The following is a 57,671-nucleotide window of genomic DNA, read 5'->3' as shown; positions in this document are numbered from 1 at the left end:
GCCGTTCCTCGGCCAGGCTGGGCGCGACCCGGATGTCGAGCGCCTGCTGGAAGGTTTCGCCTTTCTCACCGGGCGCCTGCGGCAGAAGCTCGACGACGAGCTGCCGGAGCTGACCCATTCGCTGATGCACCTGCTGTGGCCGAACTACATGCGCCCGCTGCCGGCATTCAGCATGTTGCAGTTCGATCCGCTCAAGCGCCCCGGCCCGGCCCTGGCGGTACCGCGGCATACGCCGGTGGAAGCCAAGGCCATCGAAGGCGTGACCTGCCGCTTCCGCACCGCCTTCGCCTGCGAAGTGCTGCCGCTGGCGCTGAACGGCCTGGACTACTCGGTGAAGGGCGACGGCGCGCTGCTCAGCCTGCGCCTGGGCATGAGCGCCGATGGCCACCTCGGTGAAGTCGAGCTGAGCAAACTGCGCCTGCACCTGGCTGGCGAGCGCTATATCAGCCAGCTGCTCTACCTCGGCCTGCTGCGCCACCTCGGCGGCATCCAGCTGGTGTTGCTGGATGGCGAGGGCAAGCCGCTCAAGGATGCCTACGACCAGCCACTGCCAGGCTTCGCCCTGGCTGCCGACAAGGTCGAGGCGGTGGGCTTCGCCGAAGACGAGGCGCTGGTGCCCTACCCGCTGAACACCTTCCGCGGCTACCGCCACCTGCAGGAATACTTCGCCTTCCAGGACAAGTTTCTGTTCGTCGAGCTCAAGGGCCTCGAGCTGCTCAAGCGCCAGCCGGCCGAGGTGCTGGAGCGCGCTCGCGGCCTGGAGCTGCGCTTCGATATCCAGAAGACCGGCCTGCAGCGCATCCGCCCGACCCTGGACAACGTGCGCCTGTACTGCACACCGGTGGTCAACCTGTTCGCCCACGACGCCATCCCGATCCGCCTGGACGGCAAGCAGGACCAGTACCTGCTGCTGCCGGCCGAATTCGAGACGCGCCACTGCGCGGTGTTCTCGGTGGACCGGGTGACCGGCTGGAAGCCCGGCGGCATGGGCTACGAGGAATACGTGCCGTTCGAATCCTTCGAACACGACGCCAGCTTCGATGTGCCCAAGGCCCGTCCGCACTACAGCGTGCGCCAGCAGCCCTCCATGCTCGGCGACGGCCTGGAGACCTGGCTCAGCTTCGGCATGCGCCAGCAGGATCAGCAGGAAACCCTGTCCATCGAGCTGACTTGCACCAACCAGAACCTGCCACGCCAGCTGGGCCTGGGCGCTATCTGCCTGCCCAGCGAGGACACCCCGGAGTTCCTCACCTTCCGCAATATCAGCGCGGTGACGCCCAGCTACGCGCCGCCGCTGCACCGCGACTACCTGTGGAAGCTGATCAGCAACATGTCGCTGAACTACCTGTCGCTGGCCAACGTCGAGGCGCTCAAGGTGATCCTCGAGACCTACGACCTGCCGCGCTACTACGACCAGCACGCGGAAAAGGTCAGCAAGCGCCTGCTCGGCGGCCTGCAGTCGATCCGCCACCAGCACGTCGACCGCCTGCACCGCGGCCTGCCGGTACGCGGTGTGCGTACCGAACTGAACATGAACCCGGACGGTTACCTGGGCGAAGGGGACCTGTTCCTGTTCGCCTCGGTGCTCAATGAATTCTTCGCCCTCTACGCCAGCCTCAACTCGTACCACGAGCTGCGCGTACACAGCACACAAGGAGAGGTGTACCGATGGACGCCGCGCATGGGGCAGCAGCCCCTGCTCTAAGAGCCGCTGCAAAGGCTAGCGAGCTAGAGCCAGGTAAGGCGAACTCGGGCGAAGAAGCGCAGTTTACGAGGTGTAAATGAGCATTCTGAGCCCGAGTTCAACGCCGCCTGGCCGCAGCGCAGCAGACTTTGCAGTGGGTCTTAACCGCCTCAGCCGGGGCATCCGCGAATACAGCCTGTTCCAGGGCGTGCTGCTGGTGCTGGACCGCTTGCGCACTGCCCATCCCGAACTGGATGAGGAGCAGCTGTACGAGCGCCTGGAGTACCAGGCCAACCCCAGCCTGGGCTTCCCCGGCAGCGATATCGATCGCGTGCAGTTCTTCGAGGAACAGGGCGAGCTGCGCGCGCAGCTGCGCATCAACCTGGTCAGCCTGTTCGGCGCCGGTTCGCCGCTGCCGGCCTTCTATGGCGAACAGGCGCTGGGCGACAACCCGGACGGCAACCCGACCCGCGAATTCCTCGACCTGTTCAACAACCGCCTGCAGCGCCTGCTCCTGCCGATCTGGCAGAAGTACCGCTACTACGCGCGCTTCCAGCGCGGCGCCAGCGATGTGTTCTCCAACCAGCTGTTCGCCCTGATCGGCCTCGGCGGCGAGCAGATCCGCGCCGCCGAGGAACTCAACTGGAAACGCCTGCTGCCCTACCTCGGCCTGCTCAGCCTGCGCGCCCATTCGGCGGCACTGGTCGAGTCGGTGCTGCGTTACTACTTCAAACACACCGACCTGCGCATCGAGCAGTGCGTCGAGCGCCAGGTGCAGATCATCGGCGAGCAGCGCAACCGCCTCGGCCTGGCCAACAGCCAGCTGGGCGAAAGCCTGGTGCTCGGCGAGCGGGTGCGCGACCGCGGCGGCAAGTTCCGCATCCATATCCGCCAGCTCAGCTGGGCACGTTTCCACGAATTCCTGCCGATCGGCACGGGCTACCAGCCGCTCTGCGCGCTGGTGCGCTTCACCCTGCGCGACCCGCTCGACTACGACATCCGCCTGGCCCTGCGCCACGAGGAAATCCGCGAGCTGCGCATCGGCGCCGGCAACCCCTGCCACCTCGGCTGGACCAGCTGGCTGGGCCACGAACAGGCCGATGGTGTGGTCACCATCGGCAGCATGACTCACTAAGGACAGAGAGAATGATCAACGTCGACCTACAACAGTTGGTCCAGGCACTGGACGCCGACACCCGCCGCGACCTCGAAGGCGCCGCCGAGCGCTGCCTGCAGCGCGGTGGCAACAAGATCCTGGTGGAAGACCTGCTGCTCGGTCTGCTCGAACGCCCGCAAGGCCTGCTGGCCCGTGCCCTGCAGGATGCCGAAGTGGACGCCGGCGCCCTCGCCAGCGCCCTGCAACCGCGCGGCGAACACAGCGCCTCGCGCAACCCGGTGTTTTCCGCCGAGCTGGTGCAGTGGCTGCAGGACGCCCTGCTGGTGGCCAACCTGGAGCTGGGCCAGAGCCAGGTGCAGCAGGCCGCGCTGATCCTCGCCCTGCTGCGCAACCCGCTGCGCTATGCCGGCAGCCACTACCAGCCACTGCTGGCCAAGATCGACGCCGAGCGCCTGCGCGATTTCGCCCTCAGCCAGCAGCCGCAAACCGCCGCCGGCAAACCCGCCGCGCCGGGTGAATCCAACCTGCAACGCTTCACCCACAACTTCACCCAGCAGGCCCGCGACGGCAGGCTCGACCCGGTGCTGTGCCGCGACGGGGCGATCCGCCAGATGATCGATATCCTCGCCCGCCGCCGGAAGAACAACCCGATCGTGGTCGGCGAGGCCGGCGTCGGCAAGACCGCCATCGTCGAGGGCCTGGCCCTGCGCATCGCCAGCGGCGAAGTGCCGGAAGTGCTCAAGGGCGTCGAGCTGCTGTGCCTGGACATGGGCCTGCTGCAGGCCGGCGCCAGCGTCAAAGGCGAGTTCGAGCGGCGCCTGCAGGGGGTGATCGACGAAGTGAAGGGCGCGGCCAAGCCGATCATCCTGTTTATCGACGAGGCCCATACCCTGATCGGCGCCGGCGGCCAGGCCGGTGGCTCGGACGCCGCCAATCTGCTCAAGCCGGCCCTGGCCCGTGGCGAGCTGCGCACCATCGCCGCCACCACCTGGAGCGAATACAAGAAGTACTTCGAGAAGGACCCGGCACTGGCCCGGCGTTTCCAGCCGGTGCAGCTGCACGAGCCGACGGTCCAGGAAGCCGTGACCATCCTGCGTGGCCTGGCCCCGGTGTACGAGCAGAGCCACGGCATCTACCTGCGCGACGACGCAGTGGTCGCCGCCGCCGAGCTGTCGGCGCGCTACCTGGCCGGCCGCCAGCTGCCGGACAAGGCGGTCGACGTGCTCGACACCGCCTGCGCACGGGTACGCATCAGCCTGGCCGCCGCCCCGGAAGCGCTGGAGCGCCTGCGTGGCGAGATCGCCGAAGGCCAGCGCCAGCGCGAAGCCCTGCGCCGCGACCTGGACGCCGGCCTGCCGGTCGACGGCGAAGCCCTGGAGCAGCTGGAAAATCGTCTGCGCGAGGCCGCTGGCGAACTGCAGCAGATCGATGCGCGCTGGAGCGAGCAGCGCCAGCTGGCCGAACGTCTGCTGCAACTGCGCCAGCAGTGCGCCGCCGCCCGCCTAGATCAACCTGCCGAGGCAAGTGACGACAGCGGCGAACCCCTGCCGAATTTGGCCGAACTGGAAGCAGAGCTGCGCGCGATCCAGGCCGAGCTGGCTGCAGCACAAAGCGCCGAGCGCCTGGTCAGCCATGAAGTCTGCCCGCGCCTGGTGGCCGAGGTGATCAGCCACTGGACCGGCGTGCCGCTGAGCCAGCTGGCCCGCGAACACAACGCCAAGGTGGCCGGTTTCGCCAACGATCTGCGCGCCCGCGTGCGCGGCCAGGAGCAGGCGGTGGTGGCCCTCGACCGCGCCATGCGCGCCAGCGCCGCCGGCCTGAACCAGGACGATGCGCCGGTCGGCGTGTTCCTCCTGGTCGGCCCCAGCGGCGTCGGCAAGACCGAGACCGCCCTGGCCCTGGCCGACCTGTTGTACGGCGGCGAGCGCTTCCTCACCACCATCAACATGTCCGAGTTCCAGGAGAAGCACACGGTGTCGCGGCTGATCGGCGCGCCGCCCGGCTACGTCGGCTACGGCGAGGGCGGCATGCTCACCGAGGCGGTGCGGCAGAAGCCCTACTCGGTGATCCTCCTCGACGAGGTGGAGAAGGCCGACCCGGACGTGATGAACGTCTTCTACCAGATCTTCGACAAGGGCGTGGCCAACGACGGCGAAGGCCGCGAGATCAACTTCCGCAACTGCCTGATCCTGATGACCAGCAACCTGGCCAGCGAGCAGATCGCCCAGCTCTGCAGCGATGACCAGCGTCCGGCTGCCGAAGTACTGGAACAGGCCATCCGCCCGGCCCTGAGCCGCCACTTCAAGCCGGCACTGCTGGCGCGCATGCGTGTGGTGCCCTACTACCCGGTGGCCGGCAGCGTGCTCGAGGAACTGGTCGCACTCAAGCTGGCGCGCCTCGGCGAGCGCCTGGCCCGCCGCCAGCTCGGCTTCAGCCACAGCCCGGCGCTGCTTGGTCACCTGGCCCGCCGTTGCCAGCACAACGACAGCGGCGCACGGCTGATCGACCAGCTGCTGGAGCAACAGCTGTTGCCGCAGATCGCCGACCGCCTGCTGGCTGCCATGGCCGCCGGCGAAAGCCTGCAGCAGGTGCACGCCACCCTCGACGGTGAAGGAGCGCTGGTCTGTGAATTCGCCTGAACGCCTGCCGCCCCAGCTGCCTGAGCCACCCCAGCTGCTGCAGCGCATTGCCCAGCCGCTGCCCTATGCCGAAGCCCTGCTGGAGCAGTTCGGCCAGCTGTCGCGCCTGGCCAAGGCCGACGACCTGCCGGCCGGCCTGGTGCAGGCCGCCGCGCAGCTCGCGGGTTGCGAACTGAGCCAGCTGTACCTGCTCGACAGCACCCACACCCGCTTGACCCTGGCCGGCGAATGGCTGGATGGCCAGGCGCACCCCGAGCACAGCGCCAGCCTGCCCAGCGACTACGACGGCGAGCAGCTGCTGCAGTACTGCCTGTGCCAGAACCGTCACCTGAGCCTGGCCAACCTCGACCACAACCTGCACGAAACCAGCTTCCTGCCGACCCGCGAGCAAGCCTGGCGCAGCCTGTTGTGTCTGCCGCTGCAGGACGAGCAGGGCCGCGTCGGCGGCCTGTTGTTGCTGGCCAGCCACAGTGTCCGCGAGCTGGAAGGTTTCGCCGGCTCGCTGGCCAGCCTCGGCACCTTCGCCCTGACCCAGCACCAGCTGCTGCAACGCCTGCGTGCGTCGCAGGCCACGCCGCTCAGCACGGCACCGGCCAGCCTGCCGAGCAGCGGCTACGGCCTGATCGGCAGCAGCGCGCCGATGCGCGCGGTCTACCAGCTGGTCGGCAAGGTGCTGCACAACCCGGTCAGCGTGCTGCTCACCGGCGAGACCGGCACCGGCAAGGAAGTGGTCGCCCGCGCCATCCACGACTGCGGTTTCCGCCGCAGCCAGGCGTTCATCGTGCAGAACTGCGCCTCGCTGCCGGAAAACCTGCTGGAGAGCGAACTGTTCGGCTACCGCAAGGGCGCCTTCACCGGCGCCGAGCGCGACCGCAAGGGCCTGTTCGACGCGGCCGACGGCGGCACCCTGTTCCTCGACGAGATCGGCGACATGCCGCTGGCCCTGCAGGCCAAGCTGCTGCGCGTGCTGCAGGAAGGCGAGGTGCGCCCGCTGGGCAGTACCGCCACGCACAAGGTCGACGTGCGCATCATCGCCGCCACCCATCGCGACCTGCGCGCGCTGGTCGAGGAAGGCCGCTTTCGCGAAGACCTGTTCTACCGCCTGTCGCACTTCCCCATCGAGCTGCCGCCACTGCGCGCCCGCGCCGAGGACATCCTGCAGCTGGCCCGCCACTTCGCCACCGAGGCCGCCTGCTTCCTGCAGCGCGATGCCTATCGCTGGTCCGAGGCGGCGCTGGACCACCTGGCCGGCTACGCCTTCCCCGGCAACGTGCGCGAGCTCAAGGGCCTGATCGCGCGCGCCGTGCTGCTCTGCGAAGGCGACGAGCTGCTGCCCGAGCACTTCAACCTGCACCCGGCCGGCCAGGTCGAAGACAACTGCATGAACCTGCGCGAACGCCTGGAGCAGGTCGAACGCAACCTGCTGCTCGACTGCCTGCGCAAGAACCGCGGCAACCAGAGCCAGGCCGCCCGCGAACTGGGCCTGCCGCGACGCACCCTGCTGTACCGCATGGACCGGCTGAAGATCAGCCCGGCCGACGTTTAAGGAAGAACCCTGATGAGCAAAACCAAGGACATCCTGTTCCTGCTGACCCTGGAACCACTGGTTTCCAACGGGCGTATCGGCCGTCTCAAGTATCTGCTGCTCTCGCTGTGGAGCCAGTGTGCCCTGGCCATCTGTCTGTTGGGTCTGCTTTTTCCCGAGCCGCTGCAGGAGTACGTCATCAACACGCTGCTGCTGATCGGCTTGTTCTACACATTCGCCGCCACCCTCTGCCTGGGCATCCGCCGCCTGCACGATATGGGCTTTAGCGGCGTCCTGGTCCTGCTGGTCGCCATCATCTGGCCGCTGTTGCTGCTCTGGCCTGGCCAGTCGCAAGACAACCGCTATGGCCACCGACCGCAGCCTGCGTTCGCCTGAATCCAATCACCTCAATCACCGCCTGTGGAGAACCCGAGATGTCCCACCGCCTGCTGACCACCACCCTGCTCGCCGCCCTGCTCTGCCTGAGCGGCTGTGCCGGCAACTACAAATCCAGCGATGACGACTACCGCCCGCTGGGCGACCCGCACGCCGAGCAGCGCGACAACTGATAAGCCGAGGAGCACCGCACCATGGAACTGGTATTCGACGTCGTCAGTGCCCAGCAATTCGCGCCGGGCATGCTGACCAGCAAGAGCTTCAAGAAGGCCGGTGGGGTGATTGGCCGCAGCGAGGACTGCGACTGGTCGATCCCCGACAGCAAACGCATCATCTCCAGCCGGCATGCCCAGGTCAGCTACAGCGATGGTCACTTCTACCTGACCGACACCAGCAGCAACGGCATCCAGCTCAAGGACAGCGGCGCCAGCCTGCGCCGTGGCGAGCCGCTGCGCATCGGCCACGGTGACGTGTTCTGCCTGGGCGAGGTGGAAATCCGCGCCCGCGTGCTGCAGGACCCGGCGCAGTTCGAGGAGCAGATCGGCCAGCGCCAGGCCGCCGGCAGCATCATCCCGGACGACGCCTTCCTCGACCTCGACCCGATCGCCGCCCTCGAACAGCGTCCGCGCGGCTACAGCAGCCTGGACGAATTCGCTGGCCTGGTGCAGGAGCCGGAGGAACAGTTCGAGCGCAGCCAGTACGCGCGCATCGACATGGAAAGCCTGCTGCTGCCGGAGCTGGTGGAAGCGGCCGTCGAAGAGGCGGTCGAAGTGCCGGTTGCCGTGCGCGTCAGCGAGCCGACCGCGCAGCCGCGCCCGACCGTTGCCAGCGAGCCACAGAGCGCGGCGTTTTGGCAGCGTTTCGGCGAGGCCCTCGGCGTGCCGCTCGACGACCTCGACGCGGCCGGTCGCGAAGCCCTGGCGCTGAATGCCGCACGCCTGCTCAAGCAGAGCATTGGCGGTCTGCAGCAGAGCCTGCGCACCCGTGGCGAGCTGAAGAACGAACTGCGCCTGGCCCTGACCACCGTGCAGAGCGCCGGCAATAACCCGCTCAAGCACAGCGCCGATGCCGGCGAGGCATTGCAGGCCCTGTTGCGCAGCAACAAGCCCAGCCAGCTGGCCGCCGAGCAGGCCGTCGGCCGTGCCTTCCGCGATCTGCAGGCGCATCAGGTGGCGCTGTTCGCCGCCAGCCGCGCGGCGGTCAAGGGCCTGTTCGACCAGTTCGCCCCGGAGCAGCTCACCCTGCGCTTCGAGCAGGAGCGCAAGCCGCTGCTGGCCACCGCCGGCAGCCGCTGGCGCGCCTACCAGCGCCAGTACCGCCTGCTCGAGCAGGACGACGACTGGAGCCAGCGCCTGTTCGCCCGCGACTTCGCCAAGACCTACGAAGAGCAGGTGCGCCTGATCGCCACGCTCAACACCGACTTCCAAGAATGAAAGCAAGGATGAATGCCATGCGCCGTCTTATCAGCCTCAGCCTGTTGTCTCTGTTCGTCGCCCTAAGCGGCTGCGCCAGCCTGTCGCCCTTCTCGGACAAGACCAAGCTCGACCTGACCCTGGCCGCCAGCGACGACCTCAACCCGGACCTGCACGGCCGCCCCTCGCCGATCGTGGTGCGCCTGCTGGAGCTGAAGAATCCCTCATCGTTCAACAACGCCGACTTCTTCTCCCTCTACCAGCGGCCGAAGGAATCGCTGATGCCCGATCTGGTCAGCTTCGAGGAGCTGGAAGTGCGCCCCGGCGAAACCCGCGAACTGAAACTCGCGGTGCAGCCGGGCAGCCGCTACGTCGGCGTGGTGGCCGCCTACCGCGATCTGCCGGAAGCCAGCTGGCGCTTCGTCGTATCGCTGCAGGAAGGTGAGATCAACCAGGCCGGTGTGAGCCTGGACAAGCGCGGCCTGCAGGCGCTGAGCGACGCACAGGAAGAGGACTGAGCACATGGAAATGCTCAAGGTAGTCTGGCAAGAAGGGATGCTCCTGCGCCCGCAGCACTTCCAGCAAAGCGACCGTTACTACGAACACCAGCTCAAGGCCCGTACCCGCCTGCTGGAGGTCTATCCCTGGGGCTTCTTCAGCCTGGAGATCGATCGCCAGTTCCTCGGCATGGGCAAGCTGGTGCTGAGCCAGGCCGGCGGCGTGCTGCCGGATGGCAGCCTGTTTGAGATCGACGCCGCGCGCGAGCCGCTGGCCATCGACGTGCCGCCGAACACCTCGGCCACCCCGGTGTACCTGGCCCTGCCGCTGGTCACCGGCAACCACATCGAGAGCCGCCGCGCGGAGCAGCAGGACGTGCTCGCGCGCTACCGCGCCCAGGAGCTGGAAGTCACCGACTCGAATGCCGGCGACAGCGCCGCCAGCCAGGTCAGCTGTGGCCGTCCGGATTTTCGCCTGCTGCTCGGCGAGCAACAGACCGACCAGGCCTTCGTCAAACTCAAGGTCGCGGAGATCCTCGACACCAGCCCGGACGGGGTGGTCGTGCTCGACCCGGATTTCAGCCCGACCTTCCTCCATGTGCAGGCGTCGAACACATTGCTGGCCTACCTCAAGGAAGTGATCAGCATGCTCGGCCATCGCGGCGACATCCTCGCCGAGCGCGTGCGCGCAGCCGGCAAGCTGGGCAATACCGAGGTCGGTGACTTCCTTATGCTGCAGCTGGTCAACCGCTACGAGCCGCAGCTGCGCCACTACCTGTCGCTGGAGCAACTGCACCCGGAGCGCATCTACCGCGAACTGGTCGGCCTGCTCGGCGAGCTGGCCACCTTCGCCAGCGACCACAAGCGCCCACGCCTGGACAGCCGCTACCTGCACAACGACCAGGGCGGCAGCTTCCGCAAGCTGATGGACGCGCTGCGCCAGGTGCTGTCGATGGTGCTCGAACAGCACGCCATCGAGCTGCCGCTGCAGCAGCGCCAGTACGGCATCCAGGTCTCGCCGCTGCAGGACCACAAGCTGCTGACCAGCGCCGAGTTCATCCTCGCCGCCAGCGCCCAGTGCGACTCCGAGGAGCTGCGCAAGCGCCTGCCGGCGCACCTGAAGATCGGCGCGGTGGAGCGCATCCGCCAGCTGGTCAACCTGCACCTGCCGGGGATCAAGGTGAAGCCGCTGCCGGTGGCGCCGCGGCAGATCCCCTTCCACTCGGACAAGACCTACTTCGCCCTGGAGCTCGGCTCGGAAGAGCTGGCGCAGCTGGAAAGCTCGGGTGGGTTTGCCTTCCACGTGTCCGGGGACTTCTCCGGGCTTGAGCTGAAATTCTGGGCGATCAGGAGCTGAACATGATCAAGGAAGCACAGGACAAGACCGTCGTCCTCAACCGCCAGACTGCCGGCGCGGCGCGCAGCCCGCTGACCGACTTCGCCGCGCCGCCCATGGAGCAGCTCGAAGAACGCATGGTGTATGCCGCGCGCATGCGCCCGGCGGAAGTCTTCAACATCAGCTTCAACCCGCTGGTGGCTGCCAGCGCGCTGCTGCTCTCGGAAGTGGTGCGGCTGAAGAACAGCGCCAGCGCGGAAAACTTCCAGGCGCTCAACGAGCGCCTCAGCGTGGCGATCAAGCTGTTCGAGCACCGCGCCCTGCAGGAAGGCGCCGAGGGCGGCCAGGTGATGGCCGCGCGCTACGTGCTGTGTACGGTGGTCGACGAAGCGGTGGTGACCACGCCCTGGGGCAACGAAAGCGCCTGGTCGCAGATGAGCCTGCTGTCGAGCTTTCACAACGAGACCTTCGGCGGCGAGAAGTTCTTCCAGCTGCTCGAGCACCTGTCGCGCAACCCGGTCAAGCACCTGGCCATGCTCGAGCTGATGTACATCTGCCTGTCGCTCGGCTTCGAGGGCAAGTACCGCGTGCTGCCGCGCGGCATGCTCGAACTGGAGGCGATCCGCGACAGCCTGTACCGGCAGATCCGCCAGTTGCGCGGGGACATTCCGCGTGAGCTGTCGCCGCACTGGCAGGGCCTCAAGGACGGCCGCCGCCGCCTGGTGCGCATCGTTCCGGGCTGGCTGGTGGCGGTGGCCACGGTCGCCGGCCTGGCTCTGCTCTACGCCGCGTTCAGCTGGGTGCTGCACGAGCAGCGCAGCACGGTGCTGCAGCCCTACCAGGCGGTCGAGGTCGCTCCGGCGGCCGCCGCACAATCCACTCAGGGATAAGTTGAGATGAAGGATTTTCTCAAGAAAACCGCCACCTTCCTGCGCCAGACCTGGGTCTGGAGCCTGTGCCTGGTGCTGTTCCTGGCCCTGCTGGTGTGGTTCGTCGGGCCGCTGCTGGCGGTGGCCGACAGCAAGTTCTGGGAATCGGCGGCCAGCCGCCTGGTCAGCATCAGCCTGCTGTTCCTCGCCTGGGGCCTGTTCATCGTGTTCATCAGCTGGCGCGCCAATGTGCGCAAGAAGCAGGAAGCGGATGACGTTGATGCCCAGGAGCGCCTGCGCCGCGACGGCCTGATCAGCGAGGAACAGGTCGAACTGCGCGGCCGCTTCAAGCAGGCCCTGCGCACCCTGAAGAGCTCCAGCCTGTACCGCGGGCGCAGCGACAAATGGCGCAACGAACTGCCCTGGTACCTGCTGATCGGCCCGCAGGGCAGCGGCAAGACCAGCCTGCTGGACTTCTCCGGCCTGGACTTCCCGCTGAGCAAAGGCGATGCCCAGCGCCTGACCAAGGACGTCGGCGGCACCCGCTACTGCAACTGGCACTTCGCCGACCACGCCGTGCTGCTCGACACCGCCGGGCGCTACCTCAACCAGCCCGACGTGGCGGTCGACAGCCGCGCCTGGCACACCCTGCTCAACCTGCTGCGCAAGCGCCGCGCGCGCCCACTCAACGGCGTGCTGGTCAGCATCCCGGTGGACAGCCTGCTGTACCACAACGAACTGGAGCTGGAGAACCTGGCCCGCCAGGTGCGCCAGCGCCTGCACGAAATCCACGCCGAGCTGCGCGTGGAAGTGCCGGTGTACCTGGTGCTGAGCAAGGCCGACAAGATCCTCGGTTTCGACGAGTTCTTCGACCAGCTGAGCCGCGAGGAAAGCGACCAGGTACTCGGCGCCAGCCTGCGCAAGGAGCAGAACGCCACCGACGCCGGGGTGATCCGCCAGGAGTTCGAGGAACTGCTGCGCCGCCTCAACAGCCAGGTGATCCTGCGCATGCACCAGGAGCGCGACACCCAGCGCCGCGGCCGTATCCTCGACTTCCCGCACCAGCTCGGCCAGCTCGGCGAGCGCCTGTGCCTGTTCGTCGAACTAGCCTTCAGCGGCAACCGCTACCAGCGCTCCAGCCACCTGCGCGGCTTCTACCTGACCAGCGCGCCGCAGCTCAGTGATGCGCTCGACCCCAGTACCACCGGCATCGGCCGCAACCTCGGCCTGGCCGGCAGCACCTTGCCGACCTACCGCAGCGGCCGCGCGCGCTTTATCAACCAGCTTCTCAGCCGGGTGATCTTCCCCGAGGCCGATCTGGCCGGGCTGGACGACAAGGAAGTACGCCGCATCGACTGGCGCCAGCGCGCCCTCTACGCCGGTGCCGCCGCCTGCCTGGTGCTGTTCGGCCTGCTCTGGGGCAACAGCTATTCGGCCAACCACGGCCGCCTGGAACAGCTGCGCGAACTGGCCCAGCAACTGGGCCGCGAAGGCGAGAGCCTCAATCCCAAGGACGAGGCCGAGCAGGTGCTGCCGCTGCTCGACAGCAGCTACGCGGCGACCCAGGTATTCCCCGCGCCGAGTGACGCCGCCCTGCTCGAACGCGGTGGCCTGTACCAGGGTGAGAAGGTCGAGCCGAGCGTGCACCAGGCCTATCGCCGCCAGCTGGAAAGCGAGCTGCTGCCGCGCGTCGCCCGTCAGCTGGAAGGCCAGATCCGCGCCAACCGCGACGACCGCGAGCTGCTGCTCGGCAGCCTGCGCGCCTACCTGATGCTCAATCTGGAACAGCGCCGCGAAGCCGAGTACCTGCAGGACTGGCTGGCCGCCGACTGGTCGCTGCGCTACGCCGGCGCCGAGCCGACGCAGAAGGGCCTCAACGGCCACTTCCAGCGCCTGCTGGCCGAACCGTTCAGCGCCTACCCGCTGAACGACGCGCTGGTGGCCGAGGCGCGGCAGATCCTGCGCAACGAGTCACTGGCCAACGTGGTCTACCGCATGCTCCGCGACCAGGCCCGCAGCCTGCCGGAATACCGCCTGAGCCAGCAGCTGGGCAGCCAGGCCACGCTGTTCATCGGCAGCGACTACAGCATTCCCGGGCTGTACACGCAGAAGGGCTACCAGCAGTACTTCGTCGCCCAGGGCCTCGGCCTGGTGCGCGACATCCTGCGCGACAACTGGGTGCTCGGCGAAGGCAACCAGCTCAGCGACAACGACCTCAGCCGCCTGCTGGTGGAACTGGAGCAGCTGTACTTCCGCGACTACGCCAACTACTGGGGCGAGGCCATCGCCCAGCTCAGCCTGGAGCCGATCGGCAACACGGCCCAGGGCATCCTCCAGCTGAGCGCGCTGACCGCGGCCAACTCGCCGCTGCTGCAGGTTCTGGTGGAAGTGCGCGAGAACACCCGCTTCGATCTGCCAACCGCCGCCGACCAGGTCGACGAGCTGGCCGCCGCCGCGGCCGAACAGGGCATCGGCGCCATCGCCAAGAACCTGCCGGACACCGCGCGGCGCGCCCTGCAACGGCGCTTCGAACCGCTGCACCGGCTGCTCGATGACAACAGCGGCGCCGGCCCGGAACTGGCCGCCACCCTGCAGGCGCTGGATGCCCTGCAACTGCAGTTCAGCGGCCTGGCCCACGCCAGCGCCCCGGAACAGGCCGCTTTCGAGATGGCCAAGGCGCGCATGGCCGGCCGCCCGGATGCGATCAACCAGGTACGCAGCAGCGCCGCACGCCTGCCGCAGCCGGTGGGCAACTGGCTGAGCCTGATCGCCGACGACAGCTGGCAGCTGGTGCTCAACGACGCCTACGGCTACCTGAACAAGCGCTACCGCAGCGAGCTGTACTCCTTCTACAAGGAGTCGCTGTTCAAGCGTTATCCGTTCAGCGCCAAGAGCGACAGCGACGTGGCCATCGCCGACTTCCGCGAGTTCTTCAAGGCCGATGGCGTGGCCGACGGCTTCGTCGACCGCTACCTCAAGGCCTTCGTCAGCGACAGCGAGGGCAAGTACCAGCTGCGTCGCCTGGACGGCCAGGGCCTGCCGCTGTCGCCGGCATTCCTCAAGCAGATGAACCAGACCCAGGTGATCCGCCGCAGCTTCTTCGCCGAGAACCCCACCGAGCCGCTGGTGCTGTTCAAGCTGGAGCCGTTCACCCTCGACTACAGCCTCAACCGCGCCGACTTCCAGTACGGCGGCAAGCAGATGGAATACCGCCACGGGCCGATCGTCGCCACCGCGTTCCGCTGGCCGGCCGAAGGCGACAGCGAGCGCAGCAGCCTGGTGCTCGAAGAGCAGGGCGGGCGCCGCGTCGGCATCGAGAAGAGCAGTGGGCCCTGGGCGCTGTTCCGCCTGCTCGACCTGATGCAGGTCGAGCAGCACAGCGGCCGCGACGTGCTGATCCTCAAGGCCAACCTGCAGGGTCTGCAGGCCAAGTACCTGTTGCACAGCCAGCGCTCGCCGAACCCGTTCGACGCCAGCCTGCTGCGCGACTTCAAGCTGCCGGCGACGCTTTGATGGAAGTCGCCAACCTGCTCTGGCACAGCGCCGCGCGCACCGACACCGGCAAGGTGCGGGCGCGCAACGAGGATGCCTTTCTCGACCAGCCGCAGCGTGGCCTGTGGGTGGTCGCCGACGGCATGGGCGGCCACCAGAACGGCGACCTGGCCAGCCGCCTGATCGTCGAGAGCCTGGGCGAGCTGGACGCCGCCGGCAGCTTCGAGCAGCGCCTGGAACGCCTGCGCGACTGCTTACACCGGCTCAATCGGCACCTCAGCCTGGGCCTCACAGTCACCAGCGAGAACCCCGACATGCTGGTCGGCAGCACCGTGGTCGCCCTGCTCGCCGCCGGCAGCCGGATGGCCTGCGTGTGGGCCGGCGACAGCCGCTGCTACCTGCTGCGCGGGCGCCAGCTGTACCAGTTGAGCCGCGACCATTCGCTGCTCCAGCAACTGGTCGACGAACGCGGCATGAGCGTCGAGGAAGCCGCGCGCCAGCCGGCCGCCCATGCCCTGACCCGGGCCATCGGCGCGGCCGAGGAGCTGCAACTGGATATCCTTGAACTGGAGAGCCTGCCCGGCGACGTGTTCCTGCTGTGCAGCGACGGCCTGTATCAGGATCTCGACCACGACCAGCTCGGCGCCGCGCTGATCCGCCCCAGCGCCAGCCTGGCCCTGCAGCGCCTGTTCGAACTGGCGCTGGATGGCCCGGCCCGCGACAACCTCAGCGCCGTGGTGATCAACCGATGAGCAGCGCGATGAACCACCAGGCCGCGGCCACCGCCGCCAGCGCCGACCTGACCCTGATGGCCGGCAGCAGCGCCAAGGCGCCACGGCCCCTGCCCAAGGACCTGCCGCCGGTGCTCTGCGGGCGCTACCGCATCGAACGCCTGCTCGGCGTCGGCGGCATGGGCGCGGTGTACCGCGCCCGCGACCTGCTGCGCGAACAGTTCGGCGACCCGCAGCCCTATGTGGCGCTGAAGACCCTCAGCGAGGATTTCGCCGAGTACCCGGACGCCAGCGCCCTGCTCTACAGCGAGTTCGCCCTCAGCGCGCGCCTGAGCCAGCGCAACCTGGTGCGCCTGTACAGCTTCGAGATCGACCCGCCCAGCCAGCGCGCCTTCATCACCATGGAGCTGCTCAAGGGCTGCACCCTCGACAGCCTGCTGCAGCAATACCCCAGCGGCCTGCCCTGGGCCGAGGCCCGCACGATCAGCCTGAACCTGCTCGAAGCCCTGCATTACGCGCACGGCCAAGGCGTGCTGCACGGCGACCTGAAGCCGAGCAACCTGATGCTCGGCGACAGTGAACTGCGCCTGTTCGACTTCGGCCTCGGCCAGGCCATGGATGGCTTCCTCACCGGCCTGCCGCGCCTCTCGCGCAGCCGCTTCGCCGCCTGGACGCCGCGCTATGCCGCCCCGGAACTGCTCGACGGTGCCCCCCTGAGCGCCGCCGCCGATGTCTATGCGGTGGCCTGCGTGATCTACGAACTGTGCAGCGGCCAGCATCCTTTCCGCCGGCAAAGTGCTAAACAGGCCAAGGCAATGGAACTGCCGCTGCATGCCCCCGCCGATATGCCCCGCGCCCTGTGGCCGGCCCTGCGCGCCGCGCTGGAGTTCGACCCGGCCCAGCGCAGCAGTCTGCCCCGTTTGCTGCGCGCGTTCCGCGAACAGCAGCGCCCGGCTTCCCGGCTGCCGCGCTGGCTGCGCCGCCGGCCAGCCCTCTGACAAGGACGACAGAATGTTCAACCCCGCCAACCAGACCCACTTCAGCCTGACCCTCGACGGCCAGCGCCATGACCTGCAGGTGCTCGAATTCCACGGCCGCGAAGCGCTCAACCAGCCCTACCGCTTCGAGGTGGATCTGGTCAGCGAGCGCCCCGACCTCGACCTGCAGAGCCTGCTCGGCCAGCCCGCCTTCCTCGCCTTCAGCCCGGACGGCAACGGCATCCATGGCCTGGTGCACGACGCCGCCCAGGGCGAGTCCGGCAAGCGCCTGACCCGCTACCGCCTGGTGCTGCAGCCCAAGCTGGCCTGGCTGGCGCAACGCACTAACCAGCGCATCTACCAGCCGCTGACGGTGCCGCAGATCATCGCCCTGGTATTGGAGGAGCACGGTATCCTCGGCGGCGCCTACCGCTTTCAGCTCGGCCCGACGGTTTATCCCGAGCGCGACTACTGCGTGCAGTACGACGAGAGCGACCTGCACTTCATCCAGCGCCTGTGCGAGGAAGAAGGCCTGCATTACCACTTCGAGCACAGTGGCCAAGGCCATGTGCTGGTCTTCGGCGACGACCAGACCAGCTTCCCGCGCCTGGGCCAGCCCACCGCCTACGTGCAGGACAGCGGTATGGTCGCCGACGAACCGGTGATCAAGCGCTTCGCCCTGCGCCTGGCCACCCGCAGCAACCGCGTGAGCCGCCGCGACTACGACTTCGAACAACCGCGCCTGCTGCTGGAGGCCGCCGCCAAGAGCGAGTTCCAGCCCGACCTGGAAGACTACGACTACCCCGGCCGCTACACCGAGCGCACACGCGGCAAACACCTGGCCCAGCGCGCCCTGGAACGCCACCGCGCCGACTACCAACTGGCCGAAGGCCGCAGCGATCAGCCCAAGCTGCTCAGCGGCCACCTGCTGGAAATCTCCGACCACCCGCGCCGCGAATGGAACGATCTGTGGCTGCTGCACGAGGTGATCCACCAAGGCAAACAGCCGCAGGTGCTGGAAGAATCCATCAGCAACTTCGGCGCCGGCTTTCTCCCCTCTCCCAATGGACAAATCGGCAGGACAGCCGATTTGGGCAGCTTTAGCTGGCCGCAGGCCGAGCCACAGGGACGTGGCGAGTCCAGAGGAACCGGGGGAGAGGGTCTATCCGGCAACTCCGCCGACTTCCACCAAGGCTACCGCAACCACTTCAGCGCCAGCCCCTGGAACATCCTCTACCGCCCGCCCCTGCAACACCCGAAACCGCGCGTGCTGGGCAGCCAGACCGCCGTGGTCACCGGGCCCAAGGGCGAGGAGATCCACTGCGATCAATACGGCCGGATCAAGGTGCAGTTCCACTGGGACCGCGAAGGCCAGGGCGACGACAGCAGCAGCTGCTGGCTGCGCGTCTCCAGCAGCTGGGCCGGCGACCGCTACGGCGGCATCGCCATCCCACGGATCGGCATGGAAGTGCTGGTCACCTTCCTCGAGGGCGACCCCGACCAGCCACTGGTCACCGGCTGCCTGTACCACAAGGAACACGTCGTCCCCTACGACCTGCCGGCAAACAAGACCCGCAGCGTATTCAAGACCCTTAGCTCCCCCGGCGGTGGCGGCTACAACGAGCTGCGCATCGAGGACAGAAAAGGCGCCGAACAGATCTATATCCACGCCCAGAAAGACTGGGACGAAAACATCGAGCACGACCAGAAGATCCGCATCGGCCACGAACGCCACGACACGGTCGAAGCCAACAGCTACACCGAGCTGAAAGCCGAGGAACACCACACCACCCACCTGGATCGCAAGGTGGAAGTCCGCGCCGACGACCACCTGACCGTGGCGCAGAACCAGCACATCAAACTCGGCACCGCCCAACTGACCCAGGCCGGCCGCGAGATCCACCTCAAGGCCGGACAGAGAATGGTCATCGAAGCCGGCCTGGAAATCACCCTCAAAGCCGGCGGCAGCTTCATCAAACTCGACCCCAGCGGCATCACCCTGGTCGGGCCGATGGTCAAGATCAATGCCGGCGGCGCGCCGGGCAATGGCTCGGGCATCGCCGTCAAACCGCCGCGCCAGCCGGGGATGGCGGATGCGGACAAGGCGGGGAATCTGCTGGAGCAGGCCGGAAGTAATCCGCTGGCCATGCCGAACAAACCACCGGCCGTCTGCGAAGAATGTCTGCGCAGGGCACAGGCCAAAGCGCAGATTCTGGTCGCGCGTTGAAAGGAAATAAGCCGTGACGACTTCAACCGCCCTTTGGCTCACCAACCTCACCCGCAGCGCGGCACAGGCCAAGCTGCCTTACATCGACGTGCTGGTAGACGCCACCAACCTGGATTTCCCCCTGGCCGAACGCCTTGCCGGGCTGCACCCACCTGCCCAGCAGGATGCCATCCTGCGGCACACGCCAGAGCAGGAGGTCGCCCAGGTCGGCCCCTGGCTGCTGAGGCTCGACAATAGCAATGCCGAGCACCAGCAGTTGCTCACCGACCTGTCGAATTGCCCCCGCAGCCATCAGCATCTCCTGGCACTGACCAGCCCCTGGGATTTCCTGGAGCTCGCCACACACCTGGGACATTGCACCCAGGCCGAATGGAACGACGGTCAGAGCAGTGGCCTTTTGCGCTTCTTCGACCCCCGCCTGTTACTGGCGGTGAGCGAAGCGCTGAACCCTCAGCAATCCTGGTTTCACGCCGCGGTTGTCACCTGGCATTGGCGCAATCGCGACGGCGAAGCACAGCAACTTGCCGGGCATTGCCAACGTAGTTCGGAGCTGCAATCGCCCTTGCCGGTCTTGCGTCTCGAACGTGCGCAGGTCGTCCATCTCCAGGCCTGGAGCCTGGCCGAGCATTACTACCGCAGCAATGACATCGAACCTTGTGATTACGGCTTGAACAAACAGGAAACGCTGATGCGCTATCTGGTTCACGCACAACAGGCAGCCAGCCGCGAAGGCATTCTCGATCTCGATCAGCGCGAACAGTTCGTCGACGGCTGGTTGAAGCGGAACGCGATGGGGGCATTGGCATGAACATATGCGAGCGGGTGCTCTGCGCGCTGATCGTTGCGCTACTGGGCGCGGGCTGTACCCACCAGCCACCGAAATTCCTCAACCCCTCGGTCACCGGCTACAACTACACCCCCGCCGCTATCAACTCGTTCAAGGTCAATGGCGACGGCGGGCCCAATCTGGGGCCTCACCAAGGAGGCGGTAAATTCACTTGCTGCACCACCGTACCCCGCCAATGGCAACCGGGCATGACGGCCACTGTGGAGTGGGAAAAAGATCCCAATGTCGGAGCCTCTGTGAATTGGCCAAAGTTCGGCACCGATGGCTGGCGGGAGGAGTACAAGAAACACGCGGCCAAATACACCCACCATCGCGTCACCGTCGAAATTCCTCGCTATGAAGTCGTAGGCACCATGAAAGTCCACTTCCTGCCCTGCGATCAGGTTCTGGTAGCCGTGAATAATGTTCAACCGGGTTACCCAGGCTACCCCCACAACGACGTCATCAACGCGCTCAATTTGGAGGAGCCCGCAACATGTCCCAACACCTAAACCTCACGTTTTGCTGCCTGCTGGCGCTGCTTATAGGCGGCTGCCAGGCCCAACCGCCGAAATTCCTCAACCCCTCGGTCACCGGCTACAACTACACCTCGGCCGCTATCAACTCGTTCACGGTCAATGGCGACGGCGGGCCCAATCTCGGGCCTTATACAGGCGGAGGTGGCTTTGCCTGTTGCACCACCGTACCCCGCCAATGGCAACCGGGCATGACGGCCACTGTGGAGTGGGAGAAGGATCCAGAGCCTTTCGCATATGCCAACTGGCCACCTCTGGGTACAGATGGGTACGAGGCAGCCTATAAGCAGCACGCAGCCAAATACACCCGCCACCGCGTCACCGTCGAGATTCCTCGCTATGAAGTCGTCGGCAGCATGAAAGTCCACTTCCTGCCCTGCGATCAGGTGCTGGTCGCCGTCAATAATGTTCAACCGGGTTACCCAGGCTACCCCCACAACGACGTCATCAACGCGCTCAATTTGGAGGAGCCCGAAACATGTCCAAAACCTTGACCGTCGAATGTCCGCCTGCCGCAAGCCCGGTTCTTATCGCCCCACGCTTTGCCCGATCAGGCCTGCCACAAGATGCCCATGAGGTAAAAACCAACCTGGATAGGCAGCAGGTGGATGAGAAGCGATTCTGGAACCAGGCCATCCAGACTGCGGCCAGCTGCGGCCAGGAAGCCACCGAGCCCTGCACCAAGACCCTGCACATCAGCCTGTTCTTCGACGGCACCAATAACCACGAACCGAGCGACAAGGACGCCGATCCTCGCTGCACCAGTAATATCGCCCGCCTCTACCACGCCACCATCGACCACGGAATAAAGGAAGCCGCCAAGTCTGGCTATTACCGCTATTACATCCCCGGAGTCGGCACGGTTTTCAAGGAAATCCACGAGCATGTTCCCCTCGCCGACGGTCTCAAGGGCGCCGAAGGTGGGGAGAGCCGGATCAACTGGGGGCTGGTACGACTGATCGATGCCCTCAAGTTGACCCTGACTCCCGAAGAGCCTTTATCAGATGAGGATGCCTATAGGCTCGTCGATAAGATGAGCACCTGCTGGTACGGCCATGTGTTCAGCGGCACCTTGCTGGAAAGAGGTGATGCCAAACGCAGGGACACCCTGACCCCCGAGCTGGAACAACTGGCCCTGCTGCTGGAGCAACGCCGGCAAACGCAGCAGAAACCGGAAATACTTGCCCTGCGCCTGTATGTCTACGGTTTTTCTCGCGGCGCTGCCGAAGCGCGGACCTTTGCTAACTGGCTGGCCGACCTGACCCGCTGCTCCACAGAAGAAGGCGAGCAATACCGCTTGGCCAGCCTGCCCATCTCCATCGAGTTTCTCGGCCTGTTCGATACCGTGGCGGCGGTAGGCATCGCCGACAGCGCGCCCTTCGCCGCCGGCCATATGGATTGGGCTGACGGCACCATGCGCCTTCCGGACGAAAGCGCTACACAGAATTGCATGCCCACCACGCTGGTCGAAGACCGCCGCTTCCTCAAGCGCTGCGTTCATCTGGTTTCTGCCCATGAGCAGCGCGCCAGCTTTCCCCTGGACTCGATCCGCCGCCGCGCCCGCATGGCCGATGGCTCGCTGGAAGAAAAGTCCACCTACCGCGCCGGCACTGTCGAGTATGTCTACCCCGGCATGCACTCCGATGTAGGGGGCGGTTACCCACCCGGCGACCAGGGCAAGGCCATGGGAGGCCAGGGTGAACTGATGTCGCAATTGCCGTTGAATCATATGTATCGCGAGGCATTTGCTGCGGGGGCCCCGCTGCAAGTGCCGATAGAGATGGCAAAGGATCTGGCCGAATGGAGATCCATGCACACAGATACTCATGATGCCTTCAAACTTTCACCAACACTGACTGTCCGCTTCAACGCCTGGCAATCCCAAGCCCAAAACAAATCTGGCCCACTCGAAGATGTGGTGAAGCACGAAACCGCTCTGATCACCGGCTGGCGAATTGATCGTTATGCCGGCGGTGTGGGGAAAACCAGCTTCTACGGAGCCATCCAGACGGGCGACGAGCCCCAGGAAGTATGGGACGCCAAGCGCCGCCTCCACGCCCACAAGCATGCGGAGATGGCGCGTAAACGCGAAGGTATCGTTGAGGTTAGCTGTGCCGATCGTATAGCAGCCGGCACAGCTGTCGGAGCTGGCGACTGCCAGGGTTACTCGGCCGGCGAATCCTGGGAGGTGAGCAGCCCGGGCAAACGCTTCTGCTTCGAGGAAGACTTCAAGCTGGTCGGCCCGGATAAATATGAAGGCCTCAATACCAATAAGGCCTACGAACCACCACTGGATAGGCGCCAGCTACGCCGCGCTGCCGACGAATTCCGCCGCGACTATGAAAAATCCTGGGAGATGGGTGAGGACACCCTGTCTTTCGGCGGCATCCTCAACATCGCCCTCGGCGGCCTGGTCTACCTGATCAACGAGGAAGACGAAGCGAAGGAATACGACGAGATCTGGGAGCAGGGCACCTTGGAATATCGCAAGCTCTTCACCCAGGGGAATCAGATCGCCCCCGGGCAAGAGGACTTGGTCAAGCTATTCGACGACCATGTACACGACTCGCGGGCCTGGTTCATGAACTCCTCCTTTGTCGCAGAGCGCGAACCCTTCACCGACTATTTCCGCCACCGCCTGGTGCATTTCGATGATCAGTCCAACAAGCGCCTTTCGCTGCTGGCCAAAACCGGTCGCGTGGTCGGGGTTGGTATCGCCCTGGCCAGCATCGGACTTACCATCAAACGCCGCGACCCACGCTACCTCCTCGGCCTGAGCCTGCCTTCGCTGGCTATCCCGGTGCTGCGCGGCAAGGTCGACTTCCCCGAGATCAGCGCCTTCGACCCACAAACCGGCCTGGCTTTGCCCATGCAGGCCGGCCTGGAAGCGGTGCGCACCTTCAGCAAGGACACCGGCAGCCTGAACAGGCTGGTAGACAGCCTGCCCGCCCCCATCGAGCTGACCGAACAGACCGCTACGACGCCTGAGCTGAAGAAAATCTTCCAGGCCGCACAGGCAGCCAAGGCGGTAGCCGAGGCCAAGGAAGGCAATCCGATGGGGCTGGTCGATATGCTCGCCGAGCAAGTGAATGAGGCGGAGCAGCCGGACAAGAGCCAGTCACCGGATTGGCTCGATATGGCAGGCGACATGCTCGGCAAGAAGATGGGCGTCAGTTGATGCTGATCTCATGCCGTGCCGCCTTGGCATTTCTGATGGCCTCGGCGGCAGCGACCGGCCAGGCCGAGCTGCTGGATATTGCTGGTAGTCACTGGCAGGTCGAGTCGCATTGTGCCGCAGGTAACTGCCAGATAGCCCTCACGGACGGGGTCATTAGCGAACCCGTCCTGCAGTTCCCCTCGCCGCCCAACCACGCCAGCCAGGATGCCGGCATCTTTCTCTTCACTTTCAGCTGTGGAAGCGCCTGCTCGGCGACTTACGCCTACAAACTCGGTGGCCCGTTGGGCGGCCCTTTCCCTCTGGTGGAAACCGTCGATAGCGAGCGAGAAGTAATGATGAGCCTGGGCGAACACTCCGTGCGCTTCTATCGAATGTTCGATAGCACGGATAAACCGCTGCACGAAATAGCTCCCGCATTGGGCGGCTCCAGCCTGCTGGAAAGCATTGCGGATACCGGCATCGAGGATCACGTATTCCGCATGACTTACCAAGGCCAGACGGGCCTGGAGATGCTGGAATACGAAGCACCTCCGCTGCCGTAGCGCCACGAAAAAAGCGGGCCATTGGCCCGCTTTCTTTTTTCCACTACCGACTTATTCCACCGTCACACTCTTTGCCAGATTGCGCGGCTGATCCACATCGGTACCCTTGAACACCGCCACGTAGTACGACAGCAGTTGCAGCGGCAGGGTGTAGAGGATTGGCGCCAGGGCGTCATGGATGTGCGGCATGTTGACCACGTGGGTGCCTTCGCCGTTGCTCAGGCCGGCCTGCTGGTCGGCGAAGACGATCAGTTGGCCGCCGCGAGCGGCGACTTCCTGTAGGTTGGATTTGAGCTTTTCCAGCAACTCGTTGTTCGGCGCCACGGTGACCACCGGCATGTCGCTGTCGACCAGGGCCAGCGGGCCGTGCTTGAGCTCGCCGGCCGGGTAGGCTTCGGCGTGGATGTAGGAGATTTCCTTGAGCTTGAGCGCACCTTCCATGGCCACCGGGTATTGTGCGCCGCGGCCGAGGAACAGGGTGTGGTGCTTTTCGGCGAACAGTTCGGCGATTTTCTCCACGGTCTTGTCCATGGCCAGGGCTTCGCCGAGGCGGGTCGGCAGGCGGCGCAGTTCTTCCACCAGCTCGGCGGCCACGCCGGCTTCAAGGGTGCCGCGTACCTGGCCGAGGGCCAGGGTCAGCAGCATCAGGCCGACCAGCTGGGTGGTGAAGGCCTTGGTCGAGGCCACGCCGATTTCCGGGCCGGCCTGGGTCAGCAGGGTCAGGTCGGATTCGCGCACCAGGGAGCTGATCCCGACGTTGCAGATGGCCAGGCTCGCCAAATAGCCGCCGTTATCCGGCGCGCGCTCCTTGGCGTTGCGCAGGGCGGCCAGGGTGTCGGCGGTTTCGCCGGACTGGGAGATGCTGACGAACAGGGTGTCCGGCTGTACCACCACCTTGCGGTAGCGGAACTCGCTGGCCACTTCGACCTGGCAGGGGATGCCGGCCAGGCCTTCGAGCCAGTAACGGGCGACCATACCGGCGTGGTAGCTAGTACCGCAGGCGACGATCTGTACGTTGCGCACTTTGGCGAACAGCTCGGCGGCCTGCGGGCCGAAGGCCTGGACCAATACGTGGTCACTGCCCAGGCGGCCTTCCAGGGTGCGCTGCACGACCTTGGGCTGCTCGTGGATTTCCTTGAGCATGAAGTGGCGGTACTCGCCCTTGTCGGCGGCCTCGGCGCCTTCGTGGTATTGCACCTGCTCACGCTGTACCGACTGGCCACTGGCATCCCAGATCTGCACGCTGTCGCGACGGATTTCGGCGATGTCGCCTTCTTCCAGGTACATGAAACGGTCGGTGACCTGGCGCAGGGCCAGCTGGTCGGAGGCGAGGAAGTTTTCGCCGAGGCCCAGGCCGATCACTAGCGGACTGCCGCTGCGGGCGGCGAGTAGGCGATCTGGCTGCTGGGCGCTGATCACGGCCAGACCGTAGGCGCCGTGCAGCTCGGGGATAGCGGCCTTGAGCGCGGCGGTGAGGTCGCCGTGTTCGGCAAGCTTGTGCTGCAGCAGGTGGACGATGGTTTCAGTGTCGGTATCCGAGCTGAAGACGTAGCCCAGGCCTTGCAGGCGGGTGCGCAGTTCCTCGTGGTTCTCGATGATGCCATTGTGCACCACGGCCAGGTCGGCGCCAGAGAAGTGCGGGTGGGCGTTACGCTCGCTGGGCACGCCGTGGGTGGCCCAGCGGGTGTGGGCGATGCCCAGGTGGCCATTGAGCGGCTCGCCGGCCAAGGCCTGGGCCAGTTCGGCGACCTTGCCGACCCGGCGGCAGCGCTGCAACTGGCCGCTCTGGGTGAAGACCGCCACGCCGGCGCTGTCGTAACCGCGGTACTCCAGGCGCTTGAGGCCTTCGACCAGGATCGGGGTGATGTTGCGTTCGGCGACGGCGCCAACAATGCCACACATGGCTGTTCTCCTAGGGTTGCACGGCGGCGAGGATCAGGGTGATGCCGCGCGCCTTTATCTGTTCGGCCGCCTGGGCATCCAGGCGGTCGTCGGTGATCAGGGTATGGACGCTGCTCCAGGGCAGTTCCAGGTTGGGAATCTTGCGGCCGATCTTGTCGCTCTCGACCATGACGATGACTTCGCGCGCCACCTCGGCCATGACCCGGGACAGGCCAAGCAGTTCGTTGAAGGTGGTGGTGCCGCGCTGCAGGTCGATGCCGTCGGCGCCGATAAACAGCTGGTCGAAGTCATAGGAGCGCAGCACCTGCTCGGCGACCTGGCCCTGGAAGGACTCCGAATGCGGGTCCCAGGTACCGCCGGTCATCAACAGCACCGGTTCGTGCTCGATATCGCGCAGGGCGTTGGCCACGTTCAGCGAGTTGGTCATCACCACCAGGCCGGGCTTGTAGCCGAGCTGCGGGATCATCGCCGCCGTGGTGGTGCCGCTGTCGATGATGACCCGTGCATGTTCGCGGATGCGCTCGACGCCGGCGCGGGCGATGGCCTGCTTGTGGCTGGAGACCGGCTGTGCCGGCTCGCCGATCAGCTCCTGCGGCATGGGCACGGCACCACCGTAGCGACGCAGCAGCAGGCCGTTTTTCTCCAGGGCAGCGAGGTCCTTGCGGATGGTCACTTCGGAGGTGGCGAAGGCACTGGCCAGCTGGTCGACACTGACCTCGCCCTGCTCGGTGAGCAGGGTGAGGATGGTGTGGCGACGTTGTGGTGTGTTGCGCTTGGACATCCGTAAGTTTCGATTCGAAAGATAAGTGTGCGAATCAAAACCTAACGAAAGCTGATGGTCAAGCCTGAAACGGACAAAAGGCGGCCTGGGCCGCCTTTTGTCTTGTGCATAACTGCTGATACCCGTTGGGCTTCTTTGCTTCGAGAATCAACCCAACCTACTTCTTGGTCGGGCGCTTCCAGCCTTCGATATTGCGCTGCTTGGCCCGGCCCACGGCCAAGGTCTTGGCCGGTACGTCCTGGGTCACGGTGGAGCCGGCGCCAGTGGTGGCGCCATCGCCCAGGGTCAGCGGTGCCACTAGAGAACTATTCGAGCCGATAAATACGTCCTCGCCCAGCACGGTGCGGAACTTGTTGGCGCCATCGTAGTTGCAGGTGATGGTGCCGGCGCCGATGTTGGTCCGCGCGCCGATCTCGGCATCGCCCAGGTAGCTCAGGTGGCCGGCCTTGGCGCCCTCGCCCAGCACCGCGTTCTTCAGCTCGACGAAGTTGCCGACGTGGGCCTTGGCGCCCAGCTTGGCCCCCGGCCGCAGGCGGGCGAACGGGCCGCAGTCGGCGCCCTCGCCCAGCTCGGCACCTTCCAGGTGGCTGTTGGCCTTGACGATGGCGCCACGGCGCAGGGTGCTGTTTTTGATCACGCAGTTGGGGCCGATCTGCACGCCGTCCTCGATCACCACCTGGCCTTCGAGGATCACGTTGATGTCGATCAGCACATCGCGGCCGACCGTGACCTCGCCACGCAGGTCGAAGCGCGCCGGGTCGAGCAGGGTCACGCCCTGGGCCATCAGGCTCCGTGCGGCACGCAGCTGGTAGTGACGCTCGAGCTGGGCCAGCTGGATGCGGTCATTGGCGCCCAGCACTTCCATCTCGTCCTGGGCGCTTTCGGTGGCAACCACCAGGCCGTCGGCCACCGCCATGGCAATCACGTCGGTGAGGTAGTACTCGCCCTGGGCGTTGCTGTTGGACAGGCGGCCCAGCCAGTCGCTCAGGCGTTTGCCCGGGACGGCGAGGATGCCGGTATTGCCCTCGCGGATGGCGCGCTGGGCCTCGCTGGCATCCTTCTGTTCGACGATGGCCTGCACCACGCCGGCTTCATTGCGGATGATGCGGCCGTAGCCGGTCGGGTCGGCCAGGTTCACAGTGAGCAGGCCAAGCTGTGCATCGTTGACCTGCTGCAGCAGGCGGGTCAGGGTTTCCACCCGCGTCAGCGGCACATCCCCATAGAGGATCAGCACTCTGTCCGCACTGAGAAACGGCAGTGCCTGGGCCACGGCATGGCCGGTACCCAGCTGCTCGGCCTGCAGGACGAAATTCAAGTCATCCGCTGCCAGGCGTTCCTGCACCACCTCGGCACCATGGCCGATCACCACATGAATGCGCTGCGGTGACAGCGCGCGCGCGGTGTCGATCACATGGCCGAGCATGGACTTGCCGGCAATCGGGTGCAGCACCTTGGGCAACGACGAGCGCATGCGGGTGCCCTGGCCGGCGGCGAGGATGACGATTTCGAGCGACATGGGGTGCGATCCTGAACTGATGCGGTCAGTCGGCGGCGCTGCGTGAGCGGGACTGACCGGCGAATACACGGCGGAAAAGAAAAAGGGTAGCCAAGGCTACCCTTTATCCCAACGCTGTTGAAGCCGGTGGCCTTAGCCGCCGAACTTCTTGCGCAGTTGTTGCACGGTACGCAGCTGGGCTGCGACCTCGGCCAGATGAGCCGATGCGGAACCGTAGTCGAACTCCGCGCCATGCTGGTGCAGGGCCTTTTCGGCGGCCTTGAGGGCCTCCTGGGCTGCTGCTTCGTCGATGTCGCTAGCGCGAGTGACGGTGTCGGCCAGGACCTTCACCATGTTCGGCTGCACTTCGAGGAAACCACCGGAGATGTAGTACACCTCCTGCTCACCGCCCTGTTTTACCAGACGGATCGGACCCGGCTTGAGGTCGGTGATCAGCGGGGCGTGGCCCGGAGCGATACCGAGATCGCCCAGGTTGCCGTGCGCGATAACCATCTCGACCAGACCGGAAAAGATTTCCGCTTCGGCACTGACGATATCGCAATGGACTGTTATGGCCATACGCTTGCCTCACATGTCGGATGTTCTGCAGCTACTGCGCTCGTTCATGCTGCGTTGGAAGCCGGTTCGTGCTGCTCGTTTATTCCCATAAACTGCGCGCCCTCACCCACCTCCGCCTTGCCTGAACTTCGCTCGCTACGCCGCAGAACACCCTTGCCGCGCCCGTTGCCGGGCGCACGGATTACAGTTTCTTGGCTTTCTCGATGGCTTCTTCGATGCTGCCAACCATGTAGAACGCCTGCTCCGGCAGGTGATCGTAGTCACCTTTCAGAATACCGCTGAAACCAGCGATGGTGTCCTTCAGGGAAACGTACTTGCCTGGCGAACCGGTGAAGACTTCGGCCACGAAGAACGGCTGGGACAGGAAGCGCTGGATCTTACGAGCGCGGGATACCAGCTGCTTGTCGGCTTCGGACAGTTCGTCCATGCCGAGGATCGCGATGATGTCCTTCAGTTCCTTGTAACGCTGCAGAACGTACTGCACGCCACGTGCGGTCTCGTAGTGCTCCACACCAACCACCAGCGGATCGAGCTGGCGGGAGGTGGAGTCCAACGGGTCCACGGCCGGGTAGATACCCAGGGAGGCGATGTCACGGGACAGTACGACGGTGGCGTCCAAGTGGGCGAAGGTGGTCGCCGGGCTCGGGTCGGTCAGGTCGTCCGCAGGTACGTATACGGCTTGTACCGAGGTGATCGAACCGTTCTTGGTGGAGGTGATGCGCTCTTGCAGAACGCCCATTTCCTCGGCCAGGGTCGGCTGGTAACCCACCGCGGAAGGCATACGGCCCAGCAGTGCGGATACTTCGGTACCGGCGAGGGTGTAACGGTAGATGTTGTCGACGAACAACAGTACGTCACGACCTTCGTCACGGAACTTCTCGGCCATGGTCAGGCCGGTCAGGGCTACGCGCAGACGGTTGCCTGGCGGCTCGTTCATCTGACCGTAAACCAGGGCTACCTTGTCGAGAACGTTGGAGTCCTTCATCTCGTGGTAGAAGTCGTTACCCTCACGAGTACGCTCACCCACACCGGCGAACACGGAATAACCGCTGTGTTCCATGGCGATGTTACGGATCAGTTCCATCATGTTTACGGTCTTGCCGACACCGGCACCACCGAACAAACCGACTTTACCGCCCTTGGCGAACGGGCAGACCAGGTCGATAACCTTGATGCCGGTTTCCAGCAGCTCGTTACCGCCCGCTTGTTCAGCGTAGGACGGCGCAGCGCGGTGGATTTCCCACTTTTCTTCTTCGCCGATCGGGCCAGCTTCGTCGATCGGGTTGCCCAGCACGTCCATGATCCGGCCCAGGGTCGCTTTACCGACCGGTACGGAGATGGCCTTGTTGGTACGGGTGACGTCCAGGCCGCGTTTCAGGCCTTCGGTCGAACCCATGGCGATGGAACGAACCACGCCGTCGCCCAGCTGCTGCTGAACTTCCAGAGTGGTTTCGGCGCCGACTACTTTCAGCGCCTCGTAGACTGCCGGCACCTGATCACGCGGGAATTCCACGTCGATGACGGCGCCGATGATTTGAACGATACGTCCGCTACTCATCTTTGGTTCCTCTGAATATTTGAACCGTTCTTTAAACCGCGGCAGCGCCGCCGACGATTTCCGAAATTTCCTGGGTGATCGCTGCCTGACGCGCCTTGTTGTAGATCAGCTGCAGGTCTTTGATCAGATCGCCAGCGTTGTCGGTGGCGTTCTTCATCGCGATCATCCGCGCAGCTTGTTCAGCCGCGTTGTTCTCGACCACCGCCTGGTATACCTGCGATTCCACGTAGCGCACCATCAGGCCGTCGAGCAGCTGTTTGGCGTCGGGTTCGTAGAGGTAGTCCCAGTGGTGCTTGAGCTCAGCATCCGGAGTCGCCACCAGGGGAACGAGCTGCTCCACTGTCGGCTTTTGCGTCATGGTATTGATGAACTTGTTCGAGACCACGGACAGACGATCGATGCGACCTTCGAGGTAGGCATCGAGCATGACCTTGACGCTGCCGATCAGATCGTTGATCGACGGTTCCTCGCCCAGGTGGCTGATCGCAGCAACGACATTGCCACCAAAGTTGCGGAAGAACGCCGCACCCTTGCTGCCAATCACGCAGAGATCAACCTCTACGCCTTGCTCGCGATTGCTCGCCATGTCCTTGACCAGAGCCTTGAACAGGTTGGTATTCAGACCACCACACAGACCACGGTCCGAACTCACCACCACATAACCGACGCGCTTTACTTCGCGCTCGATCATGAACGGATGACGGTATTCCGGGTTGGCGTTGGCCAGATGACCAATCACCTGGCGGATACGCTCCGCGTAGGGACGGCTCGACGCCATGCGCATTTGTGCCCTGCGCATTTTGCTGACCGCCACCTTTTCCATGGCGCTGGTGATCTTCTGCGTGCTTTTGATGCTCGCAATCTTGCTGCGAATCTCTTTTGCGCCTGCCATGTAACACCTATCAGGTTAGCAAGCGGGGATCTTGCGATCCCCACTGCGGCTTACCAGGTTTGAGTGGCCTTGAACTTCTCGATACCGGCTTTCAGCTGGCCATCGATGTCGTCATTGAAGTCGCCCTTCTCGTTGATCTTCGCCATCAGTGCGGCGTTCTCACGGTTGAAGTAGGCGATCAGGGCCTGCTCGAAGCTGATGATCTTGGCGACTTCGATGTCGGCCAGGAAGCCACGCTCGGCGGCGTACAGCGACAGAGCCATCTCGGCGATGGACATCGGCGCGTATTGCTTCTGCTTCATCAGCTCGGTTACACGCTGACCATGGTCAAGCTGCTTGCGAGTGGCTTCGTCCAGGTCAGAAGCGAACTGGGCGAAGGCCGCCAGTTCACGGTACTGAGCCAGAGCGGTACGGATACCACCGGAGAGCTTCTTGATGATCTTGGTCTGAGCCGCACCACCCACACGGGATACCGAGATACCGGCGTTGACCGCCGGACGCAGACCCGAGTTGAACATGGCCGATTCCAGGAAGATCTGACCGTCGGTGATCGAAATCACGTTGGTCGGAACGAACGCGGAAACGTCGCCAGCCTGGGTTTCGATGATCGGCAGAGCGGTCAGCGAACCGGTCTTGCCAGTCACGGCGCCATTGGTGAACTTCTCGACGTACTCTTCGGAAACGCGGGAAGCGCGCTCCAGCAGACGGCTGTGGAGATAGAACACGTCGCCCGGGTAGGCTTCGCGGCCCGGCGGACGGCGCAGCAGCAGGGAGATCTGGCGGTAGGCCACGGCCTGCTTGGACAGGTCGTCGTACACGATCAGGGCGTCTTCACCGCGGTCGCGGAAGTATTCGCCCATGGTGCAACCGGCGTACGGTGCGATGAACTGCAGGGCAGCCGATTCGGAAGCGGACGCAGCCACCACGATGGTGTTGGCCAGGGCGCCGTTCTCTTCCAGCTTGCGTACGATGTTGGCGATGGTCGATTGCTTCTGACCGATAGCCACGTAGACGCAACGGATGCCGCTGTCTTTCTGGTTGATGATGGCGTCGATGGCCAGAGCGGTCTTACCGATCTGACGGTCACCGATGATCAGCTCGCGCTGGCCACGGCCTACCGGGATCATGGCATCGACCGACTTGTAACCGGTCTGCACCGGTTGGTCGACCGACTTACGCCAGATCACGCCCGGCGCAACCTTCTCAACCGCGTCGCTGACGACGTTGTTCAGCGGGCCTTTGCCGTCGATCGGGTTACCCAGTGCGTCGACCACGCGGCCCAGCAGTTCCGGACCAACCGGAACTTCCAGGATGCGGCCGGTGCACTTGGCGCTCATGCCTTCGGCCAGCGACTGGTAGGCACCCAGAACCACAGCGCCGACGGAGTCGCGCTCGAGGTTCATGGCCATGCCGTAGACGCCGCCCGGGAACTCGATCATTTCGCCGTACATGACGTCGGCGAGACCGTAGATCCGCACGATACCGTCAGACACGCTGACGATGGTGCCTTCGTTACGAGCCTGGGAAGAGACGTCGAGTTTCTCGATACGTCCCTTGATGATTTCACTAATTTCGGAAGGATTGAGTTGCTGCATTGCTCTGCTGCCCCTTCAAACTCAAGATTTCAACGCTTCGGCCAGTTTCGCGATTTTGCCGCGAACCGAGCCATCGATAACCAGGTCGCCCGCGCGGATCACGACGCCACCGATGAGGGTGGAGTCTTCCGTCGCGTGCAGACGCACTTCCCGGCTGAGCCGTGCGCTGAGAACCTTGGCGAGTTTGTCTTGCTGTTCTGTGCTCAATGCAAAGGCACTGGTCACTTCCACGTCCACCGACTTTTCCTGCTCGGCCTTGTACAGCTCGAACAGTGCGGCGATTTCCGGCAACAGGTCGAGACGACCGTATTCGGCGACGATGGAAATGAAGTTGCGTGCCTGGGCATCGAACTTGTCACCACACACTTCATTGAAAGTGGTGGCCTTTTCTGTACTCGTCAGACGCGGGGCCTTGAGCACGCGTTGCAGGGTGTCGTCTTGCGACACCACTGCAGCCAGGCCGAGCATGGCTGACCAGGAGGCCAGTTGCTGGTGGGCCTGGGCGTGCTCGAAAGCAGCCTTGGCGTAAGGTCGGGCCAGCGTGGTCAGTTCTGCCATGATCGCCCTCGCTTAGATTTCGGCTGCCAGTTTGTTAACCAGCTCCGCATGCGCGTTTTGATCGATGGTGGCTCCCAGGATCTTCTCGGCACCGCCGACAGCCAGGGCACCCAGTTGGGCACGCAGGGCGTCTTTGACGCTGTTCAGTTCCTGTTCGATCTCGGCCTGAGCCTGAGCCTTCACACGGTCAGCTTCGACACGAGCCTGATCACGGGCTTCGTCGACGATCTGAGTACCGCGTTTCTTGGCCTGCTCGATGATTTCAGCAGCCTGGGTTTTGGCTTCGCGCAGTTGCTGGGCCACTTTCTCGTGGGCCAGCTCCAGATCACGAGCCGCACGGTTGGCGGCGTCCAGACCATCGGCGATCTTCTTCTGGCGTTCGCGCAAAGCCGTGATGACCGGAGGCCATACGAACTTCATGCAGAACAGCACGAAAATGAAGAACGCAACGGCCTGTCCAATCAGGGTTGCATTAATGTTCACGCCAACACCTCGCTCGTTCGTTGTTCGTCAAACCAATCACTCGGGAACGAGTGATTAGCCGGCGATTTGACCAACGAAGGGGTTCGCGAAGGTGAAGAACAGAGCGATACCCACGCCGATCATGGTCACGGCGTCCAGCAGACCGGCGACGATGAACATTTTGACCTGCAGCATCGGAACCATTTCCGGCTGACGCGCAGCGCCTTCCAGGAATTTGCCGCCCAGCAGGCCGAAGCCAATGGCAGTACCCAGGGCGCCCAGGCCGATCAGCAGGGCAACAGCAATCGCGGTGAGACCAACTACAGTTTCCATCTTTCCTCCCGACTTTTTATGTCGTATTGGTTAGGGGTTTTCAAAGTGAAGCGGTAAAGCGTTTTTCGTTACCCAAAGAGGCAAGCGCCTCTTAGTGGTTGTCTTCGTGTGCCATCGACAGGTAGACGATGGTCAGCATCATGAAGATGAAGGCCTGCAGGGTGATGATCAGGATGTGGAACACCGCCCACGCCCAGTTCAGCGCAACACCCAGGGTGCTGAGCAGGAACATGCCACTGCCGAACATCACGGCAATCAGGATGAAGATCAGTTCGCCGGCATACATGTTGCCGAACAGACGCAGAGCCAGGGAAATCGGCTTGGCGATCAGGGTGACGAACTCGAGCAGGAAGTTCACCGGGATCAGCAGGATCTGCACGGCGATGTTCTTGCTACCGAAAGGATGCAGGGTCAGTTCGCCGAGGAAGCCGCCGATGCCCTTGACCTTGATGCTGTAGAACACGATCAGGGCGAACACCGACAGGGCCATGCCCAGGGTGGCGTTCGGGTCGGTGGTCGGCACCACGCGGAAGAACAGGTGATCGTTACCGGTGATGGTCGCCGCCAGCATCGGCAGGAAGTCGACCGGCACCAGGTCCATCAGGTTCATCAGGAAGATCCAGACGAAGATGGTCAGGGCCAGCGGGGCGATCAGCGCGTTGCGGCCATGGAAGGTGTCCTTGACGCTGCCGTCGACGAACTCGATCAGCACTTCGACGAAGTTCTGCAGGCCGCCCGGTTGGCCGCTGGTGGCGCGCTTGGCGGCCATGCGGAACAGCAGGACGAAGATCAAGCCGAGGAAAACGGACCAGCCCAGGGTATCCACGTGGAATGCCCAGAAACCCATTTCCTTTGCTTCTTGTGCGGTGTGGGCCAAGCCCCAATCACCATTCGGCAGTTTCCCGAAAGTCAGGTTCTGCAGGTGGTGCTGGATGTAGCCCGAAGCGGTTTGCTCTGCCATGTTTGCCTCAAACGCTCTAAGGTCTCGAAAGTCTTGTTCTCATCAGCAAGGGTGCGAACCAGTTGACTACCTGAGTCAGCAGGAAGACACCGAATAGCGCCAGTGCTTCCAGAGGTTTCACTCCTGCAAACGCCAGCGTGAACAACGCTGCCGTCAGAATCAGTTTGCCCGCCTCGCCGGCATAGAAAGACCGGACGATGCTCTGGGCGGCCCGCGCTCCGCTGAAGCGGAACGCCTTATGGGCGAAATACAGGTTGGGCAGCCAGGCAATCAGCCCCCCACAGAGTCCCGAATAACCGCTTACCGGGCCACGCCAGCCATACAGGGTAGCAGCAGCCAGCAGCAACACGGCCAGTTGGGCCAGCAGCACCGGGAAAACCGGCAAACGATGGAAGGGCAGGCGGTTTGGCGTGCGGGCATCCATCACTACTGTTCCTCTGGCGTCGGCCGCCTTAAATCAAGCACTTGGCATATTTTGTGCCGACAAAATGCGCGCAGAGTATAGGGGCGCTTCCCACCCCGTTCAACTGGCCGGTAGTGAATTCCGACCATGCGCTACAGCAGCAACAATGAGCAATTGTGTCAGCGGATATGCGCCAGGACACCCTGCAACTCGTCCAGCGAGCTGTAGCGGATGACCAGCTGACCCTTGCCCTTCTGACCATGCTTGATCTGCACCGGAGCCCCTAGCTTCTCGGCCAGGCGCTGTTCCAGGCGGTTGATGTCCGGGTCGGACTTGACCACCGCGGCGGGCCTTTCCTTGCTGTTCAGCCACTGGCGCACCAGGGCCTCGGTCTGGCGTACGGTGAGACCGCGTGCGACAACGTGTCGCGCACCTTCGACCTGCTGTTCCAGGGGCAAACCGAGCAGGGCACGGGCGTGGCCCATTTCCAGGTCGCCATGGGACAGCAGGGTCTTGATCTCTTCCGGCAGGGCAATCAGGCGCAGCAGGTTGGTGATGGTCGCACGCGACTTGCCCACCGCGTCGGCGACCTGCTGCTGGGTCAGCTCGAACTCCTGTTGCAGGCGCTGCAGGGCCACGGCCTCCTCGATCGGGTTGAGGTCTTCGCGCTGGATGTTCTCAATCAGCGCCATGGCGATGGCCGCTTCGTCCGGTACTTCGCGGACCATGGCCGGGATCTTCTCCAGCCCGGCCTGCTGGCTGGCGCGCCAGCGGCGTTCGCCGGCGATGATCTCGAAACGCCCACCGCCGATGGGGCGCACCACGATCGGCTGCATCACGCCCTGGACCTTGATCGAGTTGGCCAGCTCCTCGAGCGCGCCCGGGTCCATGTCGCGGCGCGGCTGGTACTTGCCGCGCTGGATCAGGTCCAGCGGCAGGTGCTGCAGCTCGCGGCTGTCGGCTTGTACCGCCTGTTCTTCCAGGGCGGCGGCAGAGGTGCCGCCGAGCAGGGCGTCGAGCCCGCGGCCGAGTCCACGTTTCTTGATGGCCATGGGATTCCTTATGCGGTAGCGGTTTTGGCGTTGCTGCGCTGGCGGCGCACCAGTTCGCCAGCCAGCGCCAGATAGGCGATGGCGCCACGGGATTGCTTGTCGTAGACCAGCGCCGGCATGCCGAAGCTGGGCGCCTCGGCCAGGCGCACATTGCGTGGAATGACCACGTCGTACAGCTTGTCGCCGAAGTGCTGCTTGAGCTGGGCACTGACATCGTTGGTCAGGCTGATGCGCGGGTCGTACATGGTGCGCAGCAGGCCTTCGATCTTCAGGCTGGGGTTGAGCAGCTCGGCGATGCGCTGGATGCTGTTGACCAGGTCGCTCAGGCCTTCCAGCGCGTAGTACTCGCACTGCATGGGGATGATCACCCCATCGGCGGCGACCAGGGCGTTGACCGTCAGCATGGACAGCGCCGGCGGGCAGTCGATCAGGATGTAGTCGTAGTTCTCGCGGATCGGCGCCAGCGCATGGCGCAGGCGGCTTTCCTTCATCTTCATTTCCAGCAGGCCGACTTCGGCAGCGGTGAGATCGCGGTTGGCCGGCAGCAACTGGTAGCCGCCATGCTCGGAGAACTGCATGGCCTCGCCGACCGTGCTCTCGCCGATCAGCACGTCGTAGATCGAGTGTTCCAGGGTCTGCTTGTCGACGCCGCTGCCCATGGTGGCGTTGCCCTGCGGGTCGAGGTCGATCAGCAGCACGCGGCGCTTGGTAGCGACCAGAGATGCCGCCAGATTGATGCAGGTGGTGGTCTTGCCGACCCCGCCTTTCTGGTTGGCGATCGCAAATACTTTAGCCATGCTGCCGTTCCCCCTAGACCAAGCGACGCAGTATCAACAGATGGCGCTGGCCTTGGCAACCGGGAACCTTGAGCACGTGCGTGCTTTGCAGACGGAAGTCCGCCGGCAGGGCCTGCAGCTCGTCGTCCGGGTGCACGCCTTTCATCGCCAGCCAATGGGTCTGGTCGTCGCCCAAGTGGCGGGTCCAGTTGCTGAAGTCCTCCAGCGAACTGAACGCCCGCGAGCAGATGCCGCTGAACGGCTGCTCGGGACGGAACTCCTCGACCCGGCTGTGGATAACTTCCAGATTGGCCAGTTTCAGCTCCAGCTTCACCTGGGTGAGGAAGCGGGTCTTCTTGCCGTTAGAGTCGAGCAGGGTGAAGCGCCGCTCGGGGAACAGGATGGCCAGGGGAATCCCCGGCATGCCGCCGCCACTGCCGACGTCCAGCCAGTTATCGCCATGCTCGGCGACGAAGGGCACCACGCTCAGGCTGTCGAGCAGGTGGCGCGAGACCATCTCGTCCGGGTTGCGCACGGCGGTCAGGTTGTAGGCCTTGTTCCACTTGATCAGCAGCGCCAGGTAGGCCAGCAGCCGTTCCTGCTGCTGGGCGGACAAGTCGACGCCAAGCGTCTGCGCGCCTTGCGCGAGTTCTTCGGCATGGCGTTGGGTGACGGCAGACATCAGGCGCTTTGCTCCAGTTGACGGCCAGCGCCGCGTTTCTTCAAATGGATCAGCAGCAGGGAAATCGCCGCCGGGGTCACGCCGGGGATGCGCGAAGCCTGGCCGAGAGTCTGCGGACGGGCATTGCCAAGCTTGCCCTGGATCTCCTTGGACAGCCCGGAGATCCCGGCGTAGTCGATGTCGGCCGGCAGCTGGGTATCTTCGCTGGCGCGCAGACGTTCGATCTCTTCCTGCTGACGCTCGATATAGCCGGCGTACTTGGTCTTGATCTCGATCTGCTCGGCGACCTGCGGGTCGCTGGCACCGGCGCCGGTCAGTTCGATCAGGCTGGCGTAGTCGATTTCCGGCCGGCTGAGCAGGTTGAGCAGGTTGTACTCGTGGGCCAGCGGCGTGCCGAAGCGCTCTACTATGGCATCGCCCTGGGGTGTACCCGGGCGTACCCAGGTGCTCTTCAGGCGCTGCTCTTCCTGGACGATGCCCTCGCGCTTGGCTTCGAAGGCGGCCCAGCGCGCGTCGTCGACCAGGCCCAATTCGCGGCCTTTCTCGGTCAGGCGCAGGTCGGCGTTGTCCTCGCGCAGGATCAGCCGGTATTCGGCGCGCGAGGTGAACATGCGGTACGGCTCCTGAGTGCCGAGGGTGATCAGGTCGTCGACCAGCACGCCGATGTAGGCCTCGTCGCGGCGCGGGCACCAGGCTTCCTTGCCCTGGGCGCGCAGGGCGGCGTTGGCGCCGGCCAGCAGGCCCTGGGCACCGGCTTCTTCGTAGCCGGTGGTGCCGTTGATCTGCCCGGCGAAGAACAGGCCGCCGATGACCTTGGTCTCCAGGCTGTACTTGAGGTCGCGCGGATCGAAGTAGTCGTACTCGATGGCGTAGCCGGGCCGCACGATATGGGCGTTCTCCATGCCGCGGATGGAACGCACGATCTGCAGCTGCACATCGAACGGCAGCGAGGTGGAGATGCCGTTGGGGTACAGCTCATGGGTGGTCAGGCCTTCCGGCTCGATGAACACCTGGTGGCTGTCCTTGTCGGCGAAGCGGTGGATCTTGTCCTCGATCGACGGGCAGTAGCGCGGGCCGATGCCTTCGATCACGCCCGAGTACATCGGCGAGCGATCCAGGTTGCTGGCGATGATCTCGTGGGTACGCGCGTTGGTGTGGGTCATCCAGCAGCTGATCTGCCGTGGATGCATGTCCTTGCTGCCGAGAAAGGACATCACCGGGATCGGCGTGTCACCCGGTTGCTCGGTCATCAGCGAGAAATCCACCGAACGGCCATCGATGCGCGGCGGGGTGCCGGTTTTCAGGCGACCGACGCGCAGCGGCAGCTCACGCAGGCGCTGAGCCAGGGCGATCGAGGGCGGATCGCCGGCACGGCCGCCGGAGTAGTTCTGCAGACCAATGTGGATAAGTCCGCCGAGGAAGGTGCCGGTGGTCAACACCACCGAATCGGCGAAGAAGCGCAGGCCCATCTGGGTGACCACGCCTTTGACCTGCTCCAGCTCGACGATCAGGTCGTCAGCGGCTTGCTGGAATATCCACAGGTTGGGCTGGTTTTCCAGGATCTCGCGGATCGCGGCCTTGTACAGCACGCGGTCGGCCTGAGCGCGGGTGGCACGCACGGCCGGGCCCTTGCGGCTGTTGAGTACGCGGAACTGGATGCCACCCTTGTCGGTGGCCAGCGCCATGGCGCCGCCGAGGGCATCGATTTCCTTGACCAGGTGGCTCTTGCCGATGCCGCCGATGGCCGGGTTGCAGCTCATCTGACCGAGGGTTTCCACGTTGTGGGTCAGCAGCAGGGTCTTCACGCCCATGCGTGCGGCTGCCAGCGCAGCCTCGGTACCGGCATGACCGCCGCCGATCACGATCACGTCAAAACGGGAAGGGAAGTCCACCACGCACCTCGTGCCTGTAGAAAAGGGGGAAAAAGAGAAGGGGCGCAAGTATAGGGAGTTAGGCCGGGTGAATGAAGCCTTCTGCACAAAAAATAGCCAGTCGGTAAGGCTTCAGGTTTATAGAGAATAAAAGAATGAATTTTTATAAAGCCTTGTTTTTATGTTTATGTATGGTGAAGGCCTTTTCTGTGGATAAAGCGCTACAGGCCTTTATTGGCGAGCTGTACAGCGAATGATAAGCCTGTGCTGAACCTGGCACTTTCCACTGGGCAAGCTGCCCATGAGCTGTGGATGGAATGGCTAGTTATGCACAGAGGATTTTATCTTCAGTTTTCAAGCCCAGTTATGGACCGGGCTTAGGCTGGGTTTTCCACAGGGCTTAGGTTCGTCTTTGCGGGCCATTGGATAACTGCCGGGCAGGGACAATCCGCCTTGGGCCAGGCAGGCGGATGCTGCGTAAGCAGGCTTATTTGCCGATGCAGAAGCTGGAGAAGATGCGCCCAAGCAGGTCGTCGGAACTGAAGGCGCCGGTGATCTCGCCCAGGGCTTGCTGGGCCTGACGCAGGTCCTCGGCCAGCAGCTCGCCGGCCCCGGCCAGGGTCAGCTGCGCGCGGCCGTGCTCGAGGTGGCTGGAGGCCTGGCGCAGGGCTTCCAGGTGGCGGCGGCGGGCGCTGAAGCTGTTCTCGGTGGTCTGCTGGTAGCCCATGCAGGCCTTGAGGTGTTCGCGCAGCAGATCCAGGCCGTCGTTGGACTTGGCCGACAGGCTGAGGGTGACGTGGCCATCCGCGCAGGTATCCATCGCTACGGCCTCGCCGGACAGGTCGGCCTTGTTGCGGATCAGGGTGACCCGCGCCGGGTCCGGTCGCTGGTCGAGGAACTCCGGCCACAGGGCAAAGGGATCGGCGGCTTCCGGGGCGGTCGAGTCGACTACCAGCAGCACCCGGTCGGCCTCGCCGATGGCCTTCAGCGCGCGCTCCACGCCGATCTTCTCGACCTGGTCGTCGGTGTCGCGCAGGCCGGCGGTATCCACCACGTGCAGCGGCATGCCGTCGATGTGGATATGTTCGCGCAGCACGTCGCGGGTGGTCCCGGCGATCTCGGTGACGATCGCCGCCTCACGCCCGGCCAGGGCGTTGAGCAGGCTGGACTTGCCGGCGTTGGGCCGGCCGGCGATGACCACGGTCATGCCGTCGCGCAACAGGGCGCCTTGCCCGGCCTCGCGCAGCACTGTGGATAAGTTGTCGCGCACGCCATCCAGCAGGCCGAGCACATGGCCATCGGCGAGGAAGTCGATTTCTTCCTCGGGGAAGTCGATGGCCGCTTCCACATAGATGCGCAGCTCGATCAGCTTCTCGGTCAGGCCATGCACGCGCCGCGAGAACTCGCCCTGCAGCGAGCGCAGGGCATTGCGCGCGGCCTGGGCCGAGCTGGCTTCGATCAGGTCGGCGATGGCTTCGGCCTGGGCCAGGTCGAGCTTGTCGTTGAGGAAGGCGCGCTCGCTGAACTCGCCGGGCCGCGCCTGGCGGGCACCGAGCTGCAGGCAGCGCTGCAGGAGCATGTCCAGCACCACCGGGCCGCCGTGGCCCTGCAGTTCCAGCACGTCTTCACCGGTGAAGGAATGCGGGCCGGGGAAGAACAGCAGCAGGCCCTGGTCGATCACCTCGCCTTGGTGGTCGTGCCAGGGCCCGTAGTGGGCATGCCGTGGCTTGGCTTCGAGGCCGCTCAAGGTGATGCCGATGGCCCGCGCCCGTGGCCCGGAGACCCGCACGATGCCGACCCCGCCACGACCCTGGGCAGTGGCGACGGCGGCGATGGTTTCACGGGCGGCGTTCATGGCGGTTCTCTCGGCAGTAAATGGCAGATAGCAAAACGCCCCACGAGGGGGCGTTCAGTGCAGCGGCGAGGACGGTCAGGCTTTCGCCGCGGCCGCCTCGATCTTGCGGGTAATGTACCACTGCTGGGCGATGGACAGGACGTTGTTGACCACCCAGTACAGCACCAGACCAGCCGGGAACCAGAGGAAGAAGAAGGTGAAGATGATCGGCATCAGCTTCATCACCTTGGCCTGCATCGGATCCGGCGGCGTCGGGTTCAGCTGCTGCTGGATGAACATGGTGGCGCCCATGATGATCGGCAGGAGGAAGAACGGATCCTTGATCGACAGGTCGGTGATCCACAGCAGCCACGGGGCCTGGCGCATTTCCACGCTTTCCAGGAGGGTCCAGTAGAGGGCCAGGAACACCGGCATCTGCACCAGGATCGGCAGGCAGCCACCGAGCGGGTTGATCTTCTCCTTCTTGTACAGCTCCATCATCGCCTGGGACATCTTCTGGCGGTCGTCGCCAAACTGTTCCTTCAGTGCGGCCAGCTTCGGCGACACCGCACGCATGCGCGCCATCGACTTGTAGCTGGCAGCGGATAGCGGGAAGAAGGCCAGTTTGATGATGATGGTCAGGACGATGATTGACCAGCCCCAGTTACCTAGGATGCTGTGGATATGTTCCAGCAGCCAGAAGATCGGCTGGGCGAGGAACCACAGGATGCCGTAGTCGACGGTCAGCTCCAGGCCCGGGGACAGCTCGCCCAGGTGCTTCTGGATCTTCGGGCCGGCATAGAGGATGGCGCTGGTTTCGGCCTGGGCACCGGCAGCGACGCTGAGGGTCGGGCCGGTGAAGCCGATGATGTAGTTGCCCTGGCTGTCCTTGCGGGTCTGCACCACGTTGCTGGAGTCCTTGGCCGGAATCCAGGCGGTGACGAAGTAGTGCTGCAGCCAGGCGACCCAGCCACCCTGCACGGTTTCCTTGTCGGCCTGCTTGTCGATATCGCTCATCGACACTTTCTTGTACGGCTCGTCGCTGGTCCACATGGCGGCGCCGAGGTAGGTCGCGGTGCCGGTGGCAGTGGTCGAGGACGGATCGCCGCTGCTGTCGCGCTTGAGCTGGGCAAACATGTTGCCGCTCCAGGCCTGGGCCGACTGGTTGTCGATCCGGTAGGCCACGGCCAGTTCGTACTGGCCGCGCTTGAAGCTGAAGCGCTTGATGTAGTTGACCCCGGCTTCGCTGTATTTCAGCTCGACCACCAGCTCGTCCTGGCCGTCGGCCAGTTGGTACTGCTGCTGGGCGCTGCTCCACAGGGCACGGCCGCTGCTCTTGTCCGGCGCATTGCTGCCGATCAGGCCGCTCTGCGCCAGGTACAGGCGCTCGCCGCCGTTGTCGAACAGCTGGAACGGAATCTCCGGATGATCCTGACGACGCGGGTAGGCCGGCAGGGTCAGCTGCACGATGTCGCCGCCGCGCGGGTCGATGGCTAGGTCGAGCACGTCGGTCTTGACCCGGATCAGCTGATCGCTGGTGGCCGCCACCGGGCTTTCCGGTTGCTGCTGCTCGGCATTGGCCGACGGAATGTCGTCATGGTTGCTGGCGGCGGCGGGCGTATCCGGCAGAGCAGGCGTGCTGCCGTTGCTGGCGACGACGGCACTCTGGGTCGGCAGAGCCGCCTGGCCGTAGTCCTGGTTCCACTGCAGAACCATCAGATAGGACACGACTGCCAGGGCGACGAGTAGGATCGAGCGTTGGATATCCATGGATTACTCGGTCATCGAAGGGGAAGAAGGGGGCGGAACCGGGTCGTAACCACCGGGGTTCCAGGGATGACAGCGACTCAGGCGGCGAATGCCGAGCCAGCTACCCCGCAGGATGCCATGCAGTTCGATGGCTTCCTGGGTGTAGCAGGAACAGCTGGGATAAAAGCGACAGTGACTGGCCATCAAAGGGCTGATGGCGTAGCGGTAAAACTGGATCGGAAGGATAGCCAGTTTACGCATGGGGACTGTCGCTCACCCCTGGTCCGATATCGGGTTCAGGGCTAGGTCGCTGGCGGGCCAGGCGTTTCCAGAGCTTGCTGAACTGCTGATGCAGTTCCACGTTGTCCAGATCGCCAAGGCCCTTGCGTGCCACCACGACAATGTCCAGACCGCCCAATAATTCCTGATGGTGCCGGAACGAATCCCGGATCAGGCGTTTCAGGCGGTTACGCTCGACGGAAAGCTTGACGCTTTTCTTGCCGATCACCAAACCCAGGCGGGGATGGTCTAGATCGTTAGTGCGAGCGAGGAGCAGGACGTTCTTGCCAGGAGCCTTGCCGCTGGGTGAGTCGAAGACTGCCTTGAATTGCCGGGGTGTAAGCAGACGCTTTTCCCGGCTGAAGCCCTGACTCACCACCCGTTCCGGTTTATCAGACGGTCAGGCGCTTGCGGCCCTTGGCGCGACGACGCGACAGGACGGCACGACCGTTCTTGGTGGCCATGCGTGCGCGGAAACCGTGGGTACGAGCGCGCTTGATAGTGCTGGGTTGGAAAGTGCGTTTCATGGTGCTTACCTGGGTGGTCCACTACGGGCCGGAATGGCCCCCGTTTAAAGAGACCGGCGATTCTAGTGAAAGCGCGGCCCCAGGTCAATTTCCAGACAGGCTTCTGCGCATAAAGAAGATAAAAGGAAAGAAATTCTTAAAAGACCTGTAGTGCTTATAAAGCTTTAAGCAGCCGCTTTTCTGTGGACAACTGGTTGCAGGCCTTGGCCGACGGGGCTTGCAGTCGGGCAAAAGGCTGTCGGTAACCGGTGCTGTGCCTGTGCCGGGGATGGGGATTGCCTGTGCAGCGAATGGCAAGTTACCCACAGCGAGGTTATCCAGAGGTTTTAGCCCGGTCTTATCCACCAGGCTTATGGGTGCTTTATCCACAACCTTTAGCCGCACCTTGCGTTACCCCTGGAAACAGCAATAAATCCTTGATTTTGCTGGCTTGAAAGGCGTTTTACATGTGGATAACTCGGGTCTCGACGGCTACAATGCGGACTGTTTTTTGCCTCGCCGATCGTAGCGACCTAGGGGATTTCCGTGTCCGTTGAACTTTGGCAGCAGTGTGTTGAGCTGCTTCGCGACGAATTGCCTGCCCAGCAATTCAACACCTGGATCCGCCCACTGCAGGTGGAAGCCGAAGGTGATGAACTGCGCGTCTACGCCCCCAACCGTTTCGTGCTCGACTGGGTCAACGAAAAATACCTGGTGCGCCTGCTGGAGCTGCTGGCCGAACGGGCCAACGGCCTGGCGCCTGCCCTGTCGATGCTGATCGGCAGCAAGCGCAGTGCGGCGGCGCGCGTTGCCCCCCAGGCAGCCCCTGCTCCCTCTATTAGTAGCCAGGTGCCCGTTGCCGCTCCCGTGCCGGATGCCCCGGTCAGTGAGCCGGCCGCGCCGCAGCCGGTTGCAGCGACACGCCCAACCGAGCGCTCGGTTCAGGTCGAAGGCGCGTTGAAGCACACCAGCTACCTCAACCGCACCTTCACCTTCGAGAACTTCGTCGAGGGTAAATCCAACCAGATGGCCCGCGCCGCAGCCTGGCAGGTGGCGGACAACCTCAAGCACGGTTACAACCCGCTGTTCCTGTATGGCGGCGTTGGTCTCGGCAAGACCCACCTGATGCATGCGGTGGGTAACCACCTGCTGAAGAAGAATCCGAATGCCAAGGTGGTCTACCTGCATTCCGAACGCTTCGTCGCCGACATGGTCAAGGCGCTGCAGCTCAACGCGATCAACGAATTCAAGCGCTTCTACCGTTCGGTCGACGCGCTGCTGATCGACGATATCCAGTTCTTCGCCAAGAAGGAGCGCTCCCAGGAGGAGTTCTTCCACACCTTCAACGCCCTGCTCGAAGGTGGCCAGCAGGTCATCCTCACCAGCGACCGTTACCCGAAGGAAATCGAAGGCCTGGAAGAGCGTCTCAAGTCGCGCTTCGGCTGGGGCCTGACCGTGGCGGTCGAGCCGCCGGAACTGGAAACCCGCGTGGCCATCCTGATGAAGAAGGCCGAGCAGACCAAGGTCGACCTGCCCCACGACGCGGCCTTCTTCATCGCCCAGCGTATCCGCTCCAACGTACGTGAACTGGAAGGCGCGCTGAAACGGGTGATCGCCCACTCGCACTTCACCAACCAGCCGATCACCATCGAGCTGATCCGCGAGTCGCTGAAGGATCTGCTGGCCCTGCAGGACAAGCTGGTCAGCGTGGACAATATCCAGCGCACCGTGGCCGAGTACTACAAGATCAAGATCGCCGATCTGCTGTCCAAGCGCCGCTCGCGTTCGGTCGCCCGGCCACGCCAGGTGGCCATGGCCCTGTCGAAAGAATTGACCAACCACAGCCTGCCGGAAATCGGCGATGCATTTGGCGGAAGAGACCACACCACAGTTCTGCACGCCTGTCGTAAGATTGCCGAACTGCGGGAATCCGACGCGGATATCCGCGAGGACTACAAGAACCTGCTGCGCACCCTGACTACCTGACACGCAGCCTCATTAGGCAAGGGACTAGACCATGCATTTCACCATTCAACGCGAAGCCCTGTTGAAACCCCTGCAACTGGTCGCCGGCGTCGTCGAACGCCGCCAGACCTTGCCGGTACTCTCCAACGTGCTGCTGGTGGTCGAAGGCCAACAGCTGTCGTTGACCGGTACCGACCTGGAAGTCGAGCTGGTTGGCCGCGTGACTCTGGAAGACAGCGCCGAGCCGGGTGAGATCACCGTACCGGCACGCAAGCTGATGGACATCTGCAAGAGCCTGCCGAGCGATGCGCTGATCGATATTCGCGTCGACGAGCAGAGGCTGGTAGTCAAGGCCGGGCGCAGCCGCTTCACCCTGTCGACCCTGCCGGCCAACGACTTCCCCACCGTGGAAGAAGGCCCGGGTTCGCTGACCTTCTCGCTGATCCAGAGCAAGCTGCGCCGTCTGATCGAGCGCACCAGTTTCGCCATGGCCCAGCAGGACGTGCGCTACTACCTCAACGGCATGCTGATCGAAGTGCAGACCGGCGTACTGCGCGCCGTCGCTACCGACGGTCACCGCCTGGCCATGTGTGCCATGGACGCGGCTATCGAGAACACCGAGAAGCATCAGGTCATCGTGCCGCGCAAAGGCATCCTCGAACTGGCGCGTCTGCTCACCGAGCAGGACGGTGAAGTCGCCATCGTTCTCGGTCAGCACCATATCCGTGCGACCACCGGCGAGTTCACCTTCACCTCGAAACTGGTCGACGGCAAGTTCCCGGATTACGAGCGGGTGCTGCCGCGCGGTGGCGACAAGCTGGTGATCGGTGATCGCCAGGCGCTGCGCGAAGCCTTCAGCCGTACCTCGATTCTGTCCAACGAGAAGTACCGCGGCATTCGCCTGCAACTGGCCAGCGGTCAGCTGAAGATCCAGGCGAACAACCCGGAGCAGGAAGAAGCGGAAGAAGAGGTGGCGGTCGACTACAACGGCGGCTCGCTGGAGATCGGTTTCAACGTCAGCTACCTGCTCGACGTGCTGGGCGTGATGACCACCGAGCAGGTGCGTCTGATCCTCTCCGATGCCAACAGCAGCGCCCTGGTGCAGGAAGCCGGTAACGACGACTCGTCCTACGTTGTCATGCCGATGCGCCTGTAACCGCTGAATGTCCCTCTCCCGCGTCACCGTCACCGCGGTGCGAAATCTGCACCCGGTGACGCTCTCCCCCTCCCCCCGCATCAACATCCTTCATGGCGCCAACGGCAGCGGCAAGACCAGCCTGCTGGAAGCCATCCACCTGCTCGGCCTCGCCCGCTCCTTTCGCAGCAACAAGCTGCTGCCGATGATTCAGTACGAGCAACCGGCCTGTACCGTATTCGGTCAGGTCGAGCTGGCTGACGAGCGCTCCAGTAATCTGGGTATTTCCCGCGATCGCCAGGGCGAGTTGCAGATTCGCATCGATGGGCAGAATGCACGCAGCACCGCGCAGCTTGCCGAAGTGCTGCCGTTGCAGGTGATCAACCCGGATAGTTTCCGCCTGCTCGAGGGGGCGCCGAAGATCCGTCGGCAGTTCCTCGACTGGGGGGTGTTCCACGTGGAACCACGCTTTATGCCGGCCTGGCAGCGCCTGCAGAAGGCCCTGCGCCAGCGAAACTCGTGGCTGCGGCATGGTACACTGGACGGCGCTGCGCAGGCCGCGTGGGACCGTGAACTGTGCCTGGCCAGCGATGAGTTGGACGGCTATCGACGGGCCTATATCCAGGCCCTCAAGCCGGTGTTCGAGCAGGTGCTGAGTGAGCTGGTGGAGCTTGAGGGGCTGACCCTGAGTTACTACCGAGGCTGGGACAAGGACAAGGCGCTGACCGATGTACTGGCTGCCACCCTGCCCCGCGATCAGCAGCTCGGCCATACCCAGGCCGGACCGCAGCGCGCCGATTTACGCCTGCGCCTCGGCGCACACAATGCCGCGGAGATTCTGTCCCGCGGTCAGCAGAAGCTGGTGGTCTGCGCACTGCGCATCGCCCAGGGGCATCTGCTGAACCAGGCCAAACATGGCCAATGCATTTATCTGGTGGACGACTTGCCGTCGGAGCTGGATGAGCAACATCGACGGGCCTTGTGCCGACTGCTGGATGATTTGCAGTGTCAGGTGTTCATCACCTGTGTCGATCACGAATTATTGAATGATGGCTGGCGCACGGATACGCCGGTCGCCATGTTCCACGTGGAACATGGCTGTATCACCCAGACACGACCACCGGGAGTGAAGGCATGAGCGAAAACCAAACGTACGACTCCAACAGTATCAAGGTCCTCAAGGGCCTGGATGCCGTACGCAAGCGACCAGGCATGTACATCGGCGACACCGATGACGGCAGCGGTCTGCACCACATGGTCTTCGAGGTGGTCGACAACTCGATCGACGAAGCGCTGGCCGGTCACTGCAGCGACATCAGCATCACCATCCACCCGGATGAGTCGATCACCGTGCGCGACAACGGTCGCGGCATCCCGGTGGACATGCACAAGGAAGAAGGCGTCTCCGCCGCCGAGGTCATCATGACCGTGCTGCACGCCGGCGGTAAGTTCGACGACAACAGCTACAAGGTATCCGGCGGCCTGCACGGCGTGGGTGTCTCGGTGGTGAACGCCCTCTCCAAGGAACTGGTGCTGACCATTCGCCGCAGCGGCAAGGTCTGGGAACAGACCTACGTGCATGGCGTGCCGCAGGCTCCGCTGGCCGCAGTTGGCGATGCCGATGGCACCGGCACGCAGATCCACTTCAAGCCGTCGGAAGACACCTTCCACAACATCCACTTCAGCTGGGACATCCTGGCCAAGCGCCTGCGCGAACTGTCCTTCCTCAACTCCGGTGTCGGCATCGTCCTCAAGGACGAGCGCAGCGGCAAGGAAGAGCTGTTCAAGTACGAAGGTGGTCTCAAGGCGTTCGTCGAATACCTGAACACCAACAAGACCGTGGTCAACCAGGTGTTCCACTTCAACATCCAGCGCGAGGAAGATGGCGTCGGTGTGGAAGTCGCCCTGCAGTGGAACGACAGCTTCAACGAGAACCTGCTGTGCTTCACCAACAACATCCCCCAGCGTGATGGCGGTACTCACCTGGCCGGTTTCCGCTCCGCCCTCACCCGCCACCTGAACAACTACATCGAAACCGAAGGCCTGGCCAAGAAGCACAAGGTCGCGACCACCGGTGACGATGCCCGTGAAGGCCTGACCGCGATCATCTCGGTCAAGGTGCCGGATCCGAAGTTCAGCTCGCAGACCAAGGACAAGCTGGTTTCCTCCGAGGTGAAAACCGCGGTGGAACAGGAGATGGGCAAGCACTTCGCCGACTTCCTGCTGGAGAACCCCAACGAAGCCAAGGCCGTGGTCGGCAAGATGATCGACGCCGCCCGTGCCCGTGAAGCGGCGCGCAAGGCGCGCGAGATGACTCGCCGCAAGGGCGCGCTGGACATCGCCGGGCTGCCCGGCAAGCTGGCCGACTGCCAGGAAAAAGACCCGGCGCTGTCCGAACTCTACATCGTGGAAGGGGACTCCGCGGGCGGTTCTGCCAAGCAGGGCCGTAACCGCAAGACCCAGGCGATCCTGCCGCTCAAGGGCAAGATCCTCAACGTCGAGCGTGCCCGTTTCGACCGCATGATTTCCTCCCAGGAAGTCGGCACGCTGATCACCGCCCTCGGCTGTGGTATCGGTCGCGACGAGTACAACATCGACAAGCTGCGCTACCACAACATCATCATCATGACCGACGCCGACGTCGACGGTTCGCACATCCGCACCCTGCTGCTGACCTTCTTCTTCCGTCAGCTGCCGGAGCTGGTCGAGCGTGGCTACATCTATATCGCCCAGCCGCCGCTGTACAAGGTCAAGAAGGGCAAGCAGGAGCAGTACATCAAGGACGACGAGGCCATGGACGAATACATGACCCAGTCGGCCCTCGACGATGCCAGCCTGCACGTCAACGAGAACGCCCCGGGTCTGTCCGGCGCGGCGCTGGAGAAGCTGGTCAACGAATACCGCGCGGTGATGAAGACCCTCGGCCGCCTGTCCCGCGTCTACCCGCAGGACATCACCGAGCACTTCGTCTACCTGCCGGCCGTATCACTCGAGCAGCTGGCCGACCAGGCGGCCATGCAGACCTGGCTGGCGGCTTTCCAGGAGCGTTTGAAGGGCGTCGAGAAGTCCGGCCAGACCTACACCGCCAGCCTGCGTGAAGACCGCGAGCGCCACCTGTGGCTGCCGGAAGTGGAAGTCATGGCCCACGGCCTGTCGAGCTACATCACCTTCAACCGCGACTTCTTCGCCAGCAACGACTACCGCACCGTGACCACCCTCGGCGAGCAGCTCAACAGCCTGCTGGAAGACGGTGCCTACGTGCAGCGCGGCGAGCGCAAGAAGCCGGTCACTACCTTCAAGGAAGCGCTGGGCTGGCTGATGGCCGAAAGCACCAAGCGCCACAGCATCCAGCGCTATAAGGGGCTGGGCGAGATGAACCCGGAACAGCTGTGGGAAACCACCATGGACCCGAGCGTGCGCCGTATGCTCAAGGTGACCATCGAGGACGCCATCGCCGCCGACCAGATCTTCAATACCCTGATGGGCGATGCCGTGGAGCCGCGCCGCGACTTCATCGAAAGCAATGCCCTGGCGGTGTCCAACTTGGACTTCTGATCAGGTGTCTAGGGGCACATTAAACGTCCGAAGTGGGCGGGGTTAATGTCCGCCATCAAGAAAGAACCCCAGCCATTGTGCTGGGGTTTTTCTTTGTAGAGTATTTTTTAGAAATACACCTCAGCAGGCAGTTGTTAATTGCCGCATGGCGGATACGAGTTGCTTAAAAGCCATGGCACTGCCATTGTAATGACAAGTGTCATTACATATGAGGGCCATGCCATGGCTTCAATCAATATTCGTGTCGACGATGAGCTGAAAGAGCGGGCTTATCATGAATTGGAAAAGCTCGGCGTCACTCCTTCTGAGCTGATGCGCCAGGCCTTGCAGTATGTGGCCGAGCGCGGTCAGTTGCCCTTCCGTCCGGTGTTGATGACCGAGGAAGATGAGGCTCTGATCGCCACAGTCCGTGAACGCCTTGCGACTCCCCAGCGAGTGAAGGTTTCGCTGGATGACCTATAGCCTCGAATTCGATGCACGGGCACTGAAGGAGTGGCACAAGCTGGGGGACACTGTCCGTCAGCAGTTGAAGAAAAAGCTCGTGGAGGTGTTGGTCAATCCGCGTATCGAGGCCAACCGACTTCATTCGCTACCGGACTGCTACAAGATCAAACTACGTAGCAGCGGTTATCGCCTGGTGTATCAGGTGATCGACCATGAGGTGGTGGTGTTTGTCGTGGCGGTGGATCGGCGTGATCGCGAGCAGGCCTACCGCAAGGCTGCCGAGCGGCTCAAGTAGCTCCCGTCCGTACCATAAGAGCCAGGCTTTAATGTGATGAGTTTGAGCAACTGCGGGCCGAGAATGCTCGCCTGATCGCATTGCTGGAGGCCCATGGCGTTGAGTGGCGCTTGCCGGCTGAGACGTCAAAGCCCTAGCTGGATGGCACGCCACCTCCTTTAATTCCGATCCTGGACACCAATGAGAAGCTGGCGCGGTTCAAGCGCCTGTTCCGGGGGGCGAGCCGATGTGTTTCCCTTGCGCTGGGAAAGCAAGGACGGAAAGTCCGGTTACTCACCTGCATGTGCGAATGAGTGGCGCCCAGGCGTGTGTGAGAAGCCGCGGATCAAATGCGGAGATTGCTCATACCGGGAGCAATATGCAGGTCGCCTGCATCAGGAGCATGCGGACAAGACGGATGTCCGCATCATAGATTTCATCGACTCTGGCCATCCTGCTTTGCTCCGTATGTGGAACAAGCGGCAGGCGGGCTACAAGGCGATAGGCTATGGATTGGCGGATTCAGCCAGCGCAATGGAGCTTCTGCCGCAGGACTGAAAGCCTGCGGTGGATCAAAGGACTGGGCTGCTGACAGTGCCCACACAGGGGGCTCGTCCAGCTCAATCAACAGGGTATTGTCAGCAACGGAACGAGAGGCGACGACTTCGTAGCCTGGCCAGAAAGCGGCAAGATCAATAGGACGCATGGCGACAGCAGGGTGTGGGTGTGTTTGGCGACCGCCAATCTACCCGCGTCCCTGCCTGTCAACTCGCTCTTCCCCCAAAGTCCGCGAAGATCCTTTTTAGCGCCTGCCCCACCCTGCCCGTTCAGGCCTGCGCTTGCAGGCGCTCTGTCGGTGCCGACAGGCTCAGGCAGTTGCGCCCGCCAGCCTTGGCTGCGTAGAGCGCCTTGTCCGCGTGGGCGATGAGCTGATCGGTGCTGTCGTCCGGGCCGGGTATGCCGCACCAGAGGCCGGCGCTGAAGCTCAGCGGGATGGTGGCTCCAGCGAAGTGCGCCGGGGTCTGTGCCAGGGCTTCACGGAGGGCATCGACGGCGACCATGGCGCCTTCGGCGCTGGTCGCCGGGAGTAGCAGGAGAAACTCCTCGCCCCCGTAGCGACCGATGCAGTCGGACTGGCGCAGGCGCTGCTGCAGGTTGCGCACGCAGTGGCAGAGCACTTCGTCGCCGGCCAGATGACCGTGCTGGTCGTTGATCTGCTTGAAGTGGTCGATGTCGATCATGGCAATGGCCAGCGTGCTGCCGCAACGGCGGGCACGCTCCAGTTCCTCGGCGAGTTGCTCGAGGATGGCGCGGCGGTTGAGGATGGTGGTGAGCGCATCGTGGCGGGCCATCTGCCGCAGGCGCGATTCGCTGCGTTCATTCGACAGCAGCACCAGGCCCAGGGAGTACATCATCACGGTGACCGTGCCGATGCTGACGGAAATGGTTTGCTTCAGGTTGCTGACGTCGTACTGCATCTCCGTGGCGCCTCCGGCCAGGATGGCGATGACCCGCAGGGTCAGGCCGATCAGGCTGATGCCGCCGCCGATGATCAGCAGCATGTAGGAGCGGCCGGTCGAGCGGGCATGCCGATGGGCCCAGTAGACGAGCAGCAGGCATTGCCCGGTGAGCACGCCCGAGGCGGCCAGCATGCGCGGTTCAAGGGTATTGATCAGCGAGGCCATCAGCAGCGCCATGAGCGCAGGCAGGCTGGCAATCAGCGGCCAGGGTACGCGCAGTTCACGAATGCGGAAGATGCCGGCGGTGTAGAGCGCCAGGGCCACGGACAGCAGCAGATTGGCCGCACCATAGGTGAGCCACAGGGGGGCCTGCCCGTAGAGGGTGTAGCAGACATAGGCCAGGGCATGGGCGAGCAGGCCGCAGCCGGTGGTGAACAGACCATCGCGCTTGTTCAGCTGCCCGACCAGGATCAGGCAGAACGCCATGATCGTGGCGACCAGGGCTACCGAGGCGAATAGGGTCGGGGTGTGGGCGATCATGGTGGTCAAGCGAGTGTGCTGGCATTAACCAAGGATGATGCCAGTCTAGTGGCCACACTAAGATTGTGGGGATAATTTGCATGCCCCCGGGGTGCACCAAGGTCGTCTTGCACCGCTGCCAGGTTATCGGGCGCTGATGCGGACAGAAAAAACCCGGCGGGCGCCGGGTCTTTTCTCAGGCGTTCTTCACGCCCACCAGTAGCGCACCACATGGAAGAAGATCGGCGCGGCGAAGCACACCGAGTCGAGGCGGTCGAGCATGCCGCCGTGGCCTTCGATCATATGGCCCCAGTCCTTGACGCCGCGGTCGCGCTTGATCGCCGACATCACCAGGCCGCCGGCAAAGCCCAGCAGGTTGACCAGCAGGGCTAGGGCGGCGGCCTGCCAGAAGCCGAACGGGGTGATCCAGCACAGCAGCGCACCCACCAGGGTGGCCAGGGCGACACCGCCGACGAAGCCTTCGACGGTCTTCGATGGCGACAGCAGCGGGGCGATCTTGTGCTGGCCGAACAGCTTGCCGCAGACGTACTGCAACACATCGGACAGCTGCACCACTATCACCAGCCAGGCGATCAGCAGCAGGTTGCGTCCTTCGTAGCCGGGGATATCCAGGGTCAGCAGGGCCGGCACCGCGGAGATGCAGTACACCGCGATCATCAGCCCCCACTGCACCTTCGAGGCGCGTTCGAGGAAGCGCGTGGTATCGCCGCCGAGGGAGGCGAGGATCGGCAGCAGGAGGAACAGGTAGACCGGGATGAAGATGCTGAACATGCCGTACCAGTCGATGCCGATCAGCAGGTACTGCACCGGCAGGGCGAAGTAGAAGGCGGCGACCAGGGCCGGGTAGTCGCTGCGCCGGGTTGGCGTGAGGGTCATGAACTCGCGCAGGGCGTAGAACGACACGCCGTAGAACAGCACGATCACCCCGGTCTTGCCGAACAGGAAGGCGATGCCGATCACCAGCACCATCACCCACCAGGCATTGATGCGCGCATTGAGGTTGTCGATCACCGCATTGGGCGCATCGCCGGAGCGGCGCTTGAGGATGAAGCCGACCAGCGAGGCCAGCAGCAGTACGGCACCGATGCCGACGAACAACAGCAAGGTATTGCGATCCATCTCAGGCCTCCTCGGGCGCGAGTGCCAGCAGGGCGTTACGCGCACGTTCGAGGAACGCCGCCTTGTCTTCGTCGGCCAGGCGCTCCAGGGGGGCGCCGAAGCTCAGGGTGCACAGCAGCGGCAGCGGCAGCGCGCGGCCCTTGGGCATGACCCGGTTGAGGTTGGCGATCCACACCGGAATCAGCTCGACCTGCGGGCGGGCCATGGCCAGGTGGAACAGGCCGCTCTTGAACGGCAACAGGGGTTCGTCGCCGAGGTTGCGCGTGCCTTCGGGGAAGAGGATCAGCGAGTCGCCGTTGTCCAGGGCATCGAGCATGGGTTGCAGCGGGTTGCTCTCGGGGCTGCTGCGTTCGCGGTCGATCAGCACGCCGTTGAACACTTCGTTGATCACGTAGCGGCGCAGGTTGTCGCGCTGCCAGTAATCGGCGCCGGCCACCGGGCGGGTGCTGCGGCGCAGCTCGTCGGGCAGCGAGGCCCAGAGCAGGACGAAGTCGCCGTGACTGCTGTGGTTGGCGTAGTACAGGCGCTGTACCGGCTGCGCGGTGCAACCCAGCCACAGCGCGCGGGCCCCGGTGAGCAGACGCGCCGCCGAGGTGATGGCGAAGGCAATCAATGAAGCAAGCATGGACAACTCCTATCCAGCGAAGGAAAACCAGGGCATGGCCAGAATGGCGGCCAGGGCCAGTAGTACTTGGGCGCCCAGCCACAGCGCCTGCCGGCGCAACAGCTGCAGGGCGCCGCGGCTGCGCGCGTCCCAGTCGCGCCCGCCGGCCGTGGCCGGTTGCAGGCCGAGCCCGGTCAGGGCCAGGTCGAGCTGCTGGGTGTGTGCCGCCAGCTGTTGCGGCTGCCGGGCCAGCCGGGCGAACAGTTCGCCATCCAGGGCGACTCGCACGGCCCAGTACTTCTGCGCCAGGCCGAGCATCACCAGCAGGCCGCAGAGCAGCGCGCTGGCGCTGCTGGGCGTGCTGCCGAGCAAGGGCGCGAGGCCGATGGCCAGGGCCAGCAGGGTCAGGCCGCCGGACAGCTGGTCGAGCAGCCGGCCGCGGCGCAGCAGGCTGGCCACCAACTGCAGTTGCAGCTCAGAGGCCATGGGCGACCTCCAGCACGGGCTTGTCGGCCGTTCGTGGCAGCTGCTGCATGTCGTGCAGGGCCTGTTGCTGGGCGTGGCCGAGGACGATCTGTGGCCTGGCCTGGCGGATCAGCTGCAGCGCCGCCGGGACATCCGGGCTGTGGCCGTGGTGCAGCAGCCAGGCCGCCACGGCGGTGGCGCTGCGCGAATAACCGAGGGCGCAGCAGACCAGCAGCGGCCCGTACTGACGCTGGGCCTCGACGGCTTCGGCCGCCTGCAGGCAGGCCTCGGGCGTGAGGACGCAGAGATCGAGCCAGGGCAGCGCGCGGTAGGCCTTGCCCCTGGGCTCGACCGGCAGCTCGGCACACAGGTCGAGCAGCGCGGCGAACGGCTGGGCCTGCCCTGCCCCGGGCAGGCGCCCGAGCCAGATGCCCTCGACTATCTGATCCGCCTGCGGCTGGCGCCGGGTCCACAGCCGCGAGTTGAGCCAGGCGGCGGCCAGATAGGGGGCGAACAGCCACCGCGCCGCCGTGCTCAGGCGACCATCGGCCTGCTTCTGGAAGCCCTCGGCGCCGAACCAGGCGTAGTTCAGCGCCACCAGCAGCAGCGACAGCGCCGGCCACAGCAGCCACAGCCAGGCGCCGCCCAGGTTGACCGCCAGGGCCGTGCACAGGGCCGCCGCCAAGCCGTAGCCCAACGCCAGGCGCCAGCGCCTGGCGTCGCGGGCCAGGCTGGCCTGCTGCAGCGGACTGCGCCCTTCGGTTGGCCACAGCCACACGCACAGCCAGCCGGCCAGGGCGCCGGTCGGCACATCGATGAAGTGGTGCTGCCAGGTGGTCAGCACCGACAGGCCGATCAGCGCCATCCAGCCATGCAGCAGGCCGCGCAGCAGCACGCCGTGGGTATGCCGGGCGAACATCGTCCAGATGATCACCAGCAGGGCGATATGCAGCGAAGGCGCCTGGTTGAAGGGTTTGTCGAAGCCCATCAGCACGTCGAACATCCAGCCGAATACGCCGCCCAGCTCCGGCCGTTCGACGGTGAAGCGCAGCGGCCAGAGCAGGAAGCAGGCGACGCAGAAGACCTGGGCGCTGAGCAGGCGCAGGGCATGCCGGTCCATTTCCCGACGGGTGGCCGGGAGCAGGAAGGACAGGCCGTAGAGCAGGTCGATCGACCAGTAGGGCACGATGCTCCAGGGCCACAGCGGCATCGCGCTTTCCCAGGCGAACACCAGGCTGCCGACATCCTCGCGCCGCACGGTCAGCCAGTTGGCGAAGCCGTAGCTGGCGAAGAACAGCGGGCCGAGCAGCAGCAGCCAGAGTACTCCGCGTCTCCACAGCCCGGCTTCGCGTGGCGGGTGGGCGTCCATCAGGACACCCGCTGCGCCAGGGATACGCTGAAGATGCCCCACTGGTCGATGCGCTGGGTCAGCTTGCGGAAGCCGGCGGCCTCCACCAGCTGGTCCATCTCCGCCTGGCTGCGCCGGCGCATGACCCAGGGCTGGCCGTCGCGGTGGCTGGTCAGGGCGCGGGCGATCAGCTCCAGCTGGGGGTGCCAGGGCTGGCCGGTGTAGACCAGGTAACCGCCCTCCTCGACCGCCGCGGCCAGCCCGGCCAGCGAGTCGCCGACCATCTGGTTGCTGCCGAACAGCTCGTACAGGCCGGAGACCACCGCCAGGGTCGGTTTCGGATCGAGGGCCGCCAGGTCGGCCTTGTCGAAGGCATCGCCTCTGACGAAGCGGGCGATGGCGCCCAGGCCCTTCTGCTCGATCAGCGCGGCGCCGTCGCGCACGTTGATCTCGCTGTAGTCGCGCAGCAGGATCGAGTCCGGCTGTTGCTCCAGGCCTTCCAGCGACTCG

At 64.3% G+C, this 57,671-nt stretch carries 51 protein-coding genes and 2 pseudogenes (2 of these 53 only partly in view); 26 read left to right on the top strand and 27 right to left on the bottom strand.

Features of this window, described 5'->3' with window-relative positions:
- The 19 genes from tssF to F3I16_RS02100 form a co-directional block, all read left to right on the top strand.
- Positions 1–1,705: the 3' portion of a type VI secretion system baseplate subunit TssF gene (gene tssF, locus F3I16_RS02190; protein WP_160492125.1), read on the top strand. Its footprint begins 86 nt before the window's first position; the window shows 1,705 of its 1,791 coding nt (coding positions 87–1,791); its start codon lies beyond the left edge, outside the window; the stop codon is at positions 1,703–1,705.
- Positions 1,706–1,781: 76 nt separating this feature from the next.
- Positions 1,782–2,819, top strand: coding sequence for a type VI secretion system baseplate subunit TssG (gene tssG, locus F3I16_RS02185; RefSeq protein WP_160492124.1), 1,038 nt, complete (start codon positions 1,782–1,784; stop codon positions 2,817–2,819).
- Between the two features lie 11 nt (positions 2,820–2,830).
- Positions 2,831–5,440: a type VI secretion system ATPase TssH gene (tssH, locus tag F3I16_RS02180; protein ID WP_160492123.1), complete on the top strand. Its 2,610-nt coding sequence runs from the start codon at positions 2,831–2,833 to the stop codon at positions 5,438–5,440.
- Positions 5,441–5,474: 34 nt separating this feature from the next.
- Positions 5,475–6,986, top strand: a complete 1,512-nt coding sequence (locus F3I16_RS02175; RefSeq protein WP_160492892.1) for a sigma-54-dependent Fis family transcriptional regulator — start codon at positions 5,475–5,477, stop codon at positions 6,984–6,986.
- A gap of 12 nt (positions 6,987–6,998) precedes the next feature.
- Positions 6,999–7,361: a DUF805 domain-containing protein gene (locus tag F3I16_RS02170; RefSeq protein ID WP_160492122.1), complete on the top strand. Its 363-nt coding sequence runs from the start codon at positions 6,999–7,001 to the stop codon at positions 7,359–7,361.
- A gap of 38 nt (positions 7,362–7,399) precedes the next feature.
- The gene (locus F3I16_RS02165) at positions 7,400–7,534 is read left to right on the top strand and encodes a type VI secretion protein (RefSeq protein ID WP_160492121.1); all 135 of its coding nucleotides are present in this window, start codon (positions 7,400–7,402) and stop codon (positions 7,532–7,534) included.
- Between the two features lie 21 nt (positions 7,535–7,555).
- Complete coding sequence (tagH, locus tag F3I16_RS02160; protein WP_160492120.1) at positions 7,556–8,794, top strand: type VI secretion system-associated FHA domain protein TagH; 1,239 nt, start codon at positions 7,556–7,558, stop codon at positions 8,792–8,794.
- A 17-nt stretch (positions 8,795–8,811) separates the two neighbouring features.
- On the top strand, positions 8,812–9,291 hold the full coding sequence (gene tssJ, locus F3I16_RS02155; RefSeq protein ID WP_160492119.1) for a type VI secretion system lipoprotein TssJ: 480 nt from the start codon (positions 8,812–8,814) through the stop codon (positions 9,289–9,291).
- A 4-nt stretch (positions 9,292–9,295) separates the two neighbouring features.
- Positions 9,296–10,627, top strand: a complete 1,332-nt coding sequence (gene tssK, locus F3I16_RS02150) for a type VI secretion system baseplate subunit TssK (protein ID WP_160492118.1) — start codon at positions 9,296–9,298, stop codon at positions 10,625–10,627.
- A gap of 2 nt (positions 10,628–10,629) precedes the next feature.
- Positions 10,630–11,496, top strand: a complete 867-nt coding sequence (icmH, locus tag F3I16_RS02145; RefSeq protein ID WP_160492117.1) for a type IVB secretion system protein IcmH/DotU — start codon at positions 10,630–10,632, stop codon at positions 11,494–11,496.
- Between the two features lie 6 nt (positions 11,497–11,502).
- Entirely contained in the window at positions 11,503–14,988 is a 3,486-nt protein-coding gene (tssM, locus tag F3I16_RS02140; protein WP_160492116.1) for a type VI secretion system membrane subunit TssM, read from the top strand.
- The gene (locus tag F3I16_RS02135; RefSeq protein ID WP_160492115.1) at positions 14,988–15,719 is read left to right on the top strand and encodes a PP2C family serine/threonine-protein phosphatase; all 732 of its coding nucleotides are present in this window, start codon (positions 14,988–14,990) and stop codon (positions 15,717–15,719) included. Before tssM ends, F3I16_RS02135 begins: the two co-directional genes overlap by 1 nt.
- On the top strand, positions 15,716–16,696 hold the full coding sequence (locus tag F3I16_RS02130; protein WP_372239591.1) for a serine/threonine-protein kinase: 981 nt from the start codon (positions 15,716–15,718) through the stop codon (positions 16,694–16,696). The genes F3I16_RS02135 and F3I16_RS02130 overlap by 4 nt, the downstream gene beginning before the upstream one ends.
- Positions 16,697–16,709: 13 nt before the next feature.
- Positions 16,710–18,902: a type VI secretion system tip protein TssI/VgrG gene (tssI, locus tag F3I16_RS02125; RefSeq protein ID WP_160492114.1), complete on the top strand. Its 2,193-nt coding sequence runs from the start codon at positions 16,710–16,712 to the stop codon at positions 18,900–18,902.
- 13 nt (positions 18,903–18,915) lie between these two features.
- The gene (locus F3I16_RS02120) at positions 18,916–19,710 is read left to right on the top strand and encodes a DUF4123 domain-containing protein (RefSeq protein ID WP_160492113.1); all 795 of its coding nucleotides are present in this window, start codon (positions 18,916–18,918) and stop codon (positions 19,708–19,710) included.
- Positions 19,707–20,240: a DUF3304 domain-containing protein gene (locus F3I16_RS02115; protein WP_160492112.1), complete on the top strand. Its 534-nt coding sequence runs from the start codon at positions 19,707–19,709 to the stop codon at positions 20,238–20,240. Before F3I16_RS02120 ends, F3I16_RS02115 begins: the two co-directional genes overlap by 4 nt.
- Positions 20,225–20,758 carry a DUF3304 domain-containing protein gene (locus tag F3I16_RS02110; protein WP_160492111.1) on the top strand — a complete coding sequence of 178 codons (534 nt, stop codon included), beginning with the start codon at positions 20,225–20,227 and terminating at the stop codon, positions 20,756–20,758. Before F3I16_RS02115 ends, F3I16_RS02110 begins: the two co-directional genes overlap by 16 nt.
- On the top strand, positions 20,743–23,442 hold the full coding sequence (locus tag F3I16_RS02105; RefSeq protein ID WP_160492110.1) for a DUF2235 domain-containing protein: 2,700 nt from the start codon (positions 20,743–20,745) through the stop codon (positions 23,440–23,442). Before F3I16_RS02110 ends, F3I16_RS02105 begins: the two co-directional genes overlap by 16 nt.
- Positions 23,439–23,984 carry a hypothetical protein gene (locus F3I16_RS02100; RefSeq protein ID WP_160492109.1) on the top strand — a complete coding sequence of 182 codons (546 nt, stop codon included), beginning with the start codon at positions 23,439–23,441 and terminating at the stop codon, positions 23,982–23,984. Before F3I16_RS02105 ends, F3I16_RS02100 begins: the two co-directional genes overlap by 4 nt.
- A 51-nt stretch (positions 23,985–24,035) precedes the next feature.
- On the opposite strand, the gene glmS is transcribed toward F3I16_RS02100, so the two are convergent.
- The 21 genes from glmS to rpmH form a co-directional block, all read right to left on the bottom strand.
- Entirely contained in the window at positions 24,036–25,886 is a 1,851-nt protein-coding gene (gene glmS / locus F3I16_RS02095) for a glutamine--fructose-6-phosphate transaminase (isomerizing) (RefSeq protein WP_160492108.1), read from the bottom strand.
- 10 nt (positions 25,887–25,896) lie between these two features.
- Positions 25,897–26,667, bottom strand: coding sequence for a DeoR/GlpR family DNA-binding transcription regulator (locus F3I16_RS02090; RefSeq protein WP_160492107.1), 771 nt, complete (start codon positions 26,665–26,667; stop codon positions 25,897–25,899).
- 157 nt (positions 26,668–26,824) lie between these two features.
- Entirely contained in the window at positions 26,825–28,183 is a 1,359-nt protein-coding gene (gene glmU, locus F3I16_RS02085) for a bifunctional UDP-N-acetylglucosamine diphosphorylase/glucosamine-1-phosphate N-acetyltransferase GlmU (protein ID WP_160492106.1), read from the bottom strand.
- 132 nt (positions 28,184–28,315) lie between these two features.
- On the bottom strand, positions 28,316–28,741 hold the full coding sequence (locus F3I16_RS02080) for a F0F1 ATP synthase subunit epsilon (protein ID WP_160077439.1): 426 nt from the start codon (positions 28,739–28,741) through the stop codon (positions 28,316–28,318).
- A 181-nt stretch (positions 28,742–28,922) separates the two neighbouring features.
- Positions 28,923–30,299 carry a F0F1 ATP synthase subunit beta gene (gene atpD / locus F3I16_RS02075; RefSeq protein ID WP_160492105.1) on the bottom strand — a complete coding sequence of 459 codons (1,377 nt, stop codon included), beginning with the start codon at positions 30,297–30,299 and terminating at the stop codon, positions 28,923–28,925.
- Between the two features lie 31 nt (positions 30,300–30,330).
- Positions 30,331–31,191, bottom strand: coding sequence for a F0F1 ATP synthase subunit gamma (atpG, locus tag F3I16_RS02070; RefSeq protein WP_160492104.1), 861 nt, complete (start codon positions 31,189–31,191; stop codon positions 30,331–30,333).
- A 50-nt stretch (positions 31,192–31,241) separates the two neighbouring features.
- Positions 31,242–32,786 carry a F0F1 ATP synthase subunit alpha gene (gene atpA / locus F3I16_RS02065; protein ID WP_160492103.1) on the bottom strand — a complete coding sequence of 515 codons (1,545 nt, stop codon included), beginning with the start codon at positions 32,784–32,786 and terminating at the stop codon, positions 31,242–31,244.
- A 21-nt stretch (positions 32,787–32,807) separates the two neighbouring features.
- On the bottom strand, positions 32,808–33,344 hold the full coding sequence (locus F3I16_RS02060) for a F0F1 ATP synthase subunit delta (RefSeq protein ID WP_160492102.1): 537 nt from the start codon (positions 33,342–33,344) through the stop codon (positions 32,808–32,810).
- Positions 33,345–33,356: 12 nt separating this feature from the next.
- Positions 33,357–33,827 (bottom strand): F0F1 ATP synthase subunit B, encoded by a 471-nt coding sequence (locus F3I16_RS02055; RefSeq protein ID WP_160077429.1) that lies wholly within the window; start codon positions 33,825–33,827, stop codon positions 33,357–33,359.
- 54 nt (positions 33,828–33,881) lie between these two features.
- Positions 33,882–34,139, bottom strand: coding sequence for a F0F1 ATP synthase subunit C (atpE, locus tag F3I16_RS02050; protein WP_003097235.1), 258 nt, complete (start codon positions 34,137–34,139; stop codon positions 33,882–33,884).
- 91 nt (positions 34,140–34,230) lie between these two features.
- Positions 34,231–35,100, bottom strand: a complete 870-nt coding sequence (atpB, locus tag F3I16_RS02045) for a F0F1 ATP synthase subunit A (protein ID WP_160492101.1) — start codon at positions 35,098–35,100, stop codon at positions 34,231–34,233.
- Positions 35,101–35,116: 16 nt separating this feature from the next.
- Entirely contained in the window at positions 35,117–35,524 is a 408-nt protein-coding gene (locus F3I16_RS02040; protein WP_160077425.1) for a F0F1 ATP synthase subunit I, read from the bottom strand.
- A gap of 158 nt (positions 35,525–35,682) precedes the next feature.
- Entirely contained in the window at positions 35,683–36,555 is an 873-nt protein-coding gene (locus tag F3I16_RS02035; RefSeq protein ID WP_160492100.1) for a ParB/RepB/Spo0J family partition protein, read from the bottom strand.
- An 8-nt stretch (positions 36,556–36,563) separates the two neighbouring features.
- Entirely contained in the window at positions 36,564–37,352 is a 789-nt protein-coding gene (locus F3I16_RS02030; protein ID WP_160077421.1) for a ParA family protein, read from the bottom strand.
- A 13-nt stretch (positions 37,353–37,365) separates the two neighbouring features.
- Positions 37,366–38,013, bottom strand: coding sequence for a 16S rRNA (guanine(527)-N(7))-methyltransferase RsmG (gene rsmG / locus F3I16_RS02025; protein WP_160492099.1), 648 nt, complete (start codon positions 38,011–38,013; stop codon positions 37,366–37,368).
- A complete protein-coding gene (mnmG, locus tag F3I16_RS02020) occupies positions 38,013–39,905 on the bottom strand; it encodes a tRNA uridine-5-carboxymethylaminomethyl(34) synthesis enzyme MnmG (RefSeq protein WP_160492098.1) in 1,893 nt (630 codons plus the stop codon). The genes rsmG and mnmG overlap by 1 nt, the downstream gene beginning before the upstream one ends.
- Positions 39,906–40,371: 466 nt before the next feature.
- Positions 40,372–41,739 (bottom strand): tRNA uridine-5-carboxymethylaminomethyl(34) synthesis GTPase MnmE, encoded by a 1,368-nt coding sequence (gene mnmE, locus F3I16_RS02015; RefSeq protein WP_160492097.1) that lies wholly within the window; start codon positions 41,737–41,739, stop codon positions 40,372–40,374.
- A gap of 75 nt (positions 41,740–41,814) precedes the next feature.
- Entirely contained in the window at positions 41,815–43,488 is a 1,674-nt protein-coding gene (gene yidC, locus F3I16_RS02010) for a membrane protein insertase YidC (RefSeq protein ID WP_160492096.1), read from the bottom strand.
- Positions 43,489–43,491: 3 nt separating this feature from the next.
- Positions 43,492–43,728, bottom strand: coding sequence for a membrane protein insertion efficiency factor YidD (gene yidD, locus F3I16_RS02005; protein ID WP_160492095.1), 237 nt, complete (start codon positions 43,726–43,728; stop codon positions 43,492–43,494).
- A complete protein-coding gene (gene rnpA, locus F3I16_RS02000; protein ID WP_160492094.1) occupies positions 43,721–44,125 on the bottom strand; it encodes a ribonuclease P protein component in 405 nt (134 codons plus the stop codon). The genes yidD and rnpA overlap by 8 nt, the downstream gene beginning before the upstream one ends.
- A gap of 13 nt (positions 44,126–44,138) precedes the next feature.
- Positions 44,139–44,273, bottom strand: a complete 135-nt coding sequence (gene rpmH / locus F3I16_RS01995) for a 50S ribosomal protein L34 (protein ID WP_003246698.1) — start codon at positions 44,271–44,273, stop codon at positions 44,139–44,141.
- Positions 44,274–44,798: 525 nt separating this feature from the next.
- Between rpmH and dnaA the strand changes: the two genes are divergently transcribed.
- The 7 genes and pseudogenes from dnaA to F3I16_RS21150 all read left to right on the top strand — a co-directional run.
- Positions 44,799–46,238 (top strand): chromosomal replication initiator protein DnaA, encoded by a 1,440-nt coding sequence (gene dnaA / locus F3I16_RS01990; protein WP_160492093.1) that lies wholly within the window; start codon positions 44,799–44,801, stop codon positions 46,236–46,238.
- Between the two features lie 31 nt (positions 46,239–46,269).
- Positions 46,270–47,373, top strand: coding sequence for a DNA polymerase III subunit beta (gene dnaN / locus F3I16_RS01985; RefSeq protein ID WP_160492092.1), 1,104 nt, complete (start codon positions 46,270–46,272; stop codon positions 47,371–47,373).
- 7 nt (positions 47,374–47,380) lie between these two features.
- Positions 47,381–48,482 (top strand): annotated as a pseudogene (recF, locus tag F3I16_RS01980) (DNA replication/repair protein RecF).
- 4 nt (positions 48,483–48,486) lie between these two features.
- On the top strand, positions 48,487–50,907 hold the full coding sequence (gene gyrB, locus F3I16_RS01975) for a DNA topoisomerase (ATP-hydrolyzing) subunit B (protein WP_160492090.1): 2,421 nt from the start codon (positions 48,487–48,489) through the stop codon (positions 50,905–50,907).
- A 222-nt stretch (positions 50,908–51,129) separates the two neighbouring features.
- Complete coding sequence (locus F3I16_RS01970) at positions 51,130–51,369, top strand: type II toxin-antitoxin system RelB/DinJ family antitoxin (RefSeq protein WP_160492089.1); 240 nt, start codon at positions 51,130–51,132, stop codon at positions 51,367–51,369.
- Entirely contained in the window at positions 51,359–51,646 is a 288-nt protein-coding gene (locus F3I16_RS01965) for a type II toxin-antitoxin system RelE/ParE family toxin (protein WP_160492088.1), read from the top strand. Before F3I16_RS01970 ends, F3I16_RS01965 begins: the two co-directional genes overlap by 11 nt.
- A gap of 50 nt (positions 51,647–51,696) precedes the next feature.
- A pseudogene (locus tag F3I16_RS21150) lies at positions 51,697–52,000 on the top strand (DEAD/DEAH box helicase); the annotation flags it as partial.
- 452 nt (positions 52,001–52,452) lie between these two features.
- On the opposite strand, the gene F3I16_RS01960 reads toward F3I16_RS21150, so the two are convergent.
- The 6 genes from F3I16_RS01960 to F3I16_RS01935 all read right to left on the bottom strand — a co-directional run.
- The gene (locus F3I16_RS01960; RefSeq protein WP_160492890.1) at positions 52,453–53,625 is read right to left on the bottom strand and encodes a diguanylate cyclase; all 1,173 of its coding nucleotides are present in this window, start codon (positions 53,623–53,625) and stop codon (positions 52,453–52,455) included.
- Between the two features lie 186 nt (positions 53,626–53,811).
- Positions 53,812–54,744, bottom strand: coding sequence for a phosphatidate cytidylyltransferase (locus F3I16_RS01955; protein ID WP_160488021.1), 933 nt, complete (start codon positions 54,742–54,744; stop codon positions 53,812–53,814).
- 1 nt (position 54,745) lies between these two features.
- Positions 54,746–55,369, bottom strand: a complete 624-nt coding sequence (locus F3I16_RS01950) for a 1-acyl-sn-glycerol-3-phosphate acyltransferase (RefSeq protein ID WP_160492087.1) — start codon at positions 55,367–55,369, stop codon at positions 54,746–54,748.
- Positions 55,370–55,378: 9 nt separating this feature from the next.
- The gene (locus tag F3I16_RS01945; protein ID WP_160492086.1) at positions 55,379–55,834 is read right to left on the bottom strand and encodes a hypothetical protein; all 456 of its coding nucleotides are present in this window, start codon (positions 55,832–55,834) and stop codon (positions 55,379–55,381) included.
- Positions 55,824–57,182: a phosphatase PAP2/dual specificity phosphatase family protein gene (locus F3I16_RS01940; protein WP_178116634.1), complete on the bottom strand. Its 1,359-nt coding sequence runs from the start codon at positions 57,180–57,182 to the stop codon at positions 55,824–55,826. Before F3I16_RS01940 ends, F3I16_RS01945 begins: the two co-directional genes overlap by 11 nt.
- A protein-coding gene (locus F3I16_RS01935; RefSeq protein WP_160492085.1) for a bifunctional alpha/beta hydrolase/class I SAM-dependent methyltransferase crosses the window boundary here: on the bottom strand, positions 57,182–57,671 show its 3' end. The gene runs 1,265 nt beyond the window's last position; only the last 490 of its 1,755 coding nucleotides appear in the window; its start codon lies off the right edge, out of view — the gene reads right to left on this strand; its stop codon occupies positions 57,182–57,184. The genes F3I16_RS01940 and F3I16_RS01935 overlap by 1 nt, the downstream gene beginning before the upstream one ends.

The organism is Pseudomonas sp. L-22-4S-12 (assembly GCF_009799935.1).
Taxonomy (GTDB): Bacteria; Pseudomonadota; Gammaproteobacteria; order Pseudomonadales; family Pseudomonadaceae; genus Aquipseudomonas.
This window is presented reverse-complemented; position numbering and strand designations above follow the sequence as displayed.

Bases quoted from the DNA above. Each gene is read 5' to 3' on its own strand.
- icmH (WP_160492117.1), top strand. From the start codon at position 10,630: ATGATCAAGGAAGCACAGGACAAGACCGTCGTCCTCAACCGCCAGACT.
- tssI (WP_160492114.1), top strand. From the start codon at position 16,710: ATGTTCAACCCCGCCAACCAGACCCACTTCAGCCTGACCCTCGACGGC.
- tssK (WP_160492118.1), top strand. From the start codon at position 9,296: ATGGAAATGCTCAAGGTAGTCTGGCAAGAAGGGATGCTCCTGCGCCCG.
- F3I16_RS02105 (WP_160492110.1), top strand. From the start codon at position 20,743: ATGTCCAAAACCTTGACCGTCGAATGTCCGCCTGCCGCAAGCCCGGTT.
- tssH (WP_160492123.1), top strand. From the start codon at position 2,831: ATGATCAACGTCGACCTACAACAGTTGGTCCAGGCACTGGACGCCGAC.
- yidC (WP_160492096.1), bottom strand. From the start codon at position 43,488: ATGGATATCCAACGCTCGATCCTACTCGTCGCCCTGGCAGTCGTGTCC.
- rsmG (WP_160492099.1), bottom strand. From the start codon at position 38,013: ATGTCTGCCGTCACCCAACGCCATGCCGAAGAACTCGCGCAAGGCGCG.
- F3I16_RS02030 (WP_160077421.1), bottom strand. From the start codon at position 37,352: ATGGCTAAAGTATTTGCGATCGCCAACCAGAAAGGCGGGGTCGGCAAG.
- F3I16_RS01960 (WP_160492890.1), bottom strand. From the start codon at position 53,625: ATGATCGCCCACACCCCGACCCTATTCGCCTCGGTAGCCCTGGTCGCC.
- F3I16_RS02165 (WP_160492121.1), top strand. From the start codon at position 7,400: ATGTCCCACCGCCTGCTGACCACCACCCTGCTCGCCGCCCTGCTCTGC.
- F3I16_RS02135 (WP_160492115.1), top strand. From the start codon at position 14,988: ATGGAAGTCGCCAACCTGCTCTGGCACAGCGCCGCGCGCACCGACACC.
- rpmH (WP_003246698.1), bottom strand. From the start codon at position 44,273: ATGAAACGCACTTTCCAACCCAGCACTATCAAGCGCGCTCGTACCCAC.
- yidD (WP_160492095.1), bottom strand. From the start codon at position 43,728: ATGCGTAAACTGGCTATCCTTCCGATCCAGTTTTACCGCTACGCCATC.
- atpD (WP_160492105.1), bottom strand. From the start codon at position 30,299: ATGAGTAGCGGACGTATCGTTCAAATCATCGGCGCCGTCATCGACGTG.
- F3I16_RS02170 (WP_160492122.1), top strand. From the start codon at position 6,999: ATGAGCAAAACCAAGGACATCCTGTTCCTGCTGACCCTGGAACCACTG.
- dnaN (WP_160492092.1), top strand. From the start codon at position 46,270: ATGCATTTCACCATTCAACGCGAAGCCCTGTTGAAACCCCTGCAACTG.
- F3I16_RS02040 (WP_160077425.1), bottom strand. From the start codon at position 35,524: ATGGATGCCCGCACGCCAAACCGCCTGCCCTTCCATCGTTTGCCGGTT.
- glmS (WP_160492108.1), bottom strand. From the start codon at position 25,886: ATGTGTGGCATTGTTGGCGCCGTCGCCGAACGCAACATCACCCCGATC.
- F3I16_RS02080 (WP_160077439.1), bottom strand. From the start codon at position 28,741: ATGGCCATAACAGTCCATTGCGATATCGTCAGTGCCGAAGCGGAAATC.
- F3I16_RS01950 (WP_160492087.1), bottom strand. From the start codon at position 55,369: ATGCTTGCTTCATTGATTGCCTTCGCCATCACCTCGGCGGCGCGTCTG.
- F3I16_RS02115 (WP_160492112.1), top strand. From the start codon at position 19,707: ATGAACATATGCGAGCGGGTGCTCTGCGCGCTGATCGTTGCGCTACTG.
- F3I16_RS01945 (WP_160492086.1), bottom strand. From the start codon at position 55,834: ATGGCCTCTGAGCTGCAACTGCAGTTGGTGGCCAGCCTGCTGCGCCGC.
- tagH (WP_160492120.1), top strand. From the start codon at position 7,556: ATGGAACTGGTATTCGACGTCGTCAGTGCCCAGCAATTCGCGCCGGGC.
- F3I16_RS01940 (WP_178116634.1), bottom strand. From the start codon at position 57,182: ATGGACGCCCACCCGCCACGCGAAGCCGGGCTGTGGAGACGCGGAGTA.
- F3I16_RS01955 (WP_160488021.1), bottom strand. From the start codon at position 54,744: ATGGATCGCAATACCTTGCTGTTGTTCGTCGGCATCGGTGCCGTACTG.
- F3I16_RS01970 (WP_160492089.1), top strand. From the start codon at position 51,130: ATGGCTTCAATCAATATTCGTGTCGACGATGAGCTGAAAGAGCGGGCT.
- atpA (WP_160492103.1), bottom strand. From the start codon at position 32,786: ATGCAGCAACTCAATCCTTCCGAAATTAGTGAAATCATCAAGGGACGT.
- F3I16_RS02110 (WP_160492111.1), top strand. From the start codon at position 20,225: ATGTCCCAACACCTAAACCTCACGTTTTGCTGCCTGCTGGCGCTGCTT.
- F3I16_RS02090 (WP_160492107.1), bottom strand. From the start codon at position 26,667: ATGTCCAAGCGCAACACACCACAACGTCGCCACACCATCCTCACCCTG.
- tssJ (WP_160492119.1), top strand. From the start codon at position 8,812: ATGCGCCGTCTTATCAGCCTCAGCCTGTTGTCTCTGTTCGTCGCCCTA.
- glmU (WP_160492106.1), bottom strand. From the start codon at position 28,183: ATGTCGCTCGAAATCGTCATCCTCGCCGCCGGCCAGGGCACCCGCATG.
- F3I16_RS02060 (WP_160492102.1), bottom strand. From the start codon at position 33,344: ATGGCAGAACTGACCACGCTGGCCCGACCTTACGCCAAGGCTGCTTTC.
- F3I16_RS02130 (WP_372239591.1), top strand. From the start codon at position 15,716: ATGAGCAGCGCGATGAACCACCAGGCCGCGGCCACCGCCGCCAGCGCC.
- atpE (WP_003097235.1), bottom strand. From the start codon at position 34,139: ATGGAAACTGTAGTTGGTCTCACCGCGATTGCTGTTGCCCTGCTGATC.
- tssG (WP_160492124.1), top strand. From the start codon at position 1,782: ATGAGCATTCTGAGCCCGAGTTCAACGCCGCCTGGCCGCAGCGCAGCA.
- gyrB (WP_160492090.1), top strand. From the start codon at position 48,487: ATGAGCGAAAACCAAACGTACGACTCCAACAGTATCAAGGTCCTCAAG.
- F3I16_RS01965 (WP_160492088.1), top strand. From the start codon at position 51,359: ATGACCTATAGCCTCGAATTCGATGCACGGGCACTGAAGGAGTGGCAC.
- atpB (WP_160492101.1), bottom strand. From the start codon at position 35,100: ATGGCAGAGCAAACCGCTTCGGGCTACATCCAGCACCACCTGCAGAAC.
- F3I16_RS02035 (WP_160492100.1), bottom strand. From the start codon at position 36,555: ATGGCCATCAAGAAACGTGGACTCGGCCGCGGGCTCGACGCCCTGCTC.
- atpG (WP_160492104.1), bottom strand. From the start codon at position 31,191: ATGGCAGGCGCAAAAGAGATTCGCAGCAAGATTGCGAGCATCAAAAGC.
- tssM (WP_160492116.1), top strand. From the start codon at position 11,503: ATGAAGGATTTTCTCAAGAAAACCGCCACCTTCCTGCGCCAGACCTGG.
- mnmE (WP_160492097.1), bottom strand. From the start codon at position 41,739: ATGAACGCCGCCCGTGAAACCATCGCCGCCGTCGCCACTGCCCAGGGT.